Source organism: Telluria sp. ZT3P26 (assembly GCF_059686035.1).
The window spans coordinates 626,901-683,478 of the sequence record NZ_JCASII010000002.1 but is presented as its reverse complement, the minus strand read 5'-3'; the positions used below and the strand labels follow the sequence as shown (position 1 = coordinate 683,478).

47 protein-coding genes and 1 pseudogene (1 of these 48 running past the window's edge) are annotated in these 56,578 nt (G+C 63.9%); 14 read left to right on the top strand and 34 right to left on the bottom strand.

Features of this window, described 5'->3' with window-relative positions; all coding sequences use genetic code 11:
- Positions 1–258: 258 nt before the first annotated feature.
- The 13 genes from AC56LN_RS10810 to AC56LN_RS10750 form a co-directional block, all read right to left on the bottom strand.
- Positions 259–1,248 carry a gliding motility protein GldB-related protein gene (locus AC56LN_RS10810; RefSeq protein ID WP_499571592.1) on the bottom strand — a complete coding sequence of 330 codons (990 nt, stop codon included), beginning with the start codon at positions 1,246–1,248 and terminating at the stop codon, positions 259–261.
- A gap of 23 nt (positions 1,249–1,271) precedes the next feature.
- Entirely contained in the window at positions 1,272–1,877 is a 606-nt protein-coding gene (locus tag AC56LN_RS10805) for a hypothetical protein (RefSeq protein WP_499571590.1), read from the bottom strand.
- Positions 1,871–2,134, bottom strand: coding sequence for a hypothetical protein (locus AC56LN_RS10800; protein ID WP_499571588.1), 264 nt, complete (start codon positions 2,132–2,134; stop codon positions 1,871–1,873). Before AC56LN_RS10800 ends, AC56LN_RS10805 begins: the two co-directional genes overlap by 7 nt.
- A 212-nt stretch (positions 2,135–2,346) precedes the next feature.
- The gene (rpsJ, locus tag AC56LN_RS10795; protein ID WP_183554295.1) at positions 2,347–2,661 is read right to left on the bottom strand and encodes a 30S ribosomal protein S10; all 315 of its coding nucleotides are present in this window, start codon (positions 2,659–2,661) and stop codon (positions 2,347–2,349) included.
- Positions 2,662–2,850: 189 nt separating this feature from the next.
- Positions 2,851–4,044 (bottom strand): elongation factor Tu, encoded by a 1,194-nt coding sequence (tuf, locus tag AC56LN_RS10790; RefSeq protein WP_183554297.1) that lies wholly within the window; start codon positions 4,042–4,044, stop codon positions 2,851–2,853.
- 84 nt (positions 4,045–4,128) lie between these two features.
- Positions 4,129–6,234 (bottom strand): elongation factor G, encoded by a 2,106-nt coding sequence (gene fusA, locus AC56LN_RS10785; protein WP_482897005.1) that lies wholly within the window; start codon positions 6,232–6,234, stop codon positions 4,129–4,131.
- A gap of 130 nt (positions 6,235–6,364) precedes the next feature.
- Positions 6,365–6,835, bottom strand: coding sequence for a 30S ribosomal protein S7 (gene rpsG, locus AC56LN_RS10780; protein ID WP_183554302.1), 471 nt, complete (start codon positions 6,833–6,835; stop codon positions 6,365–6,367).
- Positions 6,836–6,970: 135 nt separating this feature from the next.
- Positions 6,971–7,354: a 30S ribosomal protein S12 gene (rpsL, locus tag AC56LN_RS10775; RefSeq protein WP_005663517.1), complete on the bottom strand. Its 384-nt coding sequence runs from the start codon at positions 7,352–7,354 to the stop codon at positions 6,971–6,973.
- A gap of 271 nt (positions 7,355–7,625) precedes the next feature.
- Positions 7,626–8,513 (bottom strand): LysR family transcriptional regulator, encoded by an 888-nt coding sequence (locus AC56LN_RS10770; RefSeq protein WP_499571586.1) that lies wholly within the window; start codon positions 8,511–8,513, stop codon positions 7,626–7,628.
- 52 nt (positions 8,514–8,565) lie between these two features.
- Positions 8,566–9,540: an alpha/beta hydrolase gene (locus AC56LN_RS10765; protein ID WP_499571585.1), complete on the bottom strand. Its 975-nt coding sequence runs from the start codon at positions 9,538–9,540 to the stop codon at positions 8,566–8,568.
- Positions 9,541–9,572: 32 nt separating this feature from the next.
- Complete coding sequence (locus AC56LN_RS10760) at positions 9,573–10,067, bottom strand: hypothetical protein (protein ID WP_499571583.1); 495 nt, start codon at positions 10,065–10,067, stop codon at positions 9,573–9,575.
- Positions 10,068–10,129: 62 nt separating this feature from the next.
- Positions 10,130–11,164 carry an AraC family transcriptional regulator gene (locus tag AC56LN_RS10755; RefSeq protein WP_499571581.1) on the bottom strand — a complete coding sequence of 345 codons (1,035 nt, stop codon included), beginning with the start codon at positions 11,162–11,164 and terminating at the stop codon, positions 10,130–10,132.
- Positions 11,161–12,030, bottom strand: a complete 870-nt coding sequence (locus AC56LN_RS10750) for a GGDEF domain-containing protein (RefSeq protein ID WP_499571579.1) — start codon at positions 12,028–12,030, stop codon at positions 11,161–11,163. Before AC56LN_RS10750 ends, AC56LN_RS10755 begins: the two co-directional genes overlap by 4 nt.
- 292 nt (positions 12,031–12,322) lie before the next feature.
- Here AC56LN_RS10750 and AC56LN_RS10745 point away from each other — a divergent pair, with 292 nt between their 5' ends.
- Both AC56LN_RS10745 and AC56LN_RS10740 read left to right on the top strand, forming a co-directional pair.
- Positions 12,323–14,824 carry a TonB-dependent receptor gene (locus AC56LN_RS10745; protein WP_499571577.1) on the top strand — a complete coding sequence of 834 codons (2,502 nt, stop codon included), beginning with the start codon at positions 12,323–12,325 and terminating at the stop codon, positions 14,822–14,824.
- Positions 14,824–16,671: a phytase gene (locus AC56LN_RS10740; RefSeq protein ID WP_499571575.1), complete on the top strand. Its 1,848-nt coding sequence runs from the start codon at positions 14,824–14,826 to the stop codon at positions 16,669–16,671. Before AC56LN_RS10745 ends, AC56LN_RS10740 begins: the two co-directional genes overlap by 1 nt.
- A gap of 9 nt (positions 16,672–16,680) precedes the next feature.
- On the opposite strand, the pseudogene AC56LN_RS10735 reads toward AC56LN_RS10740, so the two are convergent.
- From AC56LN_RS10735 to AC56LN_RS10710, 6 genes and pseudogenes are all read right to left on the bottom strand, one after another.
- A pseudogene (locus AC56LN_RS10735) lies at positions 16,681–16,893 on the bottom strand (IS5/IS1182 family transposase); the annotation flags it as partial.
- A gap of 91 nt (positions 16,894–16,984) precedes the next feature.
- Positions 16,985–17,197 carry a DUF7661 family protein gene (locus AC56LN_RS10730; RefSeq protein ID WP_499571573.1) on the bottom strand — a complete coding sequence of 71 codons (213 nt, stop codon included), beginning with the start codon at positions 17,195–17,197 and terminating at the stop codon, positions 16,985–16,987.
- Positions 17,198–18,043: 846 nt separating this feature from the next.
- On the bottom strand, positions 18,044–18,340 hold the full coding sequence (locus AC56LN_RS10725) for a DUF7660 family protein (protein WP_499571571.1): 297 nt from the start codon (positions 18,338–18,340) through the stop codon (positions 18,044–18,046).
- Positions 18,341–18,553: 213 nt separating this feature from the next.
- Positions 18,554–19,210: a DUF1444 domain-containing protein gene (locus AC56LN_RS10720; protein WP_499571569.1), complete on the bottom strand. Its 657-nt coding sequence runs from the start codon at positions 19,208–19,210 to the stop codon at positions 18,554–18,556.
- A gap of 166 nt (positions 19,211–19,376) precedes the next feature.
- Entirely contained in the window at positions 19,377–19,730 is a 354-nt protein-coding gene (locus tag AC56LN_RS10715) for a DUF6404 family protein (RefSeq protein WP_499571568.1), read from the bottom strand.
- A gap of 491 nt (positions 19,731–20,221) precedes the next feature.
- A complete protein-coding gene (locus tag AC56LN_RS10710; protein ID WP_499571566.1) occupies positions 20,222–20,578 on the bottom strand; it encodes a hypothetical protein in 357 nt (118 codons plus the stop codon).
- A 104-nt stretch (positions 20,579–20,682) separates the two neighbouring features.
- Here AC56LN_RS10710 and AC56LN_RS10705 point away from each other — a divergent pair, with 104 nt between their 5' ends.
- Positions 20,683–21,843, top strand: coding sequence for an IS30 family transposase (locus AC56LN_RS10705; RefSeq protein WP_499571564.1), 1,161 nt, complete (start codon positions 20,683–20,685; stop codon positions 21,841–21,843).
- A gap of 94 nt (positions 21,844–21,937) precedes the next feature.
- On the opposite strand, the gene AC56LN_RS10700 is transcribed toward AC56LN_RS10705, so the two are convergent.
- Positions 21,938–23,521 carry a MutS-related protein gene (locus tag AC56LN_RS10700; RefSeq protein WP_499571562.1) on the bottom strand — a complete coding sequence of 528 codons (1,584 nt, stop codon included), beginning with the start codon at positions 23,519–23,521 and terminating at the stop codon, positions 21,938–21,940.
- 221 nt (positions 23,522–23,742) lie between these two features.
- Between AC56LN_RS10700 and AC56LN_RS10695 the strand changes: the two genes are divergently transcribed.
- The 8 genes from AC56LN_RS10695 to AC56LN_RS10660 all read left to right on the top strand — a co-directional run bounded on the left by AC56LN_RS10695 (position 23,743) and on the right by AC56LN_RS10660 (position 33,793).
- Positions 23,743–25,515 (top strand): YbhB/YbcL family Raf kinase inhibitor-like protein, encoded by a 1,773-nt coding sequence (locus AC56LN_RS10695; protein ID WP_499571560.1) that lies wholly within the window; start codon positions 23,743–23,745, stop codon positions 25,513–25,515.
- 157 nt (positions 25,516–25,672) lie between these two features.
- Positions 25,673–26,941, top strand: a complete 1,269-nt coding sequence (locus tag AC56LN_RS10690; RefSeq protein WP_499571558.1) for an efflux RND transporter periplasmic adaptor subunit — start codon at positions 25,673–25,675, stop codon at positions 26,939–26,941.
- Between the two features lie 16 nt (positions 26,942–26,957).
- Complete coding sequence (locus AC56LN_RS10685; RefSeq protein WP_482896990.1) at positions 26,958–27,671, top strand: ABC transporter ATP-binding protein; 714 nt, start codon at positions 26,958–26,960, stop codon at positions 27,669–27,671.
- A gap of 9 nt (positions 27,672–27,680) precedes the next feature.
- Complete coding sequence (locus AC56LN_RS10680; protein ID WP_499571557.1) at positions 27,681–28,991, top strand: ABC transporter permease; 1,311 nt, start codon at positions 27,681–27,683, stop codon at positions 28,989–28,991.
- A 15-nt stretch (positions 28,992–29,006) separates the two neighbouring features.
- On the top strand, positions 29,007–30,236 hold the full coding sequence (locus AC56LN_RS10675; RefSeq protein ID WP_499571555.1) for an ABC transporter permease: 1,230 nt from the start codon (positions 29,007–29,009) through the stop codon (positions 30,234–30,236).
- A 29-nt stretch (positions 30,237–30,265) separates the two neighbouring features.
- Positions 30,266–31,609 carry a sigma-54-dependent transcriptional regulator gene (locus AC56LN_RS10670; RefSeq protein WP_499571554.1) on the top strand — a complete coding sequence of 448 codons (1,344 nt, stop codon included), beginning with the start codon at positions 30,266–30,268 and terminating at the stop codon, positions 31,607–31,609.
- Positions 31,606–32,955: a sensor histidine kinase gene (locus AC56LN_RS10665; protein ID WP_499571552.1), complete on the top strand. Its 1,350-nt coding sequence runs from the start codon at positions 31,606–31,608 to the stop codon at positions 32,953–32,955. Before AC56LN_RS10670 ends, AC56LN_RS10665 begins: the two co-directional genes overlap by 4 nt.
- Before the next feature lie 55 nt (positions 32,956–33,010).
- Complete coding sequence (locus AC56LN_RS10660) at positions 33,011–33,793, top strand: spermine/spermidine synthase domain-containing protein (protein ID WP_499571550.1); 783 nt, start codon at positions 33,011–33,013, stop codon at positions 33,791–33,793.
- On the opposite strand, the gene AC56LN_RS10655 is transcribed toward AC56LN_RS10660, so the two are convergent.
- Both AC56LN_RS10655 and AC56LN_RS10650 read right to left on the bottom strand, forming a co-directional pair.
- Positions 33,762–34,265: a hypothetical protein gene (locus AC56LN_RS10655; RefSeq protein ID WP_499571548.1), complete on the bottom strand. Its 504-nt coding sequence runs from the start codon at positions 34,263–34,265 to the stop codon at positions 33,762–33,764. The genes AC56LN_RS10660 and AC56LN_RS10655 overlap by 32 nt on opposite strands.
- Position 34,266: 1 nt before the next feature.
- Positions 34,267–34,464 (bottom strand): hypothetical protein, encoded by a 198-nt coding sequence (locus AC56LN_RS10650; RefSeq protein ID WP_482896984.1) that lies wholly within the window; start codon positions 34,462–34,464, stop codon positions 34,267–34,269.
- 422 nt (positions 34,465–34,886) lie between these two features.
- On the opposite strand from AC56LN_RS10650, the gene AC56LN_RS10645 reads away from it, so the two are divergent.
- A complete protein-coding gene (locus AC56LN_RS10645; RefSeq protein WP_499571545.1) occupies positions 34,887–37,310 on the top strand; it encodes a TonB-dependent receptor plug domain-containing protein in 2,424 nt (807 codons plus the stop codon).
- Between the two features lie 322 nt (positions 37,311–37,632).
- Here AC56LN_RS10645 and AC56LN_RS10640 read toward each other — a convergent pair whose 3' ends face one another.
- From AC56LN_RS10640 to AC56LN_RS10595, 10 genes are all read right to left on the bottom strand, one after another.
- The gene (locus tag AC56LN_RS10640) at positions 37,633–39,168 is read right to left on the bottom strand and encodes a hypothetical protein (RefSeq protein ID WP_499571543.1); all 1,536 of its coding nucleotides are present in this window, start codon (positions 39,166–39,168) and stop codon (positions 37,633–37,635) included.
- The gene (locus tag AC56LN_RS10635) at positions 39,165–41,252 is read right to left on the bottom strand and encodes a hypothetical protein (protein WP_499571541.1); all 2,088 of its coding nucleotides are present in this window, start codon (positions 41,250–41,252) and stop codon (positions 39,165–39,167) included. The genes AC56LN_RS10640 and AC56LN_RS10635 overlap by 4 nt, the downstream gene beginning before the upstream one ends.
- Positions 41,236–42,219 (bottom strand): BatA domain-containing protein, encoded by a 984-nt coding sequence (locus AC56LN_RS10630; protein ID WP_499571540.1) that lies wholly within the window; start codon positions 42,217–42,219, stop codon positions 41,236–41,238. Before AC56LN_RS10630 ends, AC56LN_RS10635 begins: the two co-directional genes overlap by 17 nt.
- 6 nt (positions 42,220–42,225) lie before the next feature.
- A complete protein-coding gene (locus tag AC56LN_RS10625; RefSeq protein ID WP_499571538.1) occupies positions 42,226–43,110 on the bottom strand; it encodes a DUF58 domain-containing protein in 885 nt (294 codons plus the stop codon).
- Between the two features lie 14 nt (positions 43,111–43,124).
- Complete coding sequence (locus AC56LN_RS10620) at positions 43,125–44,129, bottom strand: AAA family ATPase (RefSeq protein WP_499571536.1); 1,005 nt, start codon at positions 44,127–44,129, stop codon at positions 43,125–43,127.
- A gap of 3 nt (positions 44,130–44,132) precedes the next feature.
- Positions 44,133–44,756, bottom strand: a complete 624-nt coding sequence (locus AC56LN_RS10615; RefSeq protein WP_482896978.1) for a DUF4159 domain-containing protein — start codon at positions 44,754–44,756, stop codon at positions 44,133–44,135.
- 15 nt (positions 44,757–44,771) lie between these two features.
- Positions 44,772–46,109, bottom strand: coding sequence for a TldD/PmbA family protein (locus AC56LN_RS10610; RefSeq protein WP_482896977.1), 1,338 nt, complete (start codon positions 46,107–46,109; stop codon positions 44,772–44,774).
- 10 nt (positions 46,110–46,119) lie between these two features.
- On the bottom strand, positions 46,120–47,757 hold the full coding sequence (locus AC56LN_RS10605) for a TldD/PmbA family protein (RefSeq protein WP_499571534.1): 1,638 nt from the start codon (positions 47,755–47,757) through the stop codon (positions 46,120–46,122).
- An 80-nt stretch (positions 47,758–47,837) separates the two neighbouring features.
- Positions 47,838–49,172: a TldD/PmbA family protein gene (locus tag AC56LN_RS10600; RefSeq protein ID WP_499571532.1), complete on the bottom strand. Its 1,335-nt coding sequence runs from the start codon at positions 49,170–49,172 to the stop codon at positions 47,838–47,840.
- Between the two features lie 12 nt (positions 49,173–49,184).
- On the bottom strand, positions 49,185–50,819 hold the full coding sequence (locus AC56LN_RS10595; protein ID WP_482896974.1) for a TldD/PmbA family protein: 1,635 nt from the start codon (positions 50,817–50,819) through the stop codon (positions 49,185–49,187).
- A gap of 351 nt (positions 50,820–51,170) precedes the next feature.
- On the opposite strand from AC56LN_RS10595, the gene AC56LN_RS10590 reads away from it, so the two are divergent.
- Positions 51,171–51,956, top strand: coding sequence for a class I SAM-dependent methyltransferase (locus AC56LN_RS10590; RefSeq protein ID WP_499571529.1), 786 nt, complete (start codon positions 51,171–51,173; stop codon positions 51,954–51,956).
- Positions 51,957–52,062: 106 nt separating this feature from the next.
- Complete coding sequence (locus AC56LN_RS10585) at positions 52,063–53,643, top strand: S1C family serine protease (protein ID WP_499571527.1); 1,581 nt, start codon at positions 52,063–52,065, stop codon at positions 53,641–53,643.
- 114 nt (positions 53,644–53,757) lie between these two features.
- Here the strand turns inward: AC56LN_RS10585 and AC56LN_RS10580 are convergent, their stop codons facing one another.
- Complete coding sequence (locus AC56LN_RS10580) at positions 53,758–55,386, bottom strand: serine hydrolase (RefSeq protein WP_499571525.1); 1,629 nt, start codon at positions 55,384–55,386, stop codon at positions 53,758–53,760.
- Positions 55,383–56,578 carry the 3' portion of a M1 family metallopeptidase gene (locus tag AC56LN_RS10575; RefSeq protein ID WP_499571523.1) on the bottom strand. The gene runs 661 nt beyond the window's last position, so only the last 1,196 of its 1,857 coding nucleotides appear in the window; its start codon lies beyond the right edge, outside the window — the gene reads right to left on this strand; the stop codon is at positions 55,383–55,385. Before AC56LN_RS10575 ends, AC56LN_RS10580 begins: the two co-directional genes overlap by 4 nt.

Sequence of the window (56,578 nt, the reverse complement as noted above, 5' to 3'; positions counted from 1 at the left end):
ACCAATCTGACCCACGTGCTCAATGGCACTCAGTCTGAACAGCGTCACCCCGACCGGCCACATCACCACGATTATCTACTGGTGAGCTGGCATGTTCAATATACGAGGTCTGACATTTGGACACGGCCTCAGCTTTAGTTAATTTTGTAGGGGTCGGTTGGGCAACACCGCCAGTGAGCACGCGTTTCATTCCGTCGTGAACGACTGACAATGCAACGCAGAGCTCGTGTCCGAATGTCAGACCTGACCCCGGCTTTACTACTGAGCTCGTGTCCGAATGTCAGACCTGACCCCGGCTGTGATCTGCGCTGCGTTGAAGTCGCGGCCGTAGGCGCTGGCGTCGAGGATCGCTGCTGGGTCGCGCAGTTCGATCAAGGCGTCCATGGCGGCGCGCTTGTCGGGCGAGCGGGCGACGTAGGCTTCGGCGATGCGCATGCCGATCCAGTAGCCGGCCTCGCTGGGCCAGCCCTCCGGGGCGGCGCCGTAGTTGGCAAACCAGCGCTTGAAGCGCGGGCTGTCGGGGTCGGTCAGCATCGTCTGGCGGTCATGCTGAAATTCGCGCCACAGCCATGCTTCGCGTCCACGTGCCCATTGATCACGATCCGGGCCCGGCACCTCGCCCGTGACCACGCTGGCAAGGTAGTCGGCAACGCCTTCGAGCAGGGACTGGGTCAGCAGGGGATCGGCCTGCGCCTGCGGTGTCGCATCGCGCTGCCAGGTGTGGACCGTTTCGTGCGCAAAGAAGCCACGCATGGTCGTCCGGAACTGCTGGGGCGTGGCGCCCAGTGAGCACGTCACTTCCAGGCCGATGACCTGCGCTTCGGGGCTGGCGGTTCCGCCTGAATTCCCGGCGCCGAAGACCACCATGATGGGCGGCAGCGGGCGTTGCGGCAGCAGACCGGCAAAGGCCAGGTAGATTGCCCGCAGATCGCTGCGCAAGGCAGGCAGCTGCGGCAGGCAATTCCGGATCGCCTGCCGATACAGATCGGGCTGCGCGGCGACCACGCGCGCCAGACGCCTGGCGTCGACGATCCGCATCGGCGTGAAGATCTTCACACCCAGTCCGGCCCCGTCGAGATAACCATGCTGCAGGTCGGCTGCGTTGGGTATTGAACCGTTCTTCATGAGTTGCGCAAAGCGCAGCGCGTCGGTCGCATCGATCTCGACCGTCAGCGGATCGATCGCGGCGGCATGTACGGCGCTGGTCCAGCACATCAACAGCGGTAACAGCAACTTCCGGAACGTCATCGCGTCTCTCCCTGGTGTGATGGCTACCAATTGCATCCGGTACCCGTGATTGTGTCGATGGCCAGCGGGATCAGACGGATCAGATCGAGCTTGTCGCCGCCAGAATACTTGGTCTGGCAATCCGGGCGCTTCGCTTCGCTGATCGCCCGAGACAGCCTGGTGTCGTCGCGCGCGCGTAGTTGTTCGGCGGTGCGCACCCGTTCCAGTGCCGTTGGCACCCGCTCCTTTTCCACTTGTCGGGCCAGGCCACGCAGCGATTCCATGTCCAGTTTTCCGGTTGGCGCCGACGCTGGCGCCGTTGCAGTCTCAGCCGGCGCGGCCGATGGGGCTTCCTCCGGCAGCGCGATGATCGTCATCGGCTCGGGCGACGTCGGCATTGCGCGCGGCGTGGCGATGTGGGGTGCCCGCACGGCCTGGACAGCAACTGGTGGTGGCGCGCTGCGCGCCTGCAGCACGGGCTTCACCGGCGCCACGATGAAGGCAAATGCGATGTAGTCGACCGGGGTGCTGTGGTTGTCGGGGCGGGGACTGGCGTAGTGCACCAAGGCGAGCACGAACAGCACGTGCGCCAGCACAATCAACGCGCCAGATCCGGCGCGGGTCGTTGTGCCCTGCTCCTGCATCAGCATAGGCGATCGAGCTTGAGCAGTCCCGCCAGTTCGGGCGCCCCATGGGCGCTGCGCAGCCGTTGCCACGCTTGCGGTGCATGCGCAATGTCCTTCGCCATCAGCAGCAGCAAGGGCAGCGCGAGACCGGCATGACGCAGCAGCGGCCTGGCAGCTTCAGGCGCGAGTCTTTTGGCCACCGCAGCGAGCAACAGCGCGCCGATCGCCATGCCAGCGAGATCGCGCCAGGTCGTGGCGCGCAAGAGGGAAACTATATGCATCTGGCGCATGGGTGGGCAATCGAACAAGCAAACCTGTCGATTACATCACGCCCTGCCTGCCCCGACAATGCTTGATGGCCGCCACGGCCCAGATCATGCACCCGGCATGGTAAACGCTGCGTCCCACAATGACAAAAGCCAGGTTGCCCGCAATGCGGTCAACCTGGCTTCTTGCAGCATCGGCGGCCAATGCCGCCAATACTTAAATGCGATTACTGCAGTTTGATTTCGACATCGACGCCAGCTGGCAGGTCGAGCTTCATCAGTGCGTCAACGGTCTTGTCGGTTGGGTCCACGATGTCCATCAGACGCTGGTGCGTACGGATTTCGAACTGGTCGCGCGAGGTCTTGTTCACGTGTGGCGAACGCAGCACGTCGAAACGCTGGATACGGGTTGGCAGTGGGACTGGGCCTTTGACGACGGCGCCGGTGCGCTTCGCGGTCTCGACGATTTCCAGGGCCGACTGGTCGATCAGCTTGTAGTCGAATGCTTTCAGGCGAATACGGATTTTCTGGTTAGCGGACATGCGATTTCCTTTAAAAGAACGTTCCGGCTTGGTGCCGGCAATGTGGTCGAGATACTTCGTTACTGCACAAGAGGCGGGAGTATAACATCGTTCCCACCCAAACAGATGGGGACAGACCGAAAAGTCTGTCCCCATCGTTGTGTCAATCAGACTCTCCCGAAAGAGAGCCGATCCACCATCTTGCCCTGATTAGTTAGGCAGGATTTTTGCAACAACGCCGGCGCCGACGGTACGGCCGCCTTCGCGGATTGCGAAGCGCAGACCTTCTTCCATCGCGATCGGGTTGATCAGCTTGACGGTGATCGACACGTTGTCGCCTGGCATGACCATTTCTTTGTCTGCTGGCAGCTCGATCGAACCGGTCACGTCAGTCGTACGGAAGTAGAACTGTGGACGATAGTTATTGAAGAACGGGGTGTGACGACCGCCTTCGTCTTTCGACAGAACGTAGATCTCGCCGGTGAAGTGGTTGTGCGGCTTGATCGAACCTGGCTTTGCCAGGACCTGACCACGCTGGACATCTTCACGCTTGGTACCGCGCAGCAGCAGGCCGACGTTGTCGCCAGCTTGACCCTGGTCCAGCAGCTTGCGGAACATTTCCACGCCGGTGCAAGTGGTCTTGACGGTGTCGATGATGCCGACGATTTCGATTTCTTCGCCGACTTTGACAACGCCGCGCTCGACACGACCGGTCACAACGGTACCGCGACCCGAGATCGAGAACACGTCTTCCACTGGCATCAGGAACGCGCCATCAACAGCGCGCTCTGGCGTTGGGATGTAGGTGTCCAGTGCTTCAGCCAGACGGGTGATGCATTCTTCACCCATTTCGCCCGGCTTGCCTTCGAGGGCCATACGTGCCGAACCCTTGATGATTGGGACGTCGTCGCCTGGGAACTCGTACTTCGACAGAAGCTCGCGCACTTCCATTTCGACCAGTTCCAGCAGTTCTGCGTCGTCGACCAGGTCGCACTTGTTCAGGAACACGATGATGTACGGAACGCCAACTTGACGGGCCAGCAGGATGTGCTCGCGGGTCTGTGGCATTGGGCCGTCAGCGGCCGAGCACACCAGGATCGCGCCGTCCATCTGCGCAGCACCGGTAATCATGTTCTTGATGTAGTCGGCGTGGCCTGGGCAGTCAACGTGAGCGTAGTGACGGTTTTCGGTCTCGTACTCGACGTGCGCGGTGTTGATGGTGATGCCGCGTGCTTTTTCTTCCGGTGCCGCATCGATCTGATCGTAGGCCTTGGCTTCACCGCCGAATTTCTTCGACAGGACGGTTGCGATTGCAGCCGTCAGGGTGGTTTTGCCGTGGTCAACGTGACCGATGGTGCCGACGTTGACGTGCGGCTTGGTCCGTTCGAATTTACCTTTTGCCATTTCCAGATTCCTTTAAAGAAACGATATGTTCTGTTTAAAGGGAGACAGGACGTCCCGTCTCCCTTGAATTGCTTGTATTGCTGATTACTTCGACTTGGCAGTGACGATAGCGTCAATCACGTGCTTAGGCGCTTCCGAATAGTGCTTGAATTCCATCGTGTAGGTCGCACGGCCCTGGGTCGCCGAACGCAGCGAGGTCGAGTAACCAAACATTTCCGACAGTGGCACTTCGGCTTTGATGATCTTGCCGCCGCCGCCTGGAATTTCGTCCATGCCTTGCACCATACCGCGACGCGACGACAGATCGCCCATCACGTTACCGGCGTAGTCTTCCGGCGTTTCGACTTCGACCGACATCATCGGCTCGAGGATGACAGGGTTGGCTTTACGGCAGCCGTCCTTGAATGCCATCGAACCGGCCATGCGGAACGCGTTTTCGTTCGAGTCGACGTCGTGGTACGAACCGAAGGTCAGGGTGACTTTGACGTCAACCACTGGGTAACCGGCCAGCACGCCCGAGGTCAGGGTTTCGCGCACACCTTTTTCGACTGCAGGGATGTATTCGCGTGGAACCACACCGCCCTTGATCGCATCGATGAACTCGAAGCCTTTGCCCGGCTCTTGCGGCTCGATCGTCAGGACTGCGTGACCGTACTGACCACGACCGCCCGACTGCTTGACGAACTTGCCTTCGACGTCGGTGACTGCCTTGCGGATCGTTTCGCGGTACGCAACCTGTGGCTTGCCGACGGTTGCTTCCACGTTGAATTCGCGCTTCATGCGGTCAACGATAATTTCCAGGTGCAGCTCGCCCATACCACCGATGATGGTCTGGCCCGATTCTTCATCGGTACGCACGCGGAACGACGGATCTTCCTGTGCCAGGCGGTTCAGTGCCAGGCCCATTTTTTCCTGGTCGGCCTTGGTTTTTGGCTCGACTGCCTGCTGAATCACCGGCTCAGGGAAGACCATCTTTTCCAGCGTGATGATCGACGATGGATCGCACAGGGTTTCGCCCGTGGTTGCATCTTTCAGGCCGACCGCAGCGGCGATGTCGCCGGCGTGGACTTCCTTGATTTCTTCGCGCTGGTTCGCGTGCATCTGCAGAATACGACCAAGACGTTCTTTCTTGTTCTTGATCGGATTGTAGACGGTGTCGCCCGACTTGATCGTGCCCGAGTAGACGCGGAAGAAGATCAGCTGACCAACGAACGGGTCGGTCATGATCTTGAATGCCAGCGCCGAGAATTTCTCGTCGTCCTTGGCTTCACGGATGACTGGCTCGTCGTCTTCATCCACACCCTTGACTGGTGGAATGTCGATTGGCGATGGCAGGTATTCGATCACGCCGTCGAGCATGGCTTGCACGCCCTTGTTCTTGAACGCGGTGCCGCACATCATCGGGACGATTTCCGACGCGATGGTACGCTGACGCAGGGCTGCCTTGATCTCTTCTTCCGAGAGGTCGCCTTCTTCCAGGTACTTGTTCATCAGCTCTTCGGTCGCTTCAGCAGCGGTCTCGACGAGCTTTTCACGCCATTCGTTGGCTTCGTCCTGCAGTTCTGCAGGGATGTCGCGGTAGTCGAACTTCATGCCCTGCGACGCGTCGTCCCAGTACACGGCCTTCATCTTGACCAGATCGACCACGCCCAGGAAGTTCTCTTCCGCGCCGATCGGGATCTGCAGAGGAATCGGGTTTGCCTTCAGGCGAGCGCGCATCTGCTCGTAGACCTTGAAGAAGTTCGCGCCGGTACGGTCCATCTTGTTGACGAAGGCCAGACGTGGAACTTTGTACTTGTTAGCCTGACGCCACACGGTTTCCGACTGTGGCTGCACGCCGCCGACTGCGCAGTAAACCATGCAGGCGCCGTCGAGCACGCGCATCGAGCGTTCGACTTCAATGGTGAAGTCAACGTGGCCCGGGGTGTCGATGATGTTGATGTGGTGCGGGGCGAAGTTGTTGGCCATACCGCTCCAGAAGCAGGTCGTCGCTGCCGAAGTAATGGTAATGCCGCGCTCTTGCTCTTGCTCCATCCAGTCCATCGTCGCTGCGCCATCGTGCACTTCGCCGATTTTGTGGTTGACGCCCGTGTAGAACAGGACGCGCTCGGTGGTGGTGGTTTTACCAGCATCGATGTGAGCCGAAATACCGATGTTGCGGTAGCGCTCGATGGGGGTCTTGCGTGCCATAATTTTTCCTAAATCTTTGAATGGACAAAACCGAGCATCATCTTGATGATCAAAATGAGCCCGGCCTGAACAACAGATACTACGGGGACGTTAGCACAAGGAAATAATCCCCCTACCTTCGCCCTTTTGCTTAGAAGCGGAAGTGCGAGAACGCCTTGTTCGCTTCTGCCATACGGTGCACTTCGTCACGACGCTTCATCGCGCCGCCGCGGCCTTCAGCCGCTTCCAGCAGTTCACCACCCAGACGTTGCGGCATGGATTTTTCGCTGCGCTTGTTTGCGGCTTCGCGCAACCAACGCATGGACAGCGCCATACGACGAACCGGACGAACTTCCACTGGCACCTGGTAGTTGGCGCCACCGACACGGCGGGACTTGACTTCCACCAGCGGCTTGGCGTTGTTGATCGCGGTCGTGAACACTTCCAGCGGGTCTTTGCCCGACTTGGATTGAATGTGTTCGAATGCACCGTAGATGATGTTTTCTGCAACCGACTTTTTGCCGGACAGCATCAGAACGTTGACGAATTTGGCGACATCCTGGTTACCGAATTTTGGATCCGGCAGGATTTCGCGCTTGGGTACTTCACGACGACGTGGCATTTCGATTCCTTCATGTCTTCAGTTGAGTGCACGCTGTGCACTCGCGAAAGGCCCTCTTGACCCTTCACTTACTCGGCCTTGCGGCCGGCTCAACTTATCTAATTAATGTGACGTGTCTGTGACACGACCATAGAATTACTTCTTGGCAGCCTTGGCACGCTTCGCGCCGTACTTCGAGCGAGCTTGCTTACGGTCTTTGACGCCCTGGGTATCCAGTGCACCGCGAACCATGTGGTAACGCACACCTGGCAAGTCTTTAACACGACCGCCGCGCAGCAGCACGACACTGTGTTCTTGCAGGTTGTGGCCTTCACCGCCGATGTACGAAATGACTTCGAAACCGTTGGTCAGACGCACTTTGGCGACTTTACGCAGCGCCGAGTTTGGCTTCTTAGGCGTGGTGGTGTACACACGGGTGCACACGCCGCGCTTTTGCGGGCAGTTTTCCAGTGCCGGCGACTTGCTCTTCACAACCGCAGCTTCACGCGGTTTGCGAATCAGTTGATTGATGGTTGGCATCGTTCCTAATCCAACAAAGTACTACTCATTAATGACCCGAACCTGCAACGTGCTGATCCGGGGACTGAAACCTAGTCCCGATGACAATGACAAAGACAGGCGACGAAAGCCACTCGGCAAATGGAGCGGCTGCGAATGCGTATACGATGTGCAGAATAAATCGAGAACCTGCGAGTATAGACGCATTGTGATGATGGGTCAACCAGTTTGCTGATTTTGCAGGCAGTATCCGGGCGTCTTGGCGCAGACTGTGGTCGATGTAGCATCACCGCTACAATTCGGCGTGCCGGGCGATCTCGACAAACGCATCCAGGTACGTCGTGCCGGCATCGACTTCGCGCGTGCCCAGGAAAATCTGCTTGAACACGCCCGCCTCCCCCAGCCGTACCGGCGCCACCGGCATGCGGCCCGCGTACTCTTCCACCAGCCAGCGCGGCAGCGCCGCCACGCCACGGCCGCTGGCCACCATCTGCAGCATGATGTCGGTCGTCTCGATTGCCTTGCGCTCGCGCGGCGCGCAGCCGGCCGGCACGAAGAACTGGTTGTAGATGTCGAGCCGCTCGATATCGACCGGGTAGGTGATCAGGACTTCATCGGACAGGTCGCGCGGTGCCACATGCGCGCGCCCCGCCAGCCGATGGCCGCTGTGCACCACCAGCACCTGCTCGAAGTCGAACACCGGCACGAAGCGCAGCCCCGGCTTGAACAGCGGATCGGGCGTGACGAGCAAATCGATCTCGTAGCCGAGCAGCGCCTTCAGGCCGCCGAACTGGAAACGCTGCCTGACGTCGACATCGACCTCGGGCCACGCCGCCAGGTAGGGCTCCACCACTTTCAGCAGCCATTGATAGCAGGGATGGCATTCCATGCCGATGCGCAGCGACCCGCGCTCGCCCCGCGCGAAGGCCAGCATCTGGCCTTCGGCGTGTTCAAGCTGCGGCAGCACCCGCTCGGCCAGCGCCAGCAGCGCGTGGCCAGCCTGGGTCAGGCGCAGCGAGCGGCCTTCACGCGTCCACACCGGCGTGCCCAGCCCAACCTCAAGCTTCTTGACCGCGTGGCTCAGCGCCGACTGGGTCAGGCACAGCACGTCGGCAGCGGCGGTCAGCGAACCGCGGCGATCGACCTCGCGGATGATGGACAGGTGAATGCGTTCGATCATGGGGCCTGCGCAGAATGGATGGAGGGGCGTATCGATGTGGCCGGGCGAGGCATCAAGGTGTGGCCGCGCCGCCCTGGTGCAAAAAGTCGGCGATCGACTTCACCAGCAGCGGCGAGACCGGCAGGCTCGGGTCACCGTAGCTGGCCACCTGCAGCTCCGGCACCGCGCGCACGTGCTTGAACACGTGGTTCATGCCCGGGATGATTTCCAGCTTCGCCCCAGGGCGGGCGCCGTGCAGGCGGTTGGCCTGCACCACGTCCACCTGGATATCGGTATTGCCCTGCACGACCAGCACCGGCATCGTCAGCTCCGCGATGCGCTGCGCCGGCACATACTTGAACCACGAAATCAGATACGGCTGCACGCTGGGACGGAACAGCGTCGCCAGCGCCGGCGGCACCGGATCGACGACCACGCCGCTTTCCAGCGACACCAGGATGCGCTCGCTTTCCTTCTCGAGCTCCGGTGGCAGCTTGCCTTCGAGCTGCTTGCGCATCAGTGTCGACGCGCCATCGGCAATGCCGGCAATCGACACGAACGCCGCCGCACTGGCCTGCTGCGCCGCCAGCATGCCGATCAGCGACCCTTCGCTGTGCCCAATGACGGCCACCGACGCGAAGCGCGGATCGGTCTTGAGCCTGGCGATCCAGGCCGCCGCATCGTCGACGAACATCTCGAAGCGCAGCGCCGATTCGGCAGAACCGGCCGCATGGCTGCCACCGATGCCGCGCTTGTCGTAGCGGACCGTCGCAATGCCGGCGTCGGCCAGCCCGGCGGCCAGCAGCTTGAGACTGTCGTTGCGGCCCGGGATCATCGAGCTGTTGCCGTCACGGTCCGTCGGGCCTGAACCGGCGATCAGCAAGGCCACGCGCGGCTTGTCGGCGCCTGCCGGCAGTTCGAGCGTGCCGGCCAGCTGCCCGGTGGGCGTGTCGAGCGTGATCGGTGTCTCGGCCGCATGCGCCTGGGCGGCGATACCACCAGCGAGCAGCAGCAGGCTGCAAAGACGAACGGCAAATGTAGCGGACATGGCATCTCTCATGAAAGGTTGACCCGGACGATTCAGGCCGCAACGGCAACGTCGCCCTGCTCGCGACAGAATGCCACGATGCGCTGCAGCGCGGCTTCGGCTTCGTGCTCTTCCAGGCCGATGCCGAAGTGGTAGCGATGGGTGGCGGTGTCGATCTCGATACGGCCCTGGCCAAACCCCAGCGCATCCCATTTGCCCTCCGGCGTCCAGGCCTCATGTTTGGGCAACAGGCGCACGGCGCGGATCTCGTGGACCATGAGCGCCAGCGGCACCGACGACGGCAGGCTGCCTTCGCGCGTGATGTACAACTCATCCCGGAACACGAAATTGCGGTACAGCGCCCACGCCGCCAGCAGCATGATGACCAGCGCGCAGACGGTCAGCAGCATGAAGCCGAACGATGGATCGTGTTGCCAGCCATTGCCAAGGCCGGCCGCCACGACCCAGACGAAGACCACCGACATGAACGCCGGGAAGCCCCGTTTCTGGGTAGGACAAACGATATGCAGGGTGGGACTGGGGCGCATTCCTCTTCTTCGGTAGCGACAATAACCGCGCACGATACCATTTTTGCGGCAGTGCAGCGAATTCAGACGCCCTGCAGGCGCCCCGCGAACCAGCCCAGCTCCCCGGCCAGCGCAGCGCGGATCGGCCCTGGGGTCAGGCCAGTCCAGCGCTTGAACGAGCGCCGGAAATTGGCCACATCATGAAAGCCGAGATGGCGCGCCACGGCGTCATTGTCGGCTCCCTCGGCCTGGAACAGCCACAGCGCCACGTGCGTGCGCACCCCGTCGAGCTCCCCCTGGAAATGGGTGTGGTGCCGCAGCAGCTGGCGCTTGAAGGTGGCCGGGCTGACACCGAAGTCGCCCGCCGTGCGCTCGAGCGTGGGCGCGTCGCGCACATGCGCCAGCAGATAATCATAGAGCGCCGCGAGCAGGCCGGGCGCCTGCCGGGGTTCCAGTTCGGCCGCCTGGTGTGCCAGGCGCGCCGCCATCTCGCTGGCGCGCGGCCATGGCCGGTCGAGCCATGCGGACGGCAGCAGCATCGCGTCGAGCTGGCAGCCGAAGCGCAGCTCCAAGCCAAGATGGACATGATGCTGCTCGATGTGACGCGGCGCGCCGCGATTGAAGCAGAAGCGCCACGGCAGGCGCTCGCCGCCCAGCCAGCGGCACAGCGCCACCACCGCCGTCATGTGCATCTCGACCAGTGCCGGTCGCAGGCTCGGCGCGCCATACGCATCGACCCAGTACAGCAGCGCCACGTCGTCCCAGGTTTCGAAGCGCGGGCGCAGCAGCGGCGTCAGGCCGGCGTGAAAGCGGCACAGCGTCTGCAGCAGCGTGCGCAGGTTCGGCGCCTGCGCCAGCGCATGACTGGCGGCGCCGTCGTGCCCCGGCAGCAGCATCTGGCCCAGCATAAAGCTGGTGTCCGGGCTGTCCAGCAGGCGCAGGGTGTTCGCCAGCTGCTGCAGGTACTGGCCAGGGGTCGTTGCGCTGTCCGCGCCCGGATCGCATCCGCGCAGCAGGTCGGCGTCAAGCGCATCGCGCGAGCGGCCGTATTCCAGCGCCAGCGCGCTGTGCCGGCGCGCCGCAGGCGAGGCTGCCGTGGCGGCCTGCCAGGCGATCACACTGCGGCCATCTGGCGGTCCATCTGGCGACACAGCGTGCTAAGGAGCGCATCGGGCGCGCCGCGCGCCGGCGCGCAGCCATGGCGCAGCGTGATGTGCACCCGGCCGCTTGCTGCGTGATGACGCATCGCCGACACCATGCGGCACAGATGATCGGCGGCAGCGCGCGCTTCCGGCTCGGCCAGGCCCGGCATCAGCACGGCGAAACGGTCGCCGGCATAGCGGCACAGCAGATCGTCATTGCGCAGGTTCAGCAGCAGCATGTGGGCGACGGCCTGCAGCACGCGGTCGCCCTCGGGCTGGCCGTGCTCGCGGTTGATGCGGTGGAAGGCGTCGATATCGAACAGCACCAGCGAGCCGACGCCGTCCGTCCGTTTGCTTTCGATGTGCAACTGCGCGCGCAGGTAGGCCGCGTCGGCCAGCTGGGTGATGCGGTCGAACGGCCGGTGGTTGCGAAACAGCCGTTCGCGCTTGCGCATGTGGTCCGACAGCGTGGCCTGCTCGCGCCGCCAGTACACCATGCCGGCGGTCAGGACCAGCATCCCCAGTGGCAGCAGCGCCTCCAGCACGTTGTCCCACAATGCCGTCTTTTCGACATCGAACACTTCATCCAGGCAGTCGGCCCATGACCCCAGCATGATGCAGGCAAGACCGCCGGCCAGCAGGCGCGTGACCACGCCGTCCGGCCGGCTGGTCAGCACCAGTCCACACCACAGCGCCGCCAGCAGTGCCGTGCCGCCCTCGCTGGCGATGTCCAACAGATCCCACGCCGCAAGCGGGATGGCCGGGCCGGCACTGGCGAACAGGAACACGACGGCGCCGAGCAGGCCGGCGATCAACAGAACGTGGCGGATCAGGGGAGACATGGGCGACTTGGTCAAGGCAGATCGCCGGAACATAGCGCAGCCAGATGACCGCCAGATGACAGGATGCCAAAACTGTGGCGCCACGGCACAGGGTCAAAACAGCTCACCGTGACCGGCACTGCGCATCCCGGCGCCGCGCCCGTCCCATGGTGTCGCCAATACAGACAGGGTCAATTTGGCTCAGGCACGCCATGCACCGCGCCAGATACCGGATGGCGACAGATCGTGGTCACCGATAGGTCACATTCAGGCACCAGAATCCGCCGCATCCCAACCAATTGGACTCTCCCCCATGCGCCACTTCGCCCTCCCCGCCCTGACCGCCGGCCTGCTGGCCGCCGCCGGTGTGCACGCCGCCGAACCGGCCAGCGTGATCGTCACCGGCCAGCGCGCCAGCCTGGCGCGCGCCATCGCCGTCCAGGAGCAGGCGGACAATATCGTCAGTGTCGTCAGCAGCGACGATATCGGCCACCTGCCGGACAAGAATGCGGCCGAGGCGCTGGCGCGCATGCCAGGCGTGTCGGTCCAGCGCGACCAGGGCGAAGGTCGCTATGTCGTGGTGCGCGGCCTGGATGCCGACTACAACAGCGTGACCATCAACGGCGCGCTGGTGCCGTCGCCGGAAGCGACACGCCGCGCGGTGGCGCTGGACGTGCTGCCGGCCGGGATGATCCGCTCGCTCGAAGTGACCAAGTCGGCCACGCCGGACCAGGATGCGAATTCGCTCGGCGGCAGTGTCGAGGTCAAGACCTTGTCGGCCTTCGACCTGCCGGGCAAATTGCTGAACGTGGGCGCGGCGGTCGGCCACGACACCAACACGAGCCAGAACAGCCCGAGCGCCAACCTGCTGTGGGCCCAGCGCTTCATGGACGGCAAACTGGGCGTGGCCGCCGGCATCTCGGGCGAAAAGCGCAAGTTCGGTTCGGATAACGTGGAAACGGGCGGCGACTGGAACGGCAAGCGCCTCGCCGGCTTCGAGCTGCGCGACTACCTGCCCACGCGCGAACGCCGCGCCGGCGCCATCAATCTCGACTACCGCCCGGACGCCGCGACGAGCTACGCCCTGCGCGGCTTCATCAGCCGCTTCTCGGACGAAGAATCGCGCGACCGCATGACGATCGGCGACTTCGAAGGCAATGAAGACGGTGTGCTCGAAGGTGAGACCGACACTGCCACCGTCGAGCGCCGCCTGCGCCAGCGCAAGTACACGCAAGAGATCCGCTCGCTTACCGGTTCGCTGGATCGCCGCATGGGCCAGTACTGGAAGCTGCACGCCGAAGCGGCGGCCAGCAGCGCCACCGACAAGACGCCGGATGCGATTGCCGATGCGCGTTTCACCAATCTCGGGAGCTTCGATGGCATCGGCTTTACCAATCCCCGCACGCCGCATCTGATCGCGCCCGCCGGCGTGGCCGACGCTGCCAACTACGAACTCGATTCGTTCGCGCTCGAACGCGCCTCCGCCAAAGACAGCACCCGCCAGCTGCGCCTGGACCTGCAGCGCGACTTCGACGCCGGCGACTGGAACGGCGCCGTCAAGTTCGGCGCCAAGACCACGCGCCGCGACAAGAAGACCGACACCGAGGCCTGGGAATACGGCAGCGATGACCCGACCGACGACGATTACTTCGGCGCCGGCCCGACCTCGATGAGCGCATTCGTGAATGGCACGCGCCTGAACTACCCGTTTGCCAATCTCGGTTATGCGATCGATCCGGCGCTGGTGCGTGCGCGTCTGGCCGGCCTGGCGCGCGACCCCGCCCGCGTGGCCGTCGATTCGGCGCTGGACGACTTCAGGCTGCAGGAAGACATCGACGCTGCGTACCTGCAAACGAGCCTGCGCCGCGGCGCCTGGTCGCTGCTGGCCGGCGTACGGGCCGAGCGCACGCGCTTTACGGCCGACGGCTCGCAGGTGGCCGACGACGTCATCACCCCACGCTCCGCCAGCCGCTCGTACACCAACTGGCTGCCGGGCGTCCACCTGCGCTTTGACGTCGACCAGACCACCAGCGTGCGCGCCGCGTGGAGCAACTCGGTCGTGCGCGCCAACTTCGCCCAGCTGGCGCCCGGCGTGAGCCTGGACGGCGACGACGAAGCGACGATCGGCAACCCTGACCTGGCGCCGCTGCGCTCGCACAACCTGGACCTGGGCATCGAGCGCGTGATCGGCGGCGATGGCGTGGTCTCGGCCTACGTCTTCACCAAGGCCATCCGCGACTTCACCTACACCACGGATCTCGCCGGTAGCGGCGCGTGGGCCGACTACAGCAGCGCGATCTCGTACAAGAATGGTGACAAGGCGCGCGTGCGCGGCATCGAACTGGCCTGGCAGCAGCCGCTGCGCATGCTGCCGGCGCCGTTCAACGGCCTGCTGGTCGGCATCAACGGCAGCATCACCAATTCGCGCGCCACGATCGACAGCGCCGATGGCGACGGTGGCCGCGCCGCGCGCACGATCCGCATGCCGGGCCAGTCGAACCGCGTCGGCAACGTGATGCTCGGCTACGAAGCCGGTCCGTTCAGTGCGCGCCTGGCAATGAATTACAAGTCGCCGTACCTGCTGGAGCTGGGCGAGGATACGCTGGACGCGACACAAGACCGCTTCGTCGACACCCAGAAGCAGCTGGACCTGTCGATGTCGTGGAAACTGGACAAGCGCTGGCAGCTCACGTTCGACGCCAGCAACCTGAATAACGAACATTACTATGTGTACCTGGGCGACAAGTCGCGCAATGCGCAGCACGAACAATACGGCCGCACCTACAAGATCGGCCTGAAAGCGAGTATCTTCTGATGAACAAGACCGTTTCTCCGATCCTGCAAGCCGTCCTGCTGGCCTGCTCGCTGGCCGCGCCGGCATCCGGCGCCGCACCAACGGTGCCGGCCACGCTGAACGACGCCGAAGAACTGGCCGCGCTGCCCGGCGGCGGCTGGCTGGCCCTGGACAAGCGCGCGCTGCGCCTGGTCGGCGCCGATGGCCGCGAACGCGCCAGCCTGCCACTGCGTGGCGAACGACTCGACCTGCGCCCGCTGGATGGCGGCGCGCTGGCCATCGTCATCGACGCCAACGCCGAACGTGCGCTGCCGGTGCGGATCGACGTCAAGGCCGGCACGCTGCGCGCACTGCCCGTGCTGCCGGATACGGGCTTCGGCATCGAGGCGGCCTGCCTGTACCGCGATGCGCAGCAGCTCGACTACGTGTTCCTCGTCGCCAAGGATGGGCAGGCGCAGCAGTGGCTGCTGGGTAGCGGCGGAAGCGAACACCGGCTGGTGCGCCGTCTGGCGCTGCCGTCCGGCGTCGAGACGTGCCGCGTCGACGATGCGCATGGCACGCTGTTCGCGGCCGAAGAAGGCATGGGCCTGTGGGCGTACGGCGCCGATGCCGAAGGCCCGCCGGCCCGCACGCCGGTGGCGCTGCAGGCGCCGCACGGTCGCTTGACGGGTGAACTGACGGCGCTGGCGGTGCTGCCGGGCGGCGTGGCCGCGATCGACGACAAGGGTGCCCTGCTGACCTGGAAGCGTGACGGCAAGCGCTGGCGCGCGCTGCCGTCACGCCCGCTCGGCGCGCAGCAACTGGTGGCGCTTGCACCGGCGTCCGACAAGCTGGCCGTGCGCACGAAGCAAGGCTGGCAAGCCCCGGCGCTGGCCTGGAAAGCCGGCAGCGCGCCGCCCAAACGCCTGCCGATCGTGCTGCCGCGCATGCAGACCGAACCCGTCGCGCAGCTGGGCGACGCGGCCGACGATCCGGCGATCTGGGTCCATCCGACCGATCCCGCCAAATCGCGCATCCTGGGCACCAACAAGAAGCAGGGCATGCTGGTATATGACCTGCAGGGCCGTCAGACGCAACTGCTGGCCGCCGGCCGCCTGAACAACGTCGACCTGCGCCAGGACGTGCGCTTCGGCAGCGAGCGCTTCGACCTGGCCGTGGCCACCCAGCGCGACGAGCAGGCGATGGTGCTGTTTGCGATCGATGCGAACGGAGAACTGCGCGAAGCGGAGCGCTTGCCCACCGGCCTGGGCGACATCTACGGCACCTGCCTGCTGCGCACGCCCGAAGGTGGGCTCGACGCGTTCGTCAACGACAAGGACGGCCGCTACGAGCATTACCAGATCACGCGCAGTGGCGGCCAGTTCGGCGCGAAGCTCGCGCGCACGTTCAAGCTTGCGTCGCAGCCGGAAGGTTGCGTGGCGGACGATCGCAGCGGCCTGCTGTTCGTGGGCGAAGAAGACCGCGGTCTGTGGGTGACGTCGGCGCGCGCCGACCAGCCGGCAACCCTGAAAATGGTGATGCCGGTGGGCGAATGGCTGCACGACGATGTCGAAGGCATGGGCATCTACCACGGCGCGAAACGCAGCTACCTGGTGGTGTCGAGCCAGGGCAACAACAGCTACGTCGTGTTCGATGCGGCGGCGCCGTTTGCCGTGCGCGGCGCGTTCCGGGTGGGGCTCGATGCGGTCAACGGCATTGATGGCGCGTCCGAGACCGATGGGCTGGAAGTGACATCGGCCAACCTGGGCGGCCCGTTCGCGCGCGGCATGCTGGTGGTGCACGACGGCTACAAGCGCATGCCGGACGGGGCGCAGAACTACAAGGCCGTAGCGTGGGACGATATCGCCAGGGCCCTGCAGCTCGACTAAGAGCGCCTGACAAAACCGTTCGACATACCGCCAACAGATGAGCGAGCAGGCAAATGAAAGGAATGCCTGGTGAATGCCTGCTCGTCGCTCATCTCGTATGCGCAGTCTGCGAACGCGGTGTAGCCAACCCACGGTGAGTTCGACGACCCGCCACCATCGGCCGGGCCGCTCGCGCGCCTCTACGTCATGGCGCGCGATTCGAGCTGCAATGCCCTGATGGCGTCAGCTTTGCAGCTTGTCGAACTGAAAAAGTCACACACTGTCTCGACCGGCAGCTGTCGACCCATTGCAGACGGTCGCCGGCGCGTACTGCTCAATCGGGCATTACCTCGACGTTTTCCCCGTGTTTGGCGAACTCATGAAAAATGTCATCGAGATAAGTTGCTAGTTCTTGCTCTATCAGATCCGGTGGGATTACGAGTTCGTCCAGCCGGTTTCGTTTGCCCAGCTCTGAACGATACGCGACCCAGGAGTCATTCACACGTCGGACCTCTATCTGAAAGCGACCGTAGATGCTGAACTTCATCGTTCGATCCTGTGATGATTGAGTGGAGAGCGTTACAGAAACGATGGTCTCTCCTAGCCGAACCCGGCCCTCCGCATCAGCATCGCAGGTTGTCGATATCTAAAAGTCGCAGACTGTCACGACAGGCTGCCGCTGGCCAATTCCTGCCTGTCGCGACCGGGTGGTTCCAACCCATAGCGGACGTTGACGCTATCTTCCGTGGGCCTGGGAAGGCAGTCGGGCCAGCGATTCAAGGAGCGCGTGGGGATCTGCTGAGTACCGCGCTGCACTTGATTTGCAAACAGCGTTGCTGAGGGCAGCCTCGTCCGCGCTAATTATCGAGCGGTCCCCTGGAAGAAACAGATAGCAGTCCATGGCCCGTGCGAGTCGAACGATCTTGGAGCACAAGTCCGATGTACTGTTTCGGGTATCGATGCGAATCTGTACCGACTCGACAGCAATGCCTTCATAGCAAACTTGGATATCGCTCGTCGTTTCGTCACCCCAAATTCTGATTTCGTCATCCCACGATGCAGCGGCGGGCAATACTCGTGACATCAAGTCATCGATATCGACATTGAGTTGCTCGTACCGCCATGCTACAGACATGTCAGTGTGACCGTCCGCGTCGTATAGCTTTGCAGGAACGCTTCCCTCAGCTTCCGCCCAGGCCCGTGGCACCAGCCCTACCGTGAACTGCCAGATACCCATGCTTCTCCCGTAGTGTGTTGACCGGCCGCTTCTGGCCGAATCCGGCCTGTGGGAGCACGATAGCAGCTTGCTGGTCGGTAAATTCCTCGGATTGTCACGACCGGCTGGTTCCGACCCATACCGGACGTTGAGAGGCGTAGCATACGGCCGGATAATCTATTCGTATAGCTTCCCCATGTGAAGAATTTCTGCAGCGCGCTTCCACGGGTTACTCGGCTTCTCGTAGAATCGGAGCCCATCTATCGACGCATCACCCCAACTAACCGCTGCATCCAGGTATGCGCCAATCGTACCGTTCTCCCATCCGTCAGCGCCAGGGCCATAAGGGGAACTTGGGTTAGCCTTCTCCTTTTGCTGCTCGTTTTCCCAATCTTCTGCAAGAGCCTGCACAAATCGGAGAAAGGACTGCTCATCATTCACTGAGTCAAGGATTGCTTCCAACTTTGAAGTCATAATTTCGAAAACTTTTTAGAAAATTATTTGAACGGCAAGGCGGCCATGTCGAACGACTGCTTTTGGCCGAGAGCAGTCTGCTAGCGAAGGACCGCATTCGACCTGAAGCGAAAATATTCATGCCTTGTCTCACTTTTCGCGCTTTAAAAACGAATTTAACGTTTCCTCAGTGTTCTCGTGTCTGTAGAACTCATTCCGAACGTGGTACAGAGACTACACTAGCCATTCAAAGGCAGCTGGTTCCAATCGGCCACGTCTACTCAGCTTGAAGACTTGATTTGTTACGGGCTTCAAATGGTTGGAAAAACCGCTTCTCACTAAGCTTTCCAATTTTTTCGAACTCGCGGCCGCCTTGGTATTTGGAAAAGCAACTAGACGTTCTTGATTCGGAATAGCCACTAATATATCGTGTGTGTCCAGATGCATGGTCGCGTGCTGAAGAAAATCTCGACTTAACACGATGCTAGGGGCGAGCCAAGAACCTTCCGCGCCACCGAATTTGACACCGTCGACATTTACGCCGAAACCAGCGGAAAAATGCTCATCCCGCCAAGCCTGTAGGACGTTGGACTTTGCAACTTCAAAGAGCGCCTCATTGCTTCTCCCAGATCGCTCCGATTCTGTTATCGATACGTTCCGTACTATGCCGTTCAGGTCCTGCACCAGAACAGCATTGAGATCCAACGCTAGCTTTCTCGAGATAAGCGCATCACGCCCAACGGTTCGAACCCAGATATCGGGGACGATGTAAGGGAAAAGCTTGGACAGATCGAGTCTTGCTTCCTTGGTTTCTATGGCTGCCCGAGCCTTAAACGGGGTTGCCATCATCAAGGAATAGCTAACCAATAAGCCAAATTCGCGACGATTCATCCATTCTCCGATCGTATTGTGGTGCTCACGTCTGGCTGATCAATAAAATTTTCATGGAGTTCCAAAAGCGAAGTTACGTGTCCTTCTGCGAAGGACCGCTTTTGGCCGATTTCGGAAGTTCTAGCTTGTACATCAGACCATCCTTGAGCATAGGCGAGAACCTGCATCAGGACAGTATGGAATTCCACTTAGGCAAATGATACTTGCGGCGACCATAAGCGTAGTAGCCTGCCATGCTGAGACCGAAAAACAAGCCGACGCTTGCGGCAAGCACGACAGCCAGTGCAACCGGAAAGCCCTGTTGACTCCAAACAAACAGCGACATAAAGGCTCCCCAAAAAGAGCCAAACCATATTCCAGCGAGGGGAAGGGTGCGCCAGAACGGCACGAAGTGAGGCGGGGCTGCGTCGACACCAAGGCGCCAGAGCAAACGCAGATACGGAGGTTCATAATTGCTGCGCCACATGCCAGTATCGGCCAAGATTGCGAGCGCTTTGGTACGGCGAGTATTGTTGGACATGAAAGACGATTAACGGATGGAGTTCAATCTTACTGCAGTCGGAGCAGGGAAACAGGCGCGCTTAATCACATTACGCTGAACGACCGCTCCTGACCGAACGCTGAGCATATCAGGTCACCAAGGCTGAAAAGTCGCGGACTGTCACGAAGGGCGGGACCCAACCCGTAGCAGACGTTCGAGCTACCGCTCTACTCTGTAGCGCCTTCGCACACCTGTGCGTCTTTATCCCACCTGCCACCACGGTCCAAGCAACTGTCTAGTCGCACTTCGTTCCGCAGCCACAGGCCAAAAGCGACCAGTGACGCAAGTACGAACGCCCCAAGCAGAAGTTTTGTAGTTTTCATCGTATTGGTCGGTGGTGAACAGGAGAGTTCAAAGGTCCGCTTCTGGCCGAACCCAGCCGTTCAGCTGAGAATATCAGGTCACTAACTTAGAAAAAGGCGCGGACTGTCACGAAGGGCATGAACCGACCCGAAGCGGACGGTCGCGTTCTAGTCACTGACGTCGTAACGCGCTTCGATACCACGCCAGCCATGCGCGTCAAGTACTTCCCTAGCAAAATGCATTATTTCTTGCCATCCTTTAGTTTTCAACATCTCATCTAAAGAGTTTGGCAGCATGGCGTGCCGAACTTCGTAGTACGCATCGAAATCTCGTAGGGACGCCAATTCCTCGTTGGAGAACTCGCTCTTGAAAAGTTCGTCTGTTGGGTGGTAGAAGTCGCCAAACCATTGATTCACCAACTCGTTTGCCACGTTGACCGGCGCCCGCTTTTGGTAGTCAAGTTGATCGCTTTTAGAAGCGATCAAGTTCAACAGATTGACGATATTGGCACGGTGTGGAGACATAGAATCCTCGTTGACTTCTCAACCTTCAATGACCGCTTCTGGCCTTGGATTCAACCGATCGACGCAACACACTAAACTCTGGATAAGCAGAAGGAGTGTTACGGATGAAGCAGAGAGCAAGGATTTACTATACGGAAGCCCAGAAGGCGTTGATGTGGGAGCACTGGAAAAAGGGCGAATCACTCCAGCAAATTGCCCAGTTGTTCGACCGAAATCACTCATCTGTACAGCGAATCCTTGCCGAGTCTGGTGGCATTCGACCGGCAGAAAGACAGCGATCAAGACTGGCATTAACCTTAGCTGAGCGGGAAGAGATATCACGCTCGCTCGCTACTGGTCAATCGATCCGTCGGATTGCTGAAGCACTTGGACGAGCACCGTCCACTATTAGCCGTGAGATCAGTCGCAATGGTGGCCAGACGAGCTATCGAGCTAGCTGTGCCGACGCGGCTGCTTGGAAGCGAGCCCATCGTCCTAAGTGTTGCAAACTGGTGAATAACCCCGAGTTGGCGTGTATCGTAGCGAGCAAACTCCAATCACAGTGGTCGCCTGAGCAAATTGCTGGGTGGCTCAAGCATACGTTCCCGGGCAGCGAGGATTACCAGGTGTCGCATGAAACGATTTATCGCAGCCTCTTCATTCAGGCCCGTGGTGCGCTGAAAAAGGAGCTACTAGAGCATCTTCGGCGAACCCGGGCCATGCGCCGATCGCGTCATCATACGCAAAAGAAAGAAAATCACGGCAGGATCAAAGATACGGTGTCGATCAGCGAACGACCTGCCATAGTTGAGGATCGTGCTGTACCAGGACATTGGGAAGGAGATCTAGTGTTCGGCGACCGAAATAGCCAGATCGCTACCCTTGTCGAACGCCACACTCGTTACGTGATGCTGGTGAAAGTCGCAAGCAAAGATACAGAAACAGTCATCAGCGCATTGATTGATAACGCCCGTCAGTTACCCCGAGAGCTTTATCAATCACTGACTTGGGACCGGGGCAAGGAAATGGCTGACCACAAGCGTTTTACTATGGCCACTGACATCGATGTCTACTTCTGTGACCCACACAGCCCTTGGCAACGCGGCAGTAATGAAAATACCAATGGGCTATTACGCCAGTATTTTCCTAAAGGCATCGACATCTCCGCGTACTCGCAGGCTCAACTTAACGAAGTAGCTCGCAAATTGAACGAACGGCCAAGGAAGACTTTAGAATACCAAACGCCCGCTGAACGATTCAGCAAACTTGTTGCATCGACCGGTTGAATCCAAGGCCGAAAGCTGACAATCAGCATGGCTCGGTGTACAAGCATGTTGCCGCCAGACGAAGTAACAGGTTTTGCCAGGCGCTCGAAGCCGGTCACGCCTGCTGCGCCGTCGGCGCGCCAGTAACCGGCTCCAGCAAGTGACCGCTCAGCCATTGCGCCACCTCCGCCGCCCTGCCCTCGATCTGTGGACCGAAACCCTGCTGCGCCAGCAGCGCAATGCCGTTCGGATTGCGCAGTACGCCCTTCTGCAGCACCGGCCGGCCGCTGGTCGTATCAATACAGATGGCGTCAAACCCCGCCTGCAGCAGCGGCGCGAGCACCAGATTGTGCGACGACACCAACACCAGGTCGTGCCTCGACAACTGCTCGAGCACCGCAGCGGCAGCGGACACCGACTCGAGATGGTTGGTACCACGAAACACCTCGTCGATCAGGCACACGCCTGCCGGCTGGCCGGCTGCCTCGAGCAGTTCGCGGGCACGCCGCAACTCCGCCATGTACAGGCTCTCGCCGCCGAGCAGCGAATCCTCGTTCTGCATGCTGGCGCGTACGGGCACCGCCGGCAGGCGCGCCCGCGTGGCGTAGCAAAAGCCGAACGCGCGCGCCGCAAGCAGGTTCAGGCCCACCATGCGCAGGAACGTGCTCTTGCCCGACGCGTTCTGGCCCGAGACGAACGCGCCGCGCCCATGCAGCGACAATGACAGCGGCGCCGGCTGCGCCATCAACGGATGCACGCCATCCTCCAGCAGCAGCTCGCGCGCCCCACCCCGTTCGGCCCAGCACCAGCGCGGCATCGCATGCAGGTGCCGCGCCAGCGCCACGTCGGCTTCCAGGTTGGCAGACGCCAGATAGCACTCACGCAGAAACGCGCGTTGCCCGAACACGATGCGCGCCGTCCTGAAGTAATGCGCGATATTCCCGGCAGCGAACCAGTCAGCATACTGCCTGCCACCCGGGATCATGCGCAGCGCGAAGGGCCGGTCGAGGCGCACGTGCAGACGCGCCGCGGCCGCGCGCGCCGCCACGAACGGTTCGGTCAACGCCCCGCCGCCCTTGCCAAGCAGGCCAACGGTGGCAAGCAGCGCGCCCAGCGAGCGGATGGTCGCAGTCCAGCCCTCGATCTCTTGGTGATAGCGGATCTGCAGCGCCATCAGCGGCGCAAGCGCGGCCAGCGTCAGCATCCAGCCGAGCGGCAACGTCACCAGTGCGGCGACCGACACCACGAGCAGCACCGGCAGCAGCCATAACCAGCGCGCCCACCATGGCGTCACGGGCGGCGTGTCGCCGAACAGCAGCGCGCTCACGTCGACATCCGCATGGCGCAGCATCCGCAGTTGCGCGTGCAGCGCGGCCAGGTGTGCAGGGTCCGCGATCAGGCCTTGCAGGCGCGTGCGCTGGGCGCTGCAGGCGGCATCGTCCACGCCCGCGCGCAGGCGCCGGTGCAGCACTTGACGGCCGAAGATACTGGCCTCGGGCGCCAGCGTGTCCTCGAACGACGACAGCAGCAGGTCGTCCCAGGTCTGGGCATCGATGCTGGCGCGGTTGGGGCCATCCTGGTCGTGCAGACGCCCGATATCCTGGGGCGTAAAGAAGTGATTCGGAGGCGGCGCGGTCGATGGCGCCAGTGTGGCGAGAGCGGAACGCCAGAGATGCTGCAGGTGGTCGAACGACGACAAGGTCAGTCCTGAAAAGGGCCGGCGGCGCCGGTTGCCAGATGCATGTGCAGACGACATGGCGAACTTGCAAGAAGGAAAACGTTCCAGTAGCGAAATTATCTTTTTTGCATACCGACCGCGGTAACAGACAATGTTCGTTTCCCAACATACCGAGGCAGTAAACACTGGCACGATGCCTTCTTGACCATCTCTATAACAATGTCCAGGAAAGGCAGGCCCTCATGAAACGCGCTTCGCTCGCCGCCGCACTATGCCTCGCGTTCGGCTCCGCCACCGCCCAGCAGGGCGACGGCACCCAGTTCTCCACCAAGATCAACGTCTGGAAGCCCAACAAGGTCGAAGCGACGCCGGAGCGGATCCGTGCCCTCAAGGCGCCGCCCGGCTTCACGGTCAGTGCGTTTGCAACCCGCCTGAAAAACGCCCGCATCATCGCCGTCGCGCCCAGCGGCGACATCTATGTGAGCCGCCGTGACCAGGGCGACGTACTGCTGCTGCGCGACACCAACAACGATGGCCGCGCCGACGGCGAGCCGATCACGGTGGCCAACCGCGCCGGCGCGCATGGCCTGGCGATCCGCGACAACAAGCTGTACCTGGTGACGGTCAAGGAGCTGTTCGTGGCCGACATCCAGAAGGATGGCCGCCTGGGCGAACTCAAGATGCTGATCGGCGACCTGCCCGACTCGGGCCAGCACCCGAACCGCACGATGGCCTTCGGCCCGGACGGCATGCTGTACCTGAGCGTGGGCAGCACCTGCAACACCTGCAATGAAAGCAATCCCGAAAACGCCACGCTGCTGCGCATTTCGCCGGACGGCAAGCAGCGCACCATCTTTGCCAGCGGCCTGCGCAACCTGATCGGCTACGCCTGGCATCCGACGACGGGCGAACTGTGGGGCTTCGACCATGGCATCGACTTCCTCGGCGACGACGTGCAGGCCGAGGAGATCAACAAGATCGAACTGGGTAAACAGTATGGCTGGCCGCACGTCTACGGCGCCAATGAGATCTACCCGCAAAGCACGCCCGTGGGCGAGATCACCAAGGAGCAGTGGAAAGCGCGCAGCACGCCGATGGTGCTTGGCTACACGGCGCACGCAGCGCCGATGCAATGGGTGTTCGGCGCCGGCAGCGCGTTCCCGGCCGAGTACCAGGGCGACGCCTTCGTGACGATGCGCGGCTCATGGAACCGGGTGCCGGCATCGGGCTACGAAATCGTGCGCGTGCGCTATCAGAACGGCCAGCCGACGAAGGTCGAGCCGTTCGTCACGGGCTTCCTGACCGATGGCGGCAAGACCCACATCGCGCGCCCGGTCGGGCTGGCGATGGCGAAGGACGGTTCGCTCTTGATGGCGGACGATGCCAATGGCGTGATCTACCGGGTCGCCTACACAGGCGGCAAGGCCGGCATGCCGGCAAAAGCCCCGGCAGGCCCGCTGGAACAGCAAACCAGCAAGGGCACCAATGTACCGCTGGCGCTCAAGCGTCCCGAGACCGAGGCCAAGGGACAGATGACGGTTTCGTCGCCGAGCTTTGCCGCCAACGGCATGATGCACGAGCGCTACACCGAGTACGCCGATGGCGTCTCGCCGGCGCTGGCGTGGAAAGGCGTAGCAGGTGCGAAGTCGTACGTGATCATCGCGGAAGACCCGGACGCCAAACCGGCCCTGCCCTTCGTGCACTGGGTGATGTGGAATATCCCGGCCAATGTCACCAGCGTGCCGGAAGGCGTGCAGGAGCAAGCCCGCCTGTCGGATCCGGACGGCGTGCTGCAGGGCCTGACGACGCGCGGCTCGCCGGGCTACTACGGGCCAAAGCCGCCACCGGGTGAAGCGGCGCACCGCTACCACTTCCAGGTGATGGCGCTCGACACGATGCTGGACGTGCCGTTCGGCGCCGACCGCGACCAGGTACTGGCCGCGATGAAGGGCCATGTACTGGCCAAGGGCGAGATCGTCGGCAAGTACGCGCAGAAGCAGAAGCCGCAGAAGTAAGGCTGTAGAGCAAACCTCACCGGCGGCCGTGTCCGCGGCCGCCCGGACGGACACCGCGGACAGCGGTGTCCGCGACTGTCCGCCATACGAATCAATGACTTAACGCCTGGCACGGATCGTGCAATAACGACCATCATACCGTCGTTACTGGACCACCATGATCCCCGAACCATCCCGGCAGGACACTACCCTGACGCCGCCCCCGGCGCAACGATTCAAGCGCCGCGCCTTGACGATCGGCGCGGCTGCTGCGCTGGTTGCCGTCAGCGCCACGCTGTACGCCGCCTGGAACAACAGCGAACATAGCGTCTCGGCCAGCCGCATTCGCATCGCCGAGGTGGCGCGCGGCACGCTGGTGCGCGACGCCGCCGTCAATGGCCGCGTCGTGGCCGCCGTCAGTCCCACGCTGTATGCCACCGCCCCGGCCACCGTCAACCTGAAGGTCGCCGCCGGCGACACGGTCAAGAAGGGCGATGTGCTGGCACTGCTCGAGTCGCCCGACCTGACCGACGCCCTCAAGCGCGAAGTATCGTCGTATGAACAGCTCAAGGCCGAAGTGGCGCGCCAGCAGATCCTGTCGCGCAAGCAGAAGCTGCTGGCCCAGCGAGAAGCCGACACCGCCGAGATCGACCGCCTGTCGGCCCAGCGCACGCTGGAGCGCTACGACAGCGTCGGCCAGATCGGCATCATCGCCAAGATCGACTACCAGAAGGCCAAAGATGCCGTCAATTCGGCCGGCATTCGCGCCAGCCACGCCAGGCAGGCCGCCGCGCTCGAAGGCGACGACGTCGAACTGGCGATCAAGACCAAGACCAATGAACTGGAACGCCAGCGCCTGTCGATGGCCAACGCCCAGCGCCGCGTCGACGAACTGACGGTGCGCGCGCCGGTCGATGGCTTCATCGGCACGCTCAATGTGCAGAACCGGATGGTGGTCGCGGCCAACGCGCCGTTGATGACGCTGGTGGACCTGTCGCGGCTGGAGGTCGAACTGGAAGTGCCCGAAACCTACGCCGGCGACATGGGCCTGGGCATGCGCGCCGAGATCACGCTGCCGTCGGGCCGCGCCACCGGCACGCTGTCGGCGCTGTCGCCCGAGGTGGTCAAGAACCAGGTACTGGCACGGGTGCGCTTCGATGGCACGCAGCCGACCGGCCTGCGCCAGAGCCAGCGCGTCAGCGCGCGCCTGCTGATCGAGGAAAAGCCGGATGTGCTGATGGTGCAGCGCGGCCCGTTCGTCGAGAACGAGGGCGGGCGCCATGCGTATGTAATGCAGGACGGCGTGGCCGTGCGCACGCCGATCCGGATCGGCGCCACCAGCATCTCGGCCGTCGAAATCATCGACGGCCTGAAAGCCGGCGACAAGGTGGTGGTGTCGGGCACCGATGCCTTCGACAATGCCGCACGCGTCTCAATCAATCAATGAACCAGGGAGCCAGACTATGCTGCGCATGACCAACCTGAGCAAGGTGTACCGCACCCACATGATCGAGACGCACGCGCTGCGCGGCTTCGCGATCCACGTCAACCAGGGCGAATTCGTCACCGTGACCGGCCCGTCCGGCTCGGGCAAGACGAGCTTTCTGAACATCGCCGGCCTGCTCGAAGAATTCACGTCGGGCGAATTCATCCTCGATGGCGTGAACGTCAAGGGCCTGGACGATGCGGCGCGCTCGCGCCTGCGTAACGAAAAGCTCGGCTTCATCTTCCAGGGTTTCAACCTGATCCCCGACCTGAACCTGTTCGACAACGTCGACGTGCCGCTACGCTACCGCGGCTTCAATGCGCGCGAGCGCAAGGAACGCATCGAGGATGCCCTGGGCAAGGTGGGCCTGGCCTCGCGCATGAAGCACTACCCCGCGGAGCTCTCGGGCGGCCAGCAGCAGCGCGTGGCGATCGCGCGCGCACTGGCCGGCAGCCCGAAGCTGCTGCTAGCCGATGAACCGACCGGCAACCTCGATACGCAGATGGCGCGCGGCGTGATGGAACTGCTCGAAGAAATCAATGCGGCCGGCACCACCATTTTGATGGTGACCCACGACCCGGAGCTGGCCGTGCGCACCCACCGCAACGTGCACATCATCGACGGCCAGGTGTCGGACCTCGTGCGGCGCGCCCCGTCACTGCACCAGGCCGACAGCGGCGTCACGGTATAAGGAACGGCGATGCTCGGCTACTACCTGATGCTTGGCGTGCGCAGCCTGCGCCGCAATCCGTATCTGACCGCGCTGATGGTGCTGACACTGGCGATCGGCGTGGCGGCCAGCGTGTCCACGCTGACCATCCTGCACGTGATGTCGGGCGACCCGATTCCGGGCAAGAGCGAGCGCCTGTTCGTGCCGCAGTTCGACAATGGCCAGCTTGAAGGCTATGTCCCGGGAGCCGATCCGGACGACATGCAGATGAGCTATCCGGATGCTGCCAATCTGCTGCGTAGCGGCCAGGGCGAGCGCCGCACTGCGATGTACAACATCCAGCTGCCGGTCGAGCCGACACGCAAGGATCTCCCTGCTTTCAATGCGACCGGACTGGCGGCCACACGCGATCTCTTCGCGATGTTCGACGTGCCTTTCCGGTACGGACAGGCCTGGAGCGAAGCGGACGATGCACGCGGCGCGGACGTCGTCGTCCTGGGCCAGGCCATGGCAGAGAAGCTGTTTGGCCAAACCAATCCGGTCGGCCAGCGCCTGGTGCTGACAGGGCATCAATACACCGTGGTGGGGGTCATCGGCCCGTGGGCGCCATTGCCCCGCTATTACAAGCTGATCGGCGCAAGTCGCTTCGGCCAGGGCGAGGATTTCCTGATCCCGTTCGCCAGCGCCATCGGCCACGAAGTACCGCATGCAGGCAGCATGAGTTGCAGCGGCAAGCGCGATAGCGGCTATGCTGCCCTTCTTGCGTCCGAGTGCACCTGGATCCAGTTCTGGTTCGAGACCCGGTCGCAGGCCGAGCGCACCGACCTGCAGGCATTCATCGATAGCTACGCCAGCGAACAACGCAAGCTGGGGCGCCTGAAGCGGGCCGCGCCAAACATGCTGTACGACGTGATGGCGTGGATGGACAAGCTCAAGGTCGTGGCCAACGACAGCAAGCTGTCGGCGTGGCTGGCATTCGGGTTCCTGGCCCTGTGCCTGGTCAACACGATCGGCCTGCTGCTGGCCAAGTTCTCGGTGCGCGCGAGCGAAGTCGGCATCCGCCGCGCGCTGGGTGCGTCGCGCGGCGACATCTTCCGGCAATTCATGATTGAAACGGGCGTGATCGGACTGGCCGGCGGTGTACTTGGCCTGGTCTTGGCGTTCTGCGCGCTGGCGCTGATCGGCATGCAGAGCAAGGGCATGGCGAACATCGCGCACATGGATTGGAAGATGCTGATCGTGACGTTCGTGATCTCGATCGCCTCCGCCCTGCTTGCCGGCTTCCTGCCGACCTGGCGCGCCTGCCAGGTCACGCCTGCCATCCAGCTCAAATCACAGTAAACCCGGGAGAACTGCATGGAAATCCGTCCTATCCTGTCTGCCCTGTTGCGCAACAAGACCGGCCCCGTGCTGGTTGCGCTGCAGGTCGCGCTCAGCCTTGCCCTCCTGGCCAACGCGCTGCACATCGTCAGCGAACGACGGGCGGTCGCTGCCCGTCCGTCGGGCCTGCTCGACGAGGCTGCCACCTTCTACTTCGAGGCGCACAACCTGGACAACGACACACCGGAGCAGATGCTGGCGACCATCAAACGCCAGAGCGAACTGCTGCGCGCGGTGCCCGGTGTGGCATCGGTGGCGTACGTGTCGCAGATGCCGATGTCGAACAAAGGCAGCACCAGCAGTTTTTCGGTCGACCGCAATCCGCAGGGACAGAACACATCGCTGGGCATGTATGTATCGGGCGACTCACTGGTAAAGACATTGGGCCTGCAAGTGGTTGCGGGGCGTGACTTCCTCCCTGGCGAACTGGTTGACATCAATGAGCAGGCGTTGCGTATCCCGCCCGACACCATGATCATTACCAGGGCGGTGGCCGACAAATTGTGGCCGGGCACCTCCGCAGTTGGCAAGATGCTGTATTTCGGTAGCGGCGAAGTGCCAGGTGCCCGCATCGTGGGGGTCGTCGAGCGTCTGCAAACGGCGCATGCCCAGGTCGGTGACCTCGGAGAATACGCGATGATCATGCCGGCCCGCCTGTATGGCGGGGAGAGTGCGCTGTATGCGGTACGCGCCGAACCAGGCCAGCGCGACCGCGTGATGAAAGAGGCAGAACAGGCGCTGCGCGCGGCGTCTAGCCGCCCGATGATCCTGAACGCGAGAACGGTCGAGGAAGACCGCAAGAACCGCTACCGCGCCGACCTTGCACTGTCGTGGATGCTGGTGACAGTCAGCGTGCTGCTGCTCCTGGTGACCTGCAGCGGGATCGTCGGCATGGCCAGCCTGTGGGTGACCCAGCGCCGCAAGCAGATCGGCGTGCGGCGTGCACTTGGTGCGCGCAAGATCGACATCCTGCGCTACTTCATCGTCGAGAACGTGATGATCACGAGCGCCGGCGTGGCCGGCGGCGTGCTGCTGGGCGTGGGCCTGAATCAGCTCCTGGTGTCGAAGCTGGAAATGGCGCGCCTGCCGGTCGCCTACCTGATCGGCGGCGCGCTGATGTTCTGGGTGATCGGCATTCTTGCCGCGTTCGGCCCGGCCTGGCGCGCGGCCAGCACCTCGCCGGCGCTGGCCACCCGCAGCCTGTGAGCACGCGCGCGGATGCTATGCTGGCGGCCATGCCCACAGTTCTCATCATTGACGACAATGCCGCCGTGGCCATGGCGCTCGACGTGCTGTTTTCGCTGCACGACATCGCCACGCTGCGCGCGCTCTCGCCAGCAGAAGGCCTGGATGTGCTGGCGCGCGAACCGATCGACCTGGTGATCCAGGACATGAACTTCACGGCCGATACCACGTCGGGCGAAGAAGGCGTGGCGCTGTTTCGCGCGATCCGCGCGCGCCACCCCGACCTGCCGGTGATTCTGCTCACTGCCTGGACGCACCTGGACGCGGCGGTCGACCTGGTCAAGGCCGGCGCCGCCGACTACCTGCCCAAGCCGTGGAACGACGAGCGCCTGCTGGCCAGCGTCAGCAACCTGATCGAACTGGGGCAAGCCAACCGCGCGCTGGGCAGCCGCCTGCAGTACGAACGCAAGGCGCGGCTGGCGCTCGAGCAGAACTTCGACCTGCGCGGCCTGGTCTGGCAAGACCCGGCCACCGAACGCGTGCTGCACCTGGCCTGCCAGGTCGCGCGCGCCGACGTGCCGGTGCTGATTGCCGGCCCGAATGGCGCCGGCAAGGAGCGCATCGCCGACATCATCAAGGCCAATTCGCAGGTGGCCGACGGTCCGTTCGTGGTGCTCAATTGCGGCGCCCTGCCGTCCGAACTGATCGAAGCCGAATTGTTCGGCGCCGACGCCGGCGCCTACACGGGCGCGTCGAAAGCGCGCGAAGGCAAGTTCGAGGCGGCCGACGGCGGCACGCTGTTCCTCGACGAAATCGGCAACCTGCCGCTGGCCGGCCAGATGAAACTGCTGCGGGTGCTGGAAACGGGCCGCTTCGAGCGCCTGGGGTCGAACCGCGAGCGCCAGGTGCGCGTGCGCGTGATCAGCGCCACCAATGCCGACCTGGGCGCGATGATCCGCGCCGGCACCTTTCGCGAAGACCTGTTCTACCGCCTCAACGTGATCGAGCTGCGCCTGCCGCCACTCGGCGCACGCCCCGGTGACATCCTGCCGCTGGCGCGTTCGTTCCTGGCCGCCGGCAAGGCGCTGCACCCGGCCAGCGAAGCGGCCTTGATGGCCTATCCGTGGCCCGGCAATGTGCGCGAACTGAAAAATGTGATGGCGCGCGCCAGCCTGCTGTCGCATGGCGATACCGTCATGGTGGCCGACCTGGGCCTGCCGGCAGCGAGCGCACCGGCGCCGGTGCCAGGGCAGGAAGCGGAGCCCGACCGCGCCGCGCTGGTGGCGGCCCTGACACGTGCGGGCGGCGTGGTGGCGCAGGCGGCGGCCGACCTTGGCCTGTCGCGCCAGGCGCTGTACCGCCGCATGGAGCGGCTGGGCATCGCGCGGCCATGACCGACAGCGCGCGCCAGCCCAGGTTTTCACTGGTCACGCGGCTGTCGGCGCTGGTGGGCACCCTGCTTGCGCTGGCGGTACTTGCCGCACTGCTGCTGGATCACCTGCTGCCCGCCCGGCCGCTGCTGGTGCTGGCCATCTGCCTGCTTGGGCTGGTGCCGCTGGCCGTCATCACGCTGCGCGCGCAGCTGCAGCCGGTGCTGTCGCTGTTCCGGGCGCTGGAAGGCACGGTCGACAATTACCGCGACGGCGACTTTTCGTGCAGCCTGCACTGGCCGCACAACGATGAACTCCGTGACCTGATCGCCGCCCACAACAACCTGGGCAACGTGCTGCGCGAGCAGCGTCTGGGATTGGTGCAACGCGAACTGCTGCTCGACTCGATGGTGCAGAACACACCGGTGGCGATGCTGCTGGTGGCCGATTCGACGACGCCCGGCGGCGCCATCGTGTTCGCCAACATCGCCGCGCGCCAGTTGCTGGCGCAGGGGCGCAAGCTCGAAGGCCACAGCATGCGGGCGGTCCTCGATGATGCTTCGGCCGCTTTGCGCGACGCGCTGGCGCGCGGTGGCGACGGCCTGTTTACCGCTGGCGAAGGCGAGGCCGAAGAGGTCTACCACCTGGCGCGCAGCACCTTCACGCTCAATAGCAGGCGCCACGAGCTGCTGCTGCTGCGCCACCTGACGGTCGAACTGCGGCGCCAGGAAGTCCAGACCTGGAAAAAGGTCATTCGCGTGATCAGCCACGAATTGAACAACTCGCTGGCGCCACTGGCGTCGCTGGCGCATTCCGGCGCCGAGCTGGTACGGCGCGGCCAGCTCGAACGCCTGCCGCAGATCCTGGAAACGATCGGCGAGCGCACGCGCCACCTGGAAAGCTTCATCTCGGGCTATGCGCGCTTTGCCAAGCTGCCGACGCCGCGCCTGGAAGCCTGCAGCTGGCCAGCCCTGGTCACGCGCCTGGCTGGCCAGGTACCGTTCGCCGTCGCGGGCGAGCTGCCGCAGGATGCGGCCTGGATCGACGCTGCGCAGCTCGAACAGGCGCTGCTCAATCTCCTGAAAAACGCGCACGAGTCAGGCTCCAGGCCAGAGGCCGTACAGCTGCAGATACGGCGCGTGCAGGACCAGGTGCGCATCGATGTGACGGACCGCGGCAGCGGCATGAGCGAAGCGGTGCTCACGCATGCGCTGGTGCCGTTCTATTCGACCAAGCGCGCCGGCACCGGCCTGGGGCTGGCGCTCGCACGCGAGATCGCCGAGGCGCACGGCGGGCGCATCCTGCTGGCCAACCGCGACGGCGGCGGCCTGGCCGTGACGCTGTTCCTGCCGGCGCTGGCGGCGACCTGAGAGCCTGCAGCGGCGGCTCTGGTAACATCGGCTTTACGTTCCACCGCTTCGTGCTATGTCCGCCAAGTCACCCACCGTCATCGATCCGCGCTTCGCCCAGCCCGGCCATCCACCTGCCACCATCGACGAATTCGAGGGCGTGCGCTTCCTGCACCTTGGCACCTCGTGGGTGCAGGGCGCGATGCGGCTGGCCAAGCCGGACACGATCGAGCTCGAATACGTGCAGATGATGATGATGTGGACCTTGTTCCAGAGCGCGCCGCGCCACATCGTGCAGCTTGGCCTGGGCAGCGCAGCGCTGACAAAATTCACGTACGCGCGCTTTCCCGATGCGCGCGTGACGGCCGTCGAACTCAATCCCAACGTGATCGCGATCTGCCGCGCCATGTTCGGCCTGCCCGAGAACGATGCCCGCCTGGACGTGCGCGAGCAGGACGCGATGGACTTCGTGCTGGATCCGGCCAACCACGGCAAGGCCGACGTGCTGCAGGTGGACCTGTACGACCAGGACGCACGCGGCCCGGTCCTCGATTCGGAAGCGTTCTACCAGGGCTGCCTGGATTGCCTGGCGCCGGGCGGCGTCATGACCGCCAATGTGTTCGGCGACTTCAGCAACTACGACAAGAATTTCCTGAACATGGAACAGGTCTTCGATGCCGTCGTGTGGCTACCGGAGGTGCATGATGCGAATGTGGTGGTGGTGGCGTTCCGGGACGCCCCGCAGCTGGACTTTTCAGTGCTCTACGAGCGCGCCGGCGAGATCAAGCGGCGCCTGAACCTGCCGGCCAAGAACTGGGTGAACGGTCTCAAGGAATGGATGCGCGACCATCAAGGCTGATCTGGTGGCGGCCCGTACCTGCCCGGTGCCCTGGCTCGGCCGACGCCACGCCCAGCTCTGACGCAGGCACCGGCGCACCGAGCACGGCGAACACGGTGCCGCATGACTCGCGCTCGAGCGCCAGCACGGGGAACACGCGCTCCAGGTTGGCGTACTTGGCCCAGGCGCCGGCCCCGCGCGACTGGGTCGGCGGAATCGACATCGCGGCATAGCCACGCGCGCCCCCCTCCACCGCTTCGATGCTGCGCCCGCGCGCGGCCCGCGCGTCGTCCAGCTGCACGGGAATGTCCGACGCGTCGAGACAGCGCACGCGCAGTTGCGCGCCAGGCAGTGGGTGGTCGTTGATCTTCTGGTTGGGCGCGTGCCAGAGCTGCATCAGCACGATGCCGGTTGCACTGTGGGCGTCCCAGGAGCTCTCGAGACTGCCGTAATGCTCGAGGCCATAGCGTTTGCAAAGCTGGGTGATATTCATGCTAATCGTTCCGTTGCCGTTGGCGCCGTTCCCGGACACGCCGGGCGGCGGGATCCTGCATGGCGCGCAGCAGGATCTCTCGTGAGACGTTGCAGCTTTCGAGGTAGACCAGCCCCGCGTTGACGCCGCGCGTCTCTGCCAGGAATAACGCATATTCGGTGGCAAGCGCGGTTCGCTCATCGGTTCGTCGCTGGATCATGGTGTGCTGCCTGCGGTTGTCGGCGGATCCGGCCCGCGCGGCGCGCAGACAAGGTCGAGATCCAGTGGCGGAATGGTCCCCGCCTGCCGTCATGCCTATCTGGCATCAGTTCTTGTCTATCCTAGCGTGTCTTAAGGTGCGCACATTTGAAAAACTTGTTAAATAACGTAACAAATAAACAATACTTTTCAAACATTGTTTCCGTACAAAAAGTACTTAATACTCAAGGCATTACTCGCAACTCATAAAAGTATCGTCAGATAGGCAAAGCTGTCTCTTTTGTACTACGCATTTGCCTTGAAGCCACGTTCGTATTTACTTATTTCAAATGTGTCGTCGTCGCCGCCCCACCCCGTTGCTAAGATTAAATAATGCTCTGATAACAGGGCGACATAAAAATCCATACCAAGAGGGGACAGAGGATGAAGAAGAACACACTGCCACGACGCGCCCTGCTGGCGTCGGCGCTGTTGGCGGCGCTCGCACCAGTCGGCGCCCAGGAAGCCGACAGCAATATGTCGCAAGTCGTGGTGCTCGGCTCGCGCACCCAGGCCAAGACGGCGCTCGATACCGCCGTGCCGGTAGGCCTGATCAGCACGAAGGACATCCAGTCGGCCGGCACGCTGGAACTGGGCAAGGTGCTGCAAGACCTCGACCCGTCGTTCAACTTCACGTCGACCTTTGTCAGCGACGGCACCGACATCATCCGCCCCGCCACGCTGCGCGGCCTCGGCCCCGACCAGCTGCTGGTGCTGATCAACGGCAAACGCCGCCACCAGCAGGCGCTGGTCAATGTGCAGCAGACGATCGGCCGCGGCTCGGCCGGCACCGACATCAATGCGATCCCGCTGTCGGCGATCCAGTCGATCGAAGTGCTGCGCGACGGCGCCGCCGCCCAGTACGGATCGGACGCCATTGCGGGCGTCATCAACATCATCCTCAAGAAGGGCGTGGGCAATGGCACCCTCAGCGCCAGCGCCGGCACGACCGACGAAGGCGACGGCGACACGTATTCCGCCAGCGCCAGCCGCGGCTTCGCGCTGGGCAGCGACGGCGGCTACCTGAACCTGTCGGTCGAAGCGCGCAAGCGCGACGAGACCAACCGCGCCGGCCTGGACACGGCGCGCGTCAATCCGCCACGCGTCACGCAGCGCCTGGGCGACAGCAACGCCAAGGATTACTACCTGTGGATGAATTCCGCCCTGCCGATGGGCGGCGGCGAACTGTATGCGTTCGGTGGCGCCTCGAAACGCAAGGGCGATTCGGGTGGCTTCTTCCGCCCGAAAGAAGACGGGCGCAACGTGCCGGCGGTGTACCCGGAAGGCTTCCTGCCGAACATCGTCACCACCGTGCAGGATGCCTCGCTTGCCGTCGGCTACCGCCACGATCTGGGCCGCGACTGGTCGATGGACGCGAGCGTGAACCACGGCCGCAGCCAGCTCCAGTTCCATGAACGGAACTCGATCAACGTCAGCTACTGGTACGAGAACGGCGAATCGCCGCGCGAAGCCGACACCGGCACGCTCAAGTTCGAGCAGACCACGTTCAACCTCGACTTCAAGGGCCCGGTGAACCTGATGGGCGGCGAACTGTTCGTCGCTGCCGGCGTCGAATGGCGCCGCGACAATTACGAGATCGAGGCGGGCGACCCGGTCTCGTACCAGTACGGCCGCACCAACAACCCGGCCATCATCATCCGCGACCAGAACGGCGGCATCGCTGCCTCCGGCATCCAGGGCTTCCCCGGCTACACGCCATCGACGGCGGTCGACCAGGGCCGCCACAACACATCCTTCTACGTCGACCTGGAGCGCAAGTTCGGCCCGGATGTCTCGGTCGGCGCGGCAGTGCGGCACGAACGCTATTCGGACTTCGGCAACACGACGATCGGCAAGCTCAATGCGCGCTGGGACCCGAGCCGCTCGTTGGGCGTGCGCGGCAGCGTATCGACAGGCTTCCGCGCGCCGGGCGTGCAGCAGAAGTTCTACAGCTCGGTCTCGACCAACCTGAATGCGGCCGGCGTGCTGACCGAAACGCTGACGGCGCGCGAAGACAGCGCCGTCACGCGCGCCTTCGGCATCGCACCGCTGAAGGAAGAAACGTCCAAGAGCGCCAGCATCGGCGTGATCCTGCGGCCGACCACCACGTTCTCGCTGACCGCCGACGTGTACCGCACGAAGATCGACGACCGCATCGTGTTCTCGAGCACGATCTCGCCGGAGTCGGGTGCCTGCGCAACGCCTGCCGCATGCCCGATCCGCGCAATCCTCGATCCGCTGCGCGTGGGCCAGGCGCAGTTCTTCACGAATGCGATCGACACGTCGACCACGGGCCTGGACCTGGTGGCACAGCAAACCATCCGCGGCCAGGGCTCGACCCTGGTGCTATCCGGCCAGCTGGGCTTCAACAAGACCGAGGTCAAGGCGCGCAATTCGCAATCGCCCGTGCTGACCGGCGCGCAGCTGTTCGACGATGCGCAGGTGACGCTGATCGAACGCGGCCAGCCGCGCAAGCACCACGTGGTCTCGGCGGACTACACGGCCGGCGCCTGGAACGTGACGGGCCGCGCGAACTACTTCGGCGAAGTACAGGGCCAGGGCTTCACGGCGCCGTTCGTGCAGACGTGGGAAGCCAAATGGATCGTCGACCTGACGGGCCGCTACACGTTCAACAAGAGCCTGAGCCTGTCGGCGGGGATCAACAACCTGTTCGACACGTACCCGACCAAATGGGACCCGGTCCGCGCAGCCCCCTTCCCGCAACTGGGCTTCACCTACTGCTGGGAAACCTGCCCGTTCGGGATGAACGGCCGCACGGCATACGTCAAGGCTGACTACACCTTCTGATGAAAACAGCGGGGGTCAGGTCTGACATTCGGACACGACCTCTGCAGGAACAGCCGGGGTCAGGTCTGACATTCGGACACGAGCTCTTCTGAAAACAGCGGGGGTCAGGTCTGACATTCGGACACGACCTCTGCAGGAACAGCCGGGGTCAGGTCTGACATTCGGACACGAGCTCTTCAGTAGTGGCGCGATCCGGGTTTAGAAGCGTAAGGAAGGTGCGTCTTTGCGATCGATTTCGGAACGGGTTTTGCATAGCCGTTCCGAAGACGCATCGCTACAGCTGGGGCCGTGTCCAAATGTCAGACCTGACCCCAGCTTTGTTTCAGCGCCGCTCGCGCCACCATAGCAGCAGCATGGCCAATGCGAAGGCGAGTGCGAATGGCCAGGATGGCGAGGGGCGTGTTGGTCCGTTCGCGGGCTGGATTGGCGAACGGGCGGCGTAGTGCGCTGTCGCGTTGCGCCGTTCGGCTGCTTGCCATGCGGGCCAGTCGGTCGTGGCATACACGTAGATCGCATGCGGGCCGGCGTTCTGGTCCTGTAACTGCAACCAACCTGCCTTTTGCGGCCACAGCGCTGCGCACGATGCATCGGCGCGATCTGCGCGACGCTGCCAGCTAAGAGAATGCTTCAGATCGGGGAGTGTCAGCTGCCCACTGACGCCGCGCGCGCAGAGTTCCAGGCGCTGGCCTGCCAGCGGGATGTCGCCTGGCGCCAGCCATTCGGTCTTTTTCCGCTCTTCGACACCCACGCGGTCCAGCACGCCCTGCCACCACAGCGCCAGTGCGCGCGGCTCGGCGATTGCGTGGCGGTGCCATTCGGTGACGCCCAGCCAGGCGATGCGGCCCTGTTGCCAGTCGCGGGTCCAGACCATGTTGTCAGATCCATGCCATGGACCGGCGTCGCGCGACGTGGGCAGCAGCGAGGCCACTGGCATCTCCAGTGGCGTGTCGATCTTGGCGCCCAATGGCTGCGCGCGCAGCGGCAGTTGCAACGTGCGTGACCAGACGCCGGGATCGTTCGCGTTACCGCCCAGGACCAGCAGCGGCATGCCCTTGGCCACGCGGTCCAGCAGCGCGGCGCGTTCACCGGCCGCCATCCGCTCGAAGCGCGCGGCATCGATCACCATCAGGTTGGGCGAAGCCATCTCGGCGCGCGGCGCTTCGGTGCGCGTGATGGCACGGCCCAGCGTGACTTGCCAGTCGAGCAGCGCGCCACTGCTGGTCAGCAGGTCGTTCAGCGCGCGCAGGTCGAACGATGGCGCGCCAAAGCGGCCGACGACCTGCAGCGGTGCAGGTTCGTGCACGATGAATGGCACCGGTCCCTCGGCAATCACCTTGTCCTTGGCGTCGAGCAGCCGCGCCTTGAGCACGACGCGCTCGGCCACCGGCGGCATCCAGTCGACGCGCAGGTCGCCGGTGCCGCGTGCTTCTGCCAGCTGCTGGCCATTCTCGGCCAGCAGCTGCAGCCGCGCGTCGGTCTTGTCGTCGCGCTGCATCGTCAGCGTGAACTGGCGGCCCAGCGCCACCTGACTCGGGAACAACAACCGCAGCGCCCCGCCGCGTGGCGCTTCCCAAGCCAACGGCCGTGCCGGCAAATCATTCCACTCGGCGGCGCGCAAGCCGTCGCCGTTCAGCGTCAGGCTGTTCACACCCTCGAGCGACGCCGGTGGCGCGGCCGGATCGATGGCCAGCGTGCGGCCGCCCTCGCCCGGCATGCGCAAGTCCAGCGCGAACAGGCCCAGGCTCGCGGCGGCGACGATGACCAGCAGCGCATCGAGCCACTGGCGGCGGCGCAGATACAGACCGGCGCTGACGATGCCTGCCACGAGGATGGCGGCGATGAGCCACTGCTGGTTCATGGCCTGGCCGCTCCATCACCCGACTCGCGCCAGCGGCGCGCGAACGCCGTATCGACACTGGTCTTCGCCTGCAACAGCACCTGCCCCTGCCCCGCGCCGGAGCGCAACCAGGCGCGCAGCACCGGGCGGCAGGCGATGCAGCCGTCGGCCACGTCCTGGATCGCGCGCTGCGCCGCCAGGCGCTGCTCGTCCTCGACCAGGCGCGTGCGCACCCAGTCGTTGGCGGTGCGCATCCACAGCGCCGGCAGCGCGGCCTCGCCCGACAGCGCCTGCACCAGCGTGCGCAGTTCTTCCGGCAGCGCCGCCGCCTGCTCCGCCTGCGTGCGGCGGTAGCTCGCGGCGCCGTCCATCTCGCCCGTCATGCGCTTTTCTTCCTTGATCGGTGGCGGCGTGAAGGCGGTCTTGTGCAGATAGATGCGCTCGGCCTGCTGTAATTCCTTGATCGCTTCCAGGGCCTTGTGTTCGGGGGCCAGCGCGCTTTTCGGCGTGACCGCGCGCAGCGATTTTTCGGCGTCCCACATTGCGACCAGCGCGCGCCGCAGCACCTTCTTGGTGCCTTCATCGTACATCGTCGCGTTCTCGGCTTCGTCGTGCGCGTGGCCGTAGGTGGCCAGGATCTGCTGCGTCTCGTTGACGATGCCGCCCTTGCGCTGATTGGGCTCGCCGTGATCGTGGTCATGGCCACCGGGTGCGTGGTCGTGGCCCTCGTGGCCTTCTTCTTCGGCAGGCTTCTCGGCGGCGCGTGGCGCCTTGGCCGCTTCCTCGCCGAACAGCGTCGACTCTTCGCCCAGGAACTGGCCATAGCGGCGGCGCAGTTGCGCCTGGTCGTCGCCGATCCGCTCGCTGCGGTCACGCACGTCGGCGGCCGCGAGCTTCGTACTGCGCATGTCGGCGATCAGCTGTTCGGTGTCGATGATGATCTGGCGCTGGCTGCGCAGCGACGCCGGCTTCACCAGCGACGGCATTGCCGCGCTCTCTTCTTCGGCTTCCTGCTCCGGCGCCGGGCGCCGCACCGTGTAGGTGGGCGACTGCACGGTCTGCGCGCGGCCCGCGTTGTCGGTCGCGCGGACGAAAAAATACAGCTCGTCGCCCGGCTCCATCGCCAGTTCGCTCAGGGCCCATGTCTTGGACCAGTTGCGCAACTTCGGATTGTTTGATGCCGGCAGTGGCATCTCGCGGTCCGTAAAACGCACGTTCTCGCCGCTGCCCTGCGCGAGCGTCATGTGCAGCGTCGCGCGGGTGATCCGGTAGTCGTCCTTGACCTGGACCGTCATCGTGGTGCCGGTCGCGTTGTCGCGCAGGTCCTGGATCATCTGCGCCGGGGCGCTGATCGTGATCTCGGGTGGCGCATCGGGAATCACGCGCAGAGTGTGGCGCGCGCCGCGCCAGCGCCAGACGACCGATTCGGTCGCCGTCCAGCGCGCGCACTGTTCACCGGGTTCGAGCGTTTCGCCGTTACCCAGTTCGATTTTATTGTTGCCGCCCGTGCCACCCGTCAGGCACCACGTCACGACCGTCTGCTCCGGCACCTGCAGATCGCGTGGTGCCGAGCTGGATGCCGCCACGCCCGTGTAGGCAGGCGGCGCGAGCTTGAGCGTCAGGCCGGCCAGCGTGGCGGCGGTCGCGCTGCTGACGGGGCTGGGCGGCGTGGTCGCGCCCTGTTCCGACGGCCGCGTGGTTGCGTACCACACCATCCCCGCAAGCACCGCGCTGACCAGCAGGATCGGCAGACCGCTCGAAACATGCTGGCGCGCGATCTGGCGCAGTTGCTGGCGCGAGACGGCGGCATCAAGCCGCGCGAACAGGCGCTGCTGCTGCAGGCGCGCGATCGGCGTGTCGGCCGCGTCGAGCAGGGCCGCGCTGTCTTCCATCTCGGGCACCGCGCCATCGAGCCACGCCGGCCATTCATACGCCACGCGGCGGCGCAGCTTGACCCAGTCCAGCGCGCACCAGCCGGCCCAGGCCAGCAAACCAGGGCCCGATGGAATGACCAGCCAGGGCAAGGCCCCGCCGATCCAGAGCGGCATGCGGCGCAGCTGGGCTGCGCGCCATACGCGTTTGGTGATCTCAACGCCTCCGTGCATGCGCGAGACTCCTTTCAAGGACGAACAAGCCGACCAGGATGGCCAGCAGGATGTCGCGCAGTGCGCCGCTTGGCGCCGGTGCAACGGCGCCTTTCGAGGCGGCGAACGTTTGCGACGGCAAGGTATAGGGACGCGGCCCGACGTGCAGCTGCTGCCAGGTGTCGAGCAGCGCACGCGCGGCGTCGACATCCTCCGGCGGCCATGCCGGGTGGTGCCACAGGCGCCCACGCGCGCTGTCGGCGTACTGCAAACCGTTCAGCGTGCGCGCCTTGGCCAGCTCGGGGAACGCCGCAGGATGGGTCACCCACCACAGCGCCGCGCGCAGCGTCGCAGGCGGCGCCCCGGCGCGGTCCCAGATGATCAGGTCCGTCCTGGCGCCCGGCGCGTCATCCACGACGATTTTCTCGACACCATCCTGCGCCGCGAACAGGCGACGCCAGGCTTGCGGGCGCTCGCTGGCAATGACCACGTGCCGTTCCACGTTGGAAGGCGCGGTCGGCTGCGTGCGCACCGTGATGTCACGGCCAAACACCGGCTTCGTGGCCGGCATCGGCACGTCACCCAGCACCAGCAGGCGGGCGTCGCCAGCCCATTCGCGTTCGTGCGTGTGCAGCCAGGGCAATGCCTGCGCTGCCGGCAGCGTCACGCGCTCGGCCCCAGCCAGGCCGGCTTGCGCCACTTCGCGCTCGACCCAGACCTTATCAGCGCCCGCGGTCACGACCACCGTGTCGCCACGCCAAGGATAGACCGGGTCAGCCAGCCAAGCGATGAGCACCGCGAGCAACAAGCAGCGCACCAGCAGCAGCAGCGGATCGCTCCAGCGCCACACGCGCGTCTGTTTCGGCTCGGTGCGCGGCAGGAAGCGCGCGGTGGCCATCAGCGCGGCCTGGTTCTGCACGCGCTTGCGCCGGTGCCACCAGACCGGCAACAGCAATACGGGAAGCGCAAACCACCAGAGTGCATTCATGGGCGATTACCTCGATGGCCGGCGCAGCCAGCGCCGCAGAACGTCGCCCGGCGCCTGCTCAATGGCGGCCAGCGTCAGTGGCATGTCATTCCTGCGGCACTGGGCCGTCACCCGATCGAAGTGTTCCATGCGGTTGCGGCGGTAGCCTTCCTTCAGGTCGGCGCCGAAGCGGAACACCCCTTCTTCATGCTCGGGGTCGCGGTACGCCTGCGTGTCCGGGAAGCTGGCGTCGATCTCGGCCTGCGTCTGCAGGCACAGCACGCGCACGTCGTGGCGCATCTGGCGCAGGCGGGTCAATGCCAGCGACAGCGGCGACGGCCAGTCGAGCAGGTCGCTCGCCGCATAGATGGCGCTGGGCGAGAGGGCAAAGTGCAGGCTCGCCTTGAGCGTCGCGGCGTCCGGCAACTGGCCGGCAGGCGTGGCGCGCTGCAGCTGCGCCAGCACGCGCTGCAGATGGCGCGGGCCGCGGTTGGCGGGCGTGAACGTCACCTTGCCATCGCTCAGGATCACCAGACCGAACGCATCGCCCTGGCGCTGCGCGATGGCGGCCACGCAGGCCAGCAGCGTGCGCGCACAGGTCAGTTTGTCGATACCCTCGACGCTGCGGCTTGGTTCGGCCATCGACGCACTCGCGTCGAGGATCAGCCAGACGGCCACGTGGCTGTCACGCTCCGCCTCGCGCACAAAATAACGGTCGGCGCGCGCGGCCAGCTTCCAGTCGACGCGGCGCCACTCGTCACCCGGCACGTACGAGCGGTACTCGGAAAACTCGACACCCGCCCCGCGCTCGCGCCCAGCATGGATGCCGTGCCCGAGTCCGGCCAGCACGTGACGGATCACGAGATCGAGCCTGGTCGTGTGCGCGATCAGCGCCGGATTCACGGACGACATTCTGCGATCGCCAATTACGCTACCTTGATCTCGCGCTGCAGCGACTGCAACACATCGGCGATGGCGATGCCGTCGGCTTCGGCCTCGAAGTTGCGCAGCACGCGGTGCGCCAGCACCGGCAGCAACATCGCGCCGATGTCGTCGCGGGTCACGGCCAGCCGGCCCTGCATCAGCGCGCGCGCTTTCGACGCCAGCACCAGCGCCTGGCCGGCGCGCGGCCCGGCGCCCCAGCCGATGTGCTTTTTGACGGCATCCACCGTCGTCTCGCTCGGGCGCGTGGCGCGCACCAGGCGCGTGGCGTACCGCACCAGATGCTCGCCAATCTCGATGTCGCGCACCAGCTGCTGCAGGCGCAGCAGCGTGGCGACATCCATCACCGGCTCGGCATCCTGCAAGCCGGCGTGCGTCGTGCGCGAGACCATCAGCACTTCTTCGTCTTCGGTCGGGTACACGACATCGATGCGCAGCAGGAAGCGGTCCAGCTGCGCTTCCGGCAGCGGATACGTACCGGCCTGTTCGATCGGGTTCTGCGTGGCCAGAACAAAAAATGGCCGTGGCAGTTTATGCGTCTGCCCGGCGAAGGTGACCGAGCGCTCCTGCATTGCCTCGAGCAGTGCCGATTGCGTTTTTGGCGGCGCGCGGTTGATCTCGTCGGCCAGCAGAACTTGCGTGAATACCGGGCCTGGCTGGAAGCGGAACGCGCGCTGGCGCGTGGCCTGGTCTTCTTCGAGGATCTCGGTGCCGACGATATCCGACGGCATCAGGTCGGGCGTGAACTGCACGCGCCGGAACTGCATGTCGGTTGCCTGCGCCAGGGATTTCACGAGCAGCGTCTTGCCCAGCCCCGGCACGCCCTCGACCAGCGCGTGGCCGCCGGCCAGCAGGCACGTGACGAGCAGGTTGACGACGTCTTCCTGGCCGATGATCACGCGCGCCATGCTGGCTTTGAGCTCGCCCACTTTTGCTGTCAGTGCAGCGATTTCCTGTTCGTCCCACGCTATCGAATTACTCTCAGCCACTGGTCATGCTCCCAACGCATATTGAATGATGTTCACTGCAAAGCGGGTGTTGTCCACCGCCAGAAAACGCTTGTTGCGAAAGTCGTAGTCCCATTCGCAGCCATAGTCCTTGTTCGAGTACAGCACGCGCACACGCCCGCCGATCTCGATCGCCTTCAGGTACTCGTGCACCAGGTCGTCGCCCCAGCCATTGAGTTCCATGCCGGTCGTCGGCGGACCGTCCTCGAACTTGAAGAAGCACGAGTACAGCGGGTGCTTGTTCGGGATTTTCTTCAGCGCGTTCAGCCCGAATATCCTGGCCATTTCGGCCTCGAACGACTTGGCGAACAGGCCGTCGATGTCGTGGTTGCAGTCGTCGACAAAAACAAAGCCGCCGCCACGCACGTATTGCTCGAAGTTGCGCCGCTCTGCGGGCGTGAACTGCACCAGCTTGTGGCCGGCCAGGTAGCAGAACGGCGCCTGCAGCATCTTCGGGTCGGACAAGGCCACCATGCGTTCGGTCGTATCGACCCGCAACGTGGTGTACTCCACCAGCGAGTTCAGCACGTTGCTCGGCATGCGGACATCCACGTCCCAGTTGCCCGATTCGTACATCAGGCGCGTGAAGTAGAAGTCAAAACTGGCCATGTCTTTGCCCGACCGTCAGACCGCGTCCGACAGCGACGTGAAGTTGAAGTCACGCACCTTCATCGGCGGCAGCACCATCTGGAACGGCACCTCGTCGCCACCGATGATCTGCGGCTTGCCCAGTTCATCGATGTTATTCAGGATCGTGACCGGGCTCTCGTTGAAGCGGAAGTTCTTGAGCGGGTACTTGATCTTGCCGTTTTCGACGTAGAACGTGCCGTCGCGGGTCAGGCCCGTGAGCAGCAGCGACTGCGGATCGACCATGCGGATATACCAGGTGCGCGTGACGACGATGCCCTTCTTGGTCCCTTCGATCAGCTCTTCCAGCGACTTGGTACCGCCCGCCATGATCATGTTGCCGTGACCTGCCGTCGCACGCTTGCCGGTCTTTTGCGCCCAGTAGCGCGAGTAATCCAGCGATGAGATACGACCATCCTTGATCAACTGGGTGCGCTCGCGCGGCAGCAGCGATTCGTTGTCCCAAGGTGCTACCGGTACGTCCTTGTCCCACGGGTCGGCCCAGACGTTGACCTGGCTGTCGAACAGCTTGTCGCCCAGGCGGTTGCCCCCGCCCTTCTTGGCCAGGAAGCTGCGGCCTTCATCGGCCGAACGGGCCGAGAACGCGCTGAACATATTGCCCAGGATTTCCGACGTCGCCGCCGGCTCCAGGATCACCGTGTAGCGGCCTGGCTCGAGCGCGCGGGCGTCGACCGAGCGCAGTGCCTTTTCGATGGCGACCTCGGATGCCTCACGCGCATCGAAGCGCGCTGCGTCTACGGCGGCGCGGGTGACCCAGCCCGAACCACGACCATCTTCAGTGCGCGCGGTGAGGCTGAACGACAGGTCGGTGAAGTCCTGGTGGCCGAACACGCCGTTCGAATTGGCGATCGTCGAAAAGCGCGTGCTGTCGGTGAAAAAGCCCGCCGTGACGAGTTTTTTCGCGCGCGCCATCTCGATGCTGGTGGCGGCAACCGACGCCCGGAACTCCGGGTCGATCGCTGCGGTGGCCGGCACGAAGGTGCTGGTGGCGCGGTATTCCTGCTTGCTGATCGCCGGCATGAACTCCGGGTTTTCCGGCGACAGGCGCGCCAGTTCTTCGGCGCGGCGCACGGCTTTTTCCAGCGACTTGTCATCGAATTCGTTGACGATCGCGGTGCCGCTGCGTTTGCCGAAGGCCACGCGCACGATGAGCTGCATGTCTTCGGTCAGGCCGGCCGTCGAGACGCTGTTGCGCGCAAAGCGCACGTTGCCCACACGGCTGCCTTCGATCGACACGGTGCACTCGTCGGCTTTCGACATGGCCAGCACGCGGTCGGTGATGCGTTTTGCTTGTTCCTGATTCAGTGCTTTCATCCTGGTCTCCTCAGCCGATCTTGCGTGCGGTGTTGATGACATTGATGCCGTTGAAGCGCGTGGTGCTCGACCCGTGCGACACGGCGCTCACCTGGCTTGGCTGGCCCTTGCCATCGAAGAAGGACCCGCCCATGCGCCAATCGCGCTCGTCGCAGATCGCCGTACAGGCATTCCAGAATTCCTGGGTATTGGCCTGGTAGGCCACGTCTTCCAGTGGGCCCGTGATCTTGCCGTTCTTGATTTCGTAGTACAGCGTGCCGCCGAACTGGAAGTTGTAGCGCTGCTGGTCGATCGAGTACGAACCGCGGCCCAGGATGTAGATGCCCTTCTTGACGTCGGCCACCATCTCATCCGGGGTGAGCCGGCTCTTGCCCGGCTCGAGCGACACGTTCGGCATGCGCTGGAATTGCACCGTGCTCCAGCTGTCGGCATACGAGCAGCCGTGCGATTCCTTCTCGCCGATGATGTGGGCCTGGTCGCGCGTGGCCTGGTAGTTCACCAGGACGCCGTTGCGGATGATGTCCCACTTCTTGGCCGCGACGCCTTCATCGTCGTAGCCGATCAGGCCCAGCGAGCCTGGCGTGGTGCGGTCCGCAACAAAATTGACGCGCTCTGCACCGTACTTGAATTTCCTGGTTTCCCACTTGTCGAGGCCCGCGAAGCTGGTGCCCGCGTAATTGGCTTCGTAGCCGAGCACGCGGTCCAGTTCCGTCGGGTGGCCGACGTTTTCGTGGATCGTCAGGAACAGGTGTTCAGGGCTGAGCACCAGGTCGTACTTGCCCGGTTCGACCGACTTGGCCGACAGCTTTTCGCGTGCCTGCTTGCCGGCCATGCGGGCGTCTTCGATGATGTCGTACGCGTTCTTGTACAGGCTCGTGACGCCGCCGGCGGCGCGCACCTTGTTCTCCGGGCGCGCGTCGAAGTATTCATAGCCCATCGACGCCGGGGCGCCCAGGCCGCCGCGCGAGCGGAACTTGCCGCTCTTCTTGTCGACGGCGGTGGCATTGATCGGCGCCCACAGACGGTGGATGTCCTGGTCGATGTACGAGCCGTCGGTCGAGGCAAAATACTTTTGCTGGTTGATCTGGAAGAGCGAGGCGGTCATGAAGTTCGCGCCCGCATCCAGGCCCGCCTTGTTGGCGGCGATCAGCATGTCGGCCTTTTCCTTGACCGGAATCGTGCGCCAGTCCTTCTTGAGCGGCGTGGCCCATGCCACTTCGCCCACGCCCTTGACGGGCGCCAGGCGCACCGGCTCGGTCTGCAGTTTGGCGTTGGCCTTGGCAATCGCCACGGCCTGGCGTGCGGCGCCGGCCACGCCATCGGTCGTCATGTCGTTGGTCGAGGCAAAGCCGTAGGCGCCGCCGGCGATCACGCGCACGCCGACGCCGCTCGATTCGGTGTTGTTGATGCTCTCGACGTTCAGGTCACGTGTGATGACGAACTGGTTCAGGTAGCGCCCGATGCGCACGTCGCAGTACGATGCGCCGGCTTGCGTCGCCGCGTTCATCGCGGTGTCGGCCAGGGCTTTCTTGGCGCTTGCCGCCATCGGGTTGAGCAGGTCTTCGGCCGCGATTGCGTTGCCGAAGACCGGAATGAACAGGGCGCCAGCGGTGCCGGCGCCGATATGCAGGAATTGTCGACGTTCCATGAGTTATCCGTTTGCGTTTGCGCTCGCGTGAGCGCCTGCACGTCGTTCCCGCAAAGGCGGGAACGACGGCCTGGAGGTACTTACACCGCGTCCGACAGCGACGTGAAGTTGAAGTCGCGGATCTTCATCGACGGGATCAGCATCGAGTAACGGGCTTCATCGGCGCCGATGACCACCGGCTTGCCGATTTCCTCGATATTGTTCAGCATCGACACCGGGCTTTCATTGAAACGGAAGTTCTTGATCGGGTGCTTGATCTTGCCGTTTTCGACGTAGAACGTGCCGTCGCGCGTCAGGCCCGTGAGCAGCACCGATTGCGGATCGACCATGCGGATATACCAGGTGCGCGTGACCAGCACGCCCTTCTTGGTATTCGCGATCAGCTCCTCGGTGGTCTTGCTGGTGCCGGCCATGATGATGTTGCCGGCCGCGCCCACCGCGCGCTGGTTCTTCTGCTGCGCCCAGAAGCGCGAGTAGTCCAGCGCATTGATCTTGCCGTCCTTGACCAGCTCCACGCGCTCGCGCGGCAGCATGTTGTCGTCCCACGGCAGCACGGCGACATCCTTGTCCCACGGATCGGACCAGATATTGACCTGCTGGTCGAACAGCTTGTCGCCCAGCCGGTTCTTGCCGCCGGCTTTCGACAGGAAGCTGCGGCCTTCGTCGGCGCGGCGTGCATCGAAGCCACCCAGCATGAAGCTGAGCAGGTCGGACGTGGCGGCCGGTTCCATGATGACCGTGTAGCGGCCCGGTTCCAGTGCCTTCGCGTCGACCGAGCGCAGTGCTTTCTCGATCGCGATTTCGGCCGCTTCGCGCGGATCGAATTTGGTGACGTCGCGCGCCGAGCGCTTGACCCAGCCCGAACCGCGGCCGTCTTCGGTGCGCACGGTCAGCGTGAAGTCCAGCGACGTTGCCACCTGGTGGCCGAACAGGCCATTCGAGTTGGCGATCGTTTCAAAGCTGGTGCGGTCGGTGAAGAAGCCGGCCGATACCAGGCCGCGCTTGCGGCAGCCTTCGATCGCATAGGCCGCAGCCTGCGCGCGGTATTCCGGATCGATGTCGGCGGTCTTCTGCACGAACGTGTCCGATGGCTTGTACGCGGTCTTGGCGATGGCCGGGATGAATTCCGGATTGTCCGGTGCCAGGCGCGCCAGGTCCTCGGCGCGGCGCACTGCGCGCTCGATCGACTTGTCGTCGAATTCGTTGATGGTCGCGGTGCCCTGCTTTTTGCCGAAGGCCACCTGCACCTGGATGCGGGTGTCGTCGGCCAGGCCGGCGGTCGAGACGGCGTTGCGCGCGAAGCGGATATTGCCGATGCGGTTGCCCTCGATGTTGACGATGCATTCATCGGCTTTGCTCAGCGACAGCACGCGGTCGGTGATGCGTTTGGTTTGTTCCTGGGTCAAGATACTCATGTGCGCCCCTGCTTAGCCGATCTTGCGAGCGGTGTTGATCACATTGATGCCGTTGAAGCGCGTGGTCGACGAACCATGCGAGACGATGCTGATCTGCGGCGGCTGTCCTTTGCCGTCGAAGAACGAGCCGCCCATGCGCCAGTCGCGTTCATCGCAGATGGCGCTGCAGGCGCCCCAGAATTCCTGCGTGTTCGACTGGTACGCCACGTCTTCCAGCATCTGGCCGATCTTGCCGTCCTTGATTTCGTAGAACAGCTGGCCGCCAAACTGCGAGTTGTAGCGCTGCTGGTCGATCGAGAACGAACCGTCGCCGACGATGTAGATGCCCTTCTTGATGCCCTTGACCATCTCGTCCGGCGTCAGCTTGGTCTTGCCCGGTGCGAGCGAGACGTTCGGCATGCGCTGGAACTGGACCGTGTTCCAGCCATCGGCATACGAGCAGCCGTGCGATTCTTTTTCGCCGATGATGTGGGCCTGGTCGCGCGTGGCCTGGAAGTTGACCAGGATGCCGTCCTTGATGATGTCCCAGCGTTTCGCTTTCACGCCCTCGTCGTCGAAACCGATGGCGCCCAGCGAGCCTGGCGTGGTCTTGTCGGCGAAGATGTTGACGATCGGCGAGCCGTACTTGAAGGTCTTCGATTGCAGCTTGTCGAGCGTGGCGAAGCTGGTGCCGGCGTAGTTGGCTTCGAAGCCCAGCACGCGATCGAGTTCGGTCGGGTGGCCGACGTTCTCGTGGATGGTCAGCCACAGGTGTTCAGGCGCCAGCATCAGGTCGTACTTGCCCGGCTGGACCGACTTGGCGGTCAGCTTGCGCTTGGCGTCGCGGCCGGCGGCGCGGGCATCTTCGACGATGTCATACGATTCGGTGTACAGCGTGGCGATGCCGCCAGCGGCCTTGATCTTGTGCTCGGGCCGCGCGTCGAAGTACTCGTAGCCCTTGCCCACCGGGGAGCTCAGGCCATCGCGCGAGCGGAACTTGCCGCTGGCCTTGTCGACGGCGGTGGCCGAGAACGGCGCCCACAGGCGATGCACGTCCTGGTCGATGTACGAGCCGTCGGTCGAGGCAAAATACTTTTGCTGGTTCACCTGGAACAGCATCGACTGCATGAAGTTCGCGCCGCCTTCCATGCCGGCCTTGTTCGCGGCGATCAGCATGTCGGTCTTCTCAGCGATCGGCACGGTGCGCCAGTCCTTCTTGATCGGGGTGCTCCACGAAACGTCGCCCACGCCCTTGACTGGTGCGAGGCGCACCGGTTCGGTCTGCAGCTTGGCGTTCGCCTTGGCGATTGCCACGGCCTGGCGCGCCGCGTTGGCGATGCCGTCGGTCGACATGTCGGACGTCGCGGCAAAGCCGTAGGCGCCATTCACGATCACGCGCACGCCCACGCCAGCCGACTCGGTGTTGGCCACGTTTTCGACGTTCAGGTCGCGCGTGGTGATGAACTGGTTGAGGTAGCGACCGATGCGCACGTCGGCGTAGCTGGCGCCGGCCTTGGTGGCGGCGTTGAGCGCGACATCGGCCAGCGCCTTCTTGGCGGCCACTGGCATGCTGCTGGTGAGCTCTTCGGCAGCGATGGCGCGTCCGAAAGGCAGCAGCATCGAGGCGGCTACCCCGCTGCTGAGATTAAGAAAGGTACGGCGTTCCATGAGATCTCCTGAATAACCTTCGTCCGGGCAGCGGTTCCGCGAACAGCTCGGGCCGCTCTTGTAATTACAGCTCTTATGCTTTGGTTTTATGACAGATGAAAACGTGACAAACCGCGCAACCTTAGCAGCAACTTAAGACTTTGAATAGGCAAATGTTGTGCCACCTCAATGCACAAATTTGTACGTACCTTGCGCAGCTTCTTTTCTCCCGGCTGCCCGTCAATACGGGCGCCAACGCCCACCACACATGCATATGTGACGAATGCTTGACTGTGCGCCGTGCCTCCCGGATCATCAGCGCAGCGACGACGGCGCACCGCCCGTCGTCAACCATCATGGAGACCTCGCACGATGAAACGACTGATCCTGGCCGCAATGCTGGCAACCGGCATCGCCGGCGCCGCCCACGCGGACGACGCCCTGAAATCCGCCATCGCCGGCGAGCACCGCGCCGCCGCCAACAAGGCGCGCGATGCGTTCCGCCACCCTTACGAAACCCTGACCTTCTTCGGCATCAAGCCGACCATGACGGTCATCGAACTCTCACCGGGCGGCGGCTGGTACACCGAGATCCTGGCGCCCTACTTGCGCGAGAACGGCAAGCTGATTGGCGCTGGCGGTTCGCCCGAGTCCCGCGGCGGCAAGGCCTATCGCGAGAAGCTCGCTGCCGACGCCAAGGTGTATGACAAGGTGATGCCGGTCGTGTTCGAGCCGCCAACCCGCTTCGAGCTGGGCGCGCCGGGCAGCGCCGATATGGTCGTCACCTTCCGCAACCTGCACAACTGGCTGGGCGCGGGCGACGAAGCCGTGGTCACCACGCTGAAAGAAGTCCACAAGGTCCTCAAGCCGAACGGCGTGCTGGGCGTGGTCGAGCATCGCCTGCCGGTCAAGGTGACGCAGGATGCGAAGGCATCGAGCGGCTACATGCACGAAGCGTATGTGATCCGCATGGCCGACCTGGCCGGCTTCAAGCTGGCCGCCAAATCGGAAGTGAACGCCAATCCGAAGGACAAGGCGGATCATGAAAAAGGCGTCTGGACGCTGCCGCCGGTACTGGCCAACAAGGACAAGGACCGCGAGAAGTACATGGCGATCGGCGAGAGCGATCGCATGACGCTCAAATTCGTCAAGAAGTAAGCAGCCTGCATGACGTGGGAAGGCCGACGCCTTCCCCGTATGTTCTTTTGCGGCGCACGTGTGTATTCTTCCGGTTGACATCCCCCTCGCGCACCCGAAGGAAACCATGAAGATCTTGCGATTCGCCGTTCTCGCGCTGGCCGTCTCCGGCGCGCTGCATGCCCAGGAAACCACGCCGCCCGACGCCCAGCCGGCCACCGCCACCGCCGTTCCCACCCCCGCAGTGCCAGCCGCCTCGCGCACCACCACGCCCGCCCCCGCGCTGCCTGCCGTTGAAAACTCGGTCGTCAAGATTTTCGCCACTGTGCGCCGGCCCGACCCGTACAAGCCCTGGACCAAGTCGGCCCCCGCCGCCGTTACCGGTTCGGGCGTGATCATCGAGGGCAAGCGCATCCTGACCAACGCCCACGTGGTGGGCTATGCCAGCCAGGTCGAGGTGCAGGCCAGCCAGTCGGGCGACAAGGTGTCGGCCAAGGTCATCGCGCTCGCGCGCGGGCTCGATCTGGCGGTGCTGGAGCTCGATGATCCCTCGTTCTTCGACAAGCGCCCGCCGGTGCCGCGCGCCGCCGTGCTGCCGGACGTGCGCCAGCAGGTGTTCGCCTACGGCTATCCGGTCGGCGGCAATTCACTCTCGACCACTACCGGCATCATCTCGCGCGTGGAATTCGTCAACTACGGCGCCTTCAGCTCGGGCCTGCGCATCCAGATCGACGCGCCGATCAACCCGGGCAACAGCGGCGGGCCGGTGATCGCCGGCGAGCGCATGATCGGCCTGGCGTTCGCCAACGTGACCAATGCGCAGAGCATCGGCTACGTGATCCCGAACGAAGAAATCGAACTGTTCCTGCGCGACGTGGCCGACGGCACCTACGACGGCAAGCCGCTGCTGCATGACAGCGTGCAGACGCTGGAAAGCCCGGCGCTGCGCCAGTACCTCAAGCTCGACAAGTCGGTCGAGGGCGCGGTGGTGCACCGGCCATACCGCACCGATGCCGCCTGGCCGCTGAAGGAGTGGGACGTGATCACGCACATCGGCGAGCATGCGATCGACAACCAGGCGATGGTCAAGCTGGGTTCGAGCCTGCGCGTGCGCTTCCAGTACCGCATCCAGCAGGTGGCGAAAAACGGCAAGGTGCCGATGACGATCATCCGCGGTGGCAAGCCGATGAAGGTCGAGGTGCCGGCTACCGGCGCGCGCCCGCTCCTGATCCCGGATCTGGATGGCGGCTATCCGTCGTATTTCATCTACGGCCCGGTCGTGTTTTCACGTGCGACCAGCGAATTCATGGCCTTTGTCAGCGGCAGTGCGCCGGGAATGAATGCGTATGCATTCAACGCCAGTCCGCTCGTGACGCAGCGCGGCGATTCGCCCACGCCCGAACGCGAAGAGCTGGTCGTGATCAGCGCGCCGTTCTTCCCGCACAAGCTGGTGAGTGGCTACAGCAACCGTTTCGGCTCGGTCGTGGAATCGGTCAATGGCAAGCCGGTACGCAGTCTGGCGCATCTGGTGGCCCTGCTGCGCGACCTGAAGGACGAGCAGGTGGTGCTGAAGTTCGATCAGCGTTATGGCGAGACGATGATCCTGCCGCGGCAGGCGACGCTCGACGCAACCGAGGCGATCCTGTCGGACAACGGCGTGCGCTCGCAGGGCTCGGACGACATGATGAAGGTGTGGGGAAAGAAGTAGGTTGGTGGCGGGCGCAGGACTGGGATTCCCGCCTTCGCGGGAATGACGTGGCTGCGCTAGCGTCGTTCCCGCGCAGGCGGGAACCCAAGTCAGCAGCGCAGCCACCCAAAAAATTCACTTCGCCTTCTTCACAGGCGTGAACATCAAATCCTGGAAGTCATAGCTGAAATCCGTCTCGGTCGATACGGGCTTCATGCGCAGTCGCTCGATCGAACCATCCGGCTCCAGCGAGAACGTCGCATACGCGTCCGCGTTGAAGTTGCGCTCCTTCCAGCGCACGATGAAGGTGTCGTGCTGGAAGTGCTCCATCTCGCCCGTCAGATCCGGCGTGCGCGCGAACGACATCACCAGCTTGCTGCCGGCGCGCCGGATCGTCGCCTTGCCGTACCAGGCGTCTTCGTACTCGCCTTCGTACTCGCGCAGCGCCAGCGACGGCTTGGAGGCCTTGGCGCGGCTGGTGTTTTCACCCTTCACACGGGCCGCTTCCTTGGCGCTTGCCTCGTTCGCGATGTCGGCGATGCGGCCAATCCAGTCGGTCGGCGCGACGCCCAGGTAGCCATCGAGCAGGCGGTATTGCAGCGCATTGAGCGACGGGCCGCTTTCGGCGTTGGTGAAGATCGCGATGCCGAGCTTTGCTTCCGGCACCAGCAGCACGCGCGAATAAAAGCCCTGCAGCGCGCCGCCGTGCATCGCCACCAGCTTGCCCTGGTAGTCGCGCAGCTGGAAGCCCAGGCCGTAGGCCATGAAGTTGGGCTTCGTCGCCGCGAGCGGCGGCTTGGGCTGGCTGATCGTCATCGGCGTTTGCGCCGTCCACATCTCGCGCGCCTGCTTGTCGGACCACAGGCGTGCTTCCTTGCCACCCGCCCCTGTCGGCAGGCGGCCGTTATCGAGCAGCACGTTCATCCAGCGCGCGATGTCTTCGGCATTGGTGTTGATGCCCACCGCGCCGACGGCGTTCGACACCGGCATCGGCTTGACGACGGCCGCCTTGCCATTGATCTTGCTGTGTGGCGCCGACACGTTCATGCCGGCCGTGTGCGCGGCCAGGCTGGTGGTGGTGGCGGTCATGCCGACCGGATCGAGGATCCATTCGCGCATCGTCGTGCCCCAGTCCTTGCCGGACTTTTGGGCGATGATCTTGCCGGCCACGATGTAGAGCAGGTTGTCGTAGGCGTAGCTGTTGCGAAAGCTCGTCGCCGGCTTGATGTAGCGAAGGTTGTGGATGATTTCGTCGCTGGTGAAGGTGGTGGTCGGCCACCACATCAGGTCACCGGCGCCAAGACCCAGGCCGCTGCGGTGCGTGAGCAGGTCGCGCACCGTCATCTCGGCCGTCACGTAGCTGTCGTACATGCGAAAGTCCGGCAGGTGCTTGATGACCGGGTCGTCCCAGTTCAACTTGCCCTGGTCGACCAGCATCGCCAGGCCGGCCGCAGTGAAAGCCTTGGAGTTCGACGCGATCTCGAACAGCGTCTTGCCGTCGACCGGTGTCGGGTCGCCCAGCTTGCGCACGCCGAAGCCCTGCGTGACGACGACCTTGCCGTCCTTGACCACCGCGATGGCGATGCCGGGCACATCGAAGGTTTTCAGGACGCGCTGGACGTCGGCGTCCAGGTTGTACGCGGGGACTGCCGCCGTGGTGGGTGCTGCCGCCGTTTGCGCGACGGCCAGGCCGGCGCCGCAGAACGCAATCAGCACCGCGCCGGCGATGTGTTTCAACAGTCCGCTGGAAGAACGCTGCATCATGGCTTGCCCATCGCTTTGTCGACGCTCGATTGCGTCTCGGGGTGGTAACGCTCGCGTGCCTTCTTGTAGACGCCCTCGGCCCAGGTGCGGTCCTCGGCCTTTTCGCGTAGCGCGGCGTACAGCGGCACCACGAACTTCTGGCGGCCCACGCTCATCAGGAATGCCTCCATGTCCGGGCGCACGTCGCGGTAGCCGGCGTGCACTGCCGCGCGGTAGAAGCGAAACGCCACTTCGTTGTTGGTCGACTTGGCCAGGCCATAGGCGCGGTCGAGTTCTGCCAGTTTGGCGGCGTCGGCCTTCTTGTCGATATCGTTCAGGAATTTCATCCACTCGACCGCGTTCCAGTCCTTCGCGTTCAGCTGCGCAGTCGATACCGTGCCCTTCGTCCAGCCGTCGATTGCGGCATTCAGCTTGGCCAGGCGCTGCGACACGGCGCGCTGTCCGCTGGCCGGGATGCCCGGGCCGTGGATCCACTCGTCGAGCTCCGCGTCGCTCATGATCTTGGGGTTCTTCGCCAGCAGTTGCGCGCGCAGGTAGGCGATGAACTGCTCGTTCGTCACGCTCTGGAATGCGTGCTGGTCGAACCAGCCGCGCAGGAATTGATCGAACGCGGCGCGGCCGGCACGCTGCTCGAGCGTGTGCAGGAACCAGGCGCCTTTCGGATAGGCCAGCGAGGTGTCCGGGTAATCGGCAGCGTTGGTGTCAGCCTGGCGCGAAACCAGCGCCTGCTTTGCCGGCGGCAGCTCCTTGAGCATCTCGAGCGCTTCTTCCTGCTCGAGCTGAAGGTTCATCAGCGCAACTTCCTTGCCGTAGATTTCTTCCAGAATGCGGGTGGTGACGTAGGTGGTGAAACCTTCGTTGAGCCACCAGTGCTTCCAGGTCGCGTTGGTCACCAGGTTGCCCGACCAGCTGTGCGCCAGTTCGTGCGCGACCAGGTCGACCAGGCTGCGGTCGCCCGCGATCATGGTCGGGGTCAGGAAGGTCAGGCGCGGATTTTCCATGCCGCCGATCGGGAACGATGGCGGCAGCACCAGCATGTCGTAACGCCCCCAGCGATACGGGCCGTACAGCTTCTCGGCCGCGGCGACCATCTTCTCGGTGTCGGCCAGTTCGTACTCGGCCGCCTTGATGCGCTGCGGCTCGGCGTACACGCCGGTGCGGCCGCCCAGCGTGCGCGCTTCGAGCTCGCCGA

Excerpts from the sequence above, each read along its gene's own strand:
- AC56LN_RS10810 (WP_499571592.1), bottom strand. The coding sequence starts at position 1,248 with ATGACGTTCCGGAAGTTGCTGTTACCGCTGTTGATGTGCTGGACCAGC.
- AC56LN_RS10805 (WP_499571590.1), bottom strand. The coding sequence starts at position 1,877 with ATGCTGATGCAGGAGCAGGGCACAACGACCCGCGCCGGATCTGGCGCG.
- AC56LN_RS10800 (WP_499571588.1), bottom strand. The coding sequence starts at position 2,134 with ATGCATATAGTTTCCCTCTTGCGCGCCACGACCTGGCGCGATCTCGCT.
- rpsJ (WP_183554295.1), bottom strand. The coding sequence starts at position 2,661 with ATGTCCGCTAACCAGAAAATCCGTATTCGCCTGAAAGCATTCGACTAC.
- tuf (WP_183554297.1), bottom strand. The coding sequence starts at position 4,044 with ATGGCAAAAGGTAAATTCGAACGGACCAAGCCGCACGTCAACGTCGGC.
- fusA (WP_482897005.1), bottom strand. The coding sequence starts at position 6,234 with ATGGCACGCAAGACCCCCATCGAGCGCTACCGCAACATCGGTATTTCG.
- rpsG (WP_183554302.1), bottom strand. The coding sequence starts at position 6,835 with ATGCCACGTCGTCGTGAAGTACCCAAGCGCGAAATCCTGCCGGATCCA.
- rpsL (WP_005663517.1), bottom strand. The coding sequence starts at position 7,354 with ATGCCAACCATCAATCAACTGATTCGCAAACCGCGTGAAGCTGCGGTT.
- AC56LN_RS10770 (WP_499571586.1), bottom strand. The coding sequence starts at position 8,513 with ATGATCGAACGCATTCACCTGTCCATCATCCGCGAGGTCGATCGCCGC.
- AC56LN_RS10765 (WP_499571585.1), bottom strand. The coding sequence starts at position 9,540 with ATGTCCGCTACATTTGCCGTTCGTCTTTGCAGCCTGCTGCTGCTCGCT.
- AC56LN_RS10760 (WP_499571583.1), bottom strand. The coding sequence starts at position 10,067 with ATGCGCCCCAGTCCCACCCTGCATATCGTTTGTCCTACCCAGAAACGG.
- AC56LN_RS10750 (WP_499571579.1), bottom strand. The coding sequence starts at position 12,030 with ATGTCTCCCCTGATCCGCCACGTTCTGTTGATCGCCGGCCTGCTCGGC.
- AC56LN_RS10745 (WP_499571577.1), top strand. The coding sequence starts at position 12,323 with ATGCGCCACTTCGCCCTCCCCGCCCTGACCGCCGGCCTGCTGGCCGCC.
- AC56LN_RS10740 (WP_499571575.1), top strand. The coding sequence starts at position 14,824 with ATGAACAAGACCGTTTCTCCGATCCTGCAAGCCGTCCTGCTGGCCTGC.
- AC56LN_RS10730 (WP_499571573.1), bottom strand. The coding sequence starts at position 17,197 with ATGAAGTTCAGCATCTACGGTCGCTTTCAGATAGAGGTCCGACGTGTG.
- AC56LN_RS10725 (WP_499571571.1), bottom strand. The coding sequence starts at position 18,340 with ATGACTTCAAAGTTGGAAGCAATCCTTGACTCAGTGAATGATGAGCAG.
- AC56LN_RS10720 (WP_499571569.1), bottom strand. The coding sequence starts at position 19,210 with ATGAATCGTCGCGAATTTGGCTTATTGGTTAGCTATTCCTTGATGATG.
- AC56LN_RS10715 (WP_499571568.1), bottom strand. The coding sequence starts at position 19,730 with ATGTCCAACAATACTCGCCGTACCAAAGCGCTCGCAATCTTGGCCGAT.
- AC56LN_RS10710 (WP_499571566.1), bottom strand. The coding sequence starts at position 20,578 with ATGTCTCCACACCGTGCCAATATCGTCAATCTGTTGAACTTGATCGCT.
- AC56LN_RS10705 (WP_499571564.1), top strand. The coding sequence starts at position 20,683 with ATGAAGCAGAGAGCAAGGATTTACTATACGGAAGCCCAGAAGGCGTTG.
- AC56LN_RS10695 (WP_499571560.1), top strand. The coding sequence starts at position 23,743 with ATGAAACGCGCTTCGCTCGCCGCCGCACTATGCCTCGCGTTCGGCTCC.
- AC56LN_RS10690 (WP_499571558.1), top strand. The coding sequence starts at position 25,673 with ATGATCCCCGAACCATCCCGGCAGGACACTACCCTGACGCCGCCCCCG.
- AC56LN_RS10685 (WP_482896990.1), top strand. The coding sequence starts at position 26,958 with ATGCTGCGCATGACCAACCTGAGCAAGGTGTACCGCACCCACATGATC.
- AC56LN_RS10680 (WP_499571557.1), top strand. The coding sequence starts at position 27,681 with ATGCTCGGCTACTACCTGATGCTTGGCGTGCGCAGCCTGCGCCGCAAT.
- AC56LN_RS10675 (WP_499571555.1), top strand. The coding sequence starts at position 29,007 with ATGGAAATCCGTCCTATCCTGTCTGCCCTGTTGCGCAACAAGACCGGC.
- AC56LN_RS10670 (WP_499571554.1), top strand. The coding sequence starts at position 30,266 with ATGCCCACAGTTCTCATCATTGACGACAATGCCGCCGTGGCCATGGCG.
- AC56LN_RS10665 (WP_499571552.1), top strand. The coding sequence starts at position 31,606 with ATGACCGACAGCGCGCGCCAGCCCAGGTTTTCACTGGTCACGCGGCTG.
- AC56LN_RS10660 (WP_499571550.1), top strand. The coding sequence starts at position 33,011 with ATGTCCGCCAAGTCACCCACCGTCATCGATCCGCGCTTCGCCCAGCCC.
- AC56LN_RS10655 (WP_499571548.1), bottom strand. The coding sequence starts at position 34,265 with ATGAATATCACCCAGCTTTGCAAACGCTATGGCCTCGAGCATTACGGC.
- AC56LN_RS10650 (WP_482896984.1), bottom strand. The coding sequence starts at position 34,464 with ATGATCCAGCGACGAACCGATGAGCGAACCGCGCTTGCCACCGAATAT.
- AC56LN_RS10645 (WP_499571545.1), top strand. The coding sequence starts at position 34,887 with ATGAAGAAGAACACACTGCCACGACGCGCCCTGCTGGCGTCGGCGCTG.
- AC56LN_RS10640 (WP_499571543.1), bottom strand. The coding sequence starts at position 39,168 with ATGAACCAGCAGTGGCTCATCGCCGCCATCCTCGTGGCAGGCATCGTC.
- AC56LN_RS10635 (WP_499571541.1), bottom strand. The coding sequence starts at position 41,252 with ATGCACGGAGGCGTTGAGATCACCAAACGCGTATGGCGCGCAGCCCAG.
- AC56LN_RS10630 (WP_499571540.1), bottom strand. The coding sequence starts at position 42,219 with ATGAATGCACTCTGGTGGTTTGCGCTTCCCGTATTGCTGTTGCCGGTC.
- AC56LN_RS10625 (WP_499571538.1), bottom strand. The coding sequence starts at position 43,110 with ATGTCGTCCGTGAATCCGGCGCTGATCGCGCACACGACCAGGCTCGAT.
- AC56LN_RS10615 (WP_482896978.1), bottom strand. The coding sequence starts at position 44,756 with ATGGCCAGTTTTGACTTCTACTTCACGCGCCTGATGTACGAATCGGGC.
- AC56LN_RS10610 (WP_482896977.1), bottom strand. The coding sequence starts at position 46,109 with ATGAAAGCACTGAATCAGGAACAAGCAAAACGCATCACCGACCGCGTG.
- AC56LN_RS10605 (WP_499571534.1), bottom strand. The coding sequence starts at position 47,757 with ATGGAACGTCGACAATTCCTGCATATCGGCGCCGGCACCGCTGGCGCC.
- AC56LN_RS10600 (WP_499571532.1), bottom strand. The coding sequence starts at position 49,172 with ATGAGTATCTTGACCCAGGAACAAACCAAACGCATCACCGACCGCGTG.
- AC56LN_RS10595 (WP_482896974.1), bottom strand. The coding sequence starts at position 50,819 with ATGGAACGCCGTACCTTTCTTAATCTCAGCAGCGGGGTAGCCGCCTCG.
- AC56LN_RS10590 (WP_499571529.1), top strand. The coding sequence starts at position 51,171 with ATGAAACGACTGATCCTGGCCGCAATGCTGGCAACCGGCATCGCCGGC.
- AC56LN_RS10585 (WP_499571527.1), top strand. The coding sequence starts at position 52,063 with ATGAAGATCTTGCGATTCGCCGTTCTCGCGCTGGCCGTCTCCGGCGCG.
- AC56LN_RS10580 (WP_499571525.1), bottom strand. The coding sequence starts at position 55,386 with ATGATGCAGCGTTCTTCCAGCGGACTGTTGAAACACATCGCCGGCGCG.